A 57,671-nucleotide genomic window follows, 5' to 3' on the forward strand; every position below is an offset into this window, starting at 1 on the left:
AACTTGACGGTGACGCCAGTGAATGATGCACCGGAGCTGACAGGCGATCTGTTGGGTGAAATGGATGAAGCAGGCAGCTACACCATCACGGCGGCAGATCTTGGCTACACGGACGTTGACGATACGGACACAGGCGTGAGCTTCACGGTCAGCAACGTGAGTAACGGCACAATCTTAGTGAACGGCGTCGCGTCGAGCAGCTTTACGGTGGCGCAGTTGGCGGCGGGTAAAGTGACGTTTAAACATGACGGCAGCGAAACCACGTCGGCGTCTTTCGATATTAACGTTGAAGACGGCAACGAAGATGGCAGCACACCGGTAGACAGCACGTTCAACTTGACGGTGACGCCAGTCAACGATGCGCCTGTAGCCATCAGTGATTCTTACAAAAACGTTCAAGAAACCATATTGCTCACTGAGTCATTCGAAAATATGGCAAACCCAGCGGGTTGGACGGTTGTTTCTAAAGATCCATCAGAGGTATGGGACTTTACTAATGGTATAGAGATTGAGCGAGACGGCTTAATTGTTGATGCTACCGACGGTGATTTTTACGCAGAGCTAGACCCACATAAAAACACGATGATGACGACATCAATTGATACGTCGGATCAAGACTCTTTGAGGGTAGAGTTCGATTATAACCCTCGCCAAGACGGCAACTCGTCGTCTGATATGACTTTTACTGTTGGGAATACAACTATTACGCTGCATGCGGATGGAACAGTGACTGCTCCAGAAGGCATTTCTGTAACACTAGATGGTCCGGATAACAAAGGTTGGTATCAAGCAAATGCTGAGTTTGATGTTAGTAGTGATGCTACTTTAATCGCTTTTGCTGGTGCGGGTAAATCTGATTCGCTTGGTGCGTTCATCGATAACATTACAGTTACCGGAATAGATGCACCCAAACTCATAACGGAAGAAGATCAGGCTCTTACTATTAGTGGTAGTGAGCTGCTAGCCAATGATTTCGATGTTGATGGGGATGACATAACCATTTTTTCTGTCAACGCAACCGATGCTACAAACGGTTCTGTTCAGCTGATAGATGGCAATGTCGTGTTTGAACCTAACCAAGACTTCAATGGTGAAGCGACTTTCGAATACACCATTGTTGATACTCATGGTGAAAAAAGCACTACGACAGTGACCGTTAATGTAACACCAGTAAATGATGACCCTATCGCGAACGATGATTCAAGAGAATTAGGTGATAACCTGATCGTCAATGGTAGCTTTGAAGACTATGAATCGGTATCAAATGCCGGTTGGGGTTCTCGAATCGACCAACTAGATGGTTGGTCCTACGATGCAAGAACTGGTGCTTTAGATTCAGTTCAAGAAGGCTATGCTGTTGATGAAACAGACGGCGATCGTATGATTGATATGGAAGGTAACGGTGACAATGTAACCCTTACCCAACAAATTCAAGGTGTGGAAAGCGGTACCCTATACCAACTGTCTTTTGATACGGCAATGTACGAAAGATTGCCGAGTGCTGAGCTTGAGGTCATTTGGAACGGCGAAGTCATTGCTACGATCACCCCTGAAAGCAACATAATGCAAACTCGGTTATTGGAATTATTAGGTGGTAGTGGAGATGGTTCAAATACCCTTTCATTTAGAGAAGTTGGTACTGAAGGCGACAAGAGTGGGACTTATCTAGACAATATCAAATTTCAAGAAGTGATTAAAAGCCTTCAGACACAAGAAGATATAACTCTCGATATCCCTAGTAGCGAGTTACTTTCGAATGATTCTGACGTTGATGGTGATACGTTAATTATTTTAGATAGTTTAGTGATTGATCCAACATACGGTCAGGTTGAGTTAATTGAGCTACAAGATGGTTCTCAAACCGTTCGTTACACTCCAGCGGATGACTTCAATGGTATCGCTACGTTTACTTACACAGTTTCTGACGGTAAAGGTGGTACTGATACCGCCGTGGTTACGATTAATGTCACTCCAGAAAATGATGCCCCAATATTTGTCAAAGATGGAGTGCCGATTGGCGATACTGATCAAATAAGTGTATCGACTAAAGAGGATAACTCTGTATCTGGTAAGGTTACTGCAACTGATATTGACGACACTGACCTGACTTACACGGTGAGCCAACCTACAAACGGTAGTGTTGAGATCGACCCTGAAACTGGCGAGTGGAAGTACACTCCGAACAACGAGTTTGATGGAGATGATTCATTTGTTGTTACCGTGTCGGACGGTAACGGTGGTACAGATACGGTTGTAGTGAATGTTGATGTATTACCTGTCGCCGAGCTAACTGTTAAGGCAGGCCAACCAGTGACAGAAGCAGAAGAAGCGTTCCTATCTTTTGAAATCAACCTAGATGAGCTTGTCTCTGAGAACGTTGGTCTTGCTCTTACACTAGGGGCTGCAGGGGATTCTGCAACTAAAGGTGTCGATTACGAAGACAATATTTACGTTAAAGATGGACAAGATTATAAAGCGCTTTCAGAGCAGGAGCTTGCCGATCTAATTATTGCTAGCGGCTCGGGTAGCTTAGAAGTCTTCATCAAGGTTCTTGATGATAAATTGCTTGAGGGTGAAGAGACTGTAACCCTAAAAGCTAGCTCAACTAGCGAGTTTGTTGAAAATGACAAACAGGACTCAGATACAGCTAAGATTGTCGATGAGACAGACACAAATGATAAAGATACCGTTACAGTTGGGCTGACTGGTCCCGATTCAGTTATTGAGGGTGATAAGACAAGCCCATTTACGATTACGCTAAGTGAGCAAGTGCCTGAAGATAGTGTGGTTACTCTTCAGTACTCTTACACAAACGCGAGCAATGAAGATATTGTTGAAGTTATAACTGTAAACGTAGACGCAAATACAAATACAGCGACCTTTGAGATTCAAACTGAACAAGACAACGAATACGAAGTCGGACAAGAGTTTAACGTTAGTGTTGTATCCGTAACTCAAGATGGTACCGATGTATTTGAGAAGCTAGATACGTCTAGCGCTGATAAAAATGTAGCTATTGACGACAGCCATGATAACCCGCCAAAAGCTGAAGACTTCTCTATTTCTCTCAATGCAGATGGCTCTTCGCAAGTTATTTTCGATACCGGAATGGGAGCTATCGAAGGAGGTGGTACAGACCATATTTCTGATGACGAAGATGATAACGATAATGACGCAGATACAAATCTCGGTGTGATCATCACAGAGCTACCTGATTCAGGAACTCTTTACTATGTCGATGGTAATAACAAGGTTGAAGTGGTAGTTGGGCAGACGTATGCAGATCCTAACAACATCGTTTATGAAGATGACCAAGAATCAACAGGCTTCTTCTTAGGTGTTGATGATACATCCACATTAGATAAAGGCCCTCATAGCACTGCAGAGTTTCATAACTGGGGTGATGAAGTAGATGCGTATACTCGCGAACTGAAGTTTGATAATGGTGATGTCGTCACCATTACCTCGGAAGGTCGAAATAACGTTGACGCCAAGCCTTTAGTACAGAACAACAGCCAGCAAGGCCATATGGGTTTCGGTATTGCATCGACTAATCGCGGTATTCACCAAGATGAGGTAATCAACATTGATTTCTCTTCTCGTCCAGCGGACTCAGTAACGGTTGGTCTAAGCGGTTTGGGTGGCTGGTTTGCCCCAAATGCTGATGATAGTGTTCAATCAAGAGCCGAGATTACAGTCACCTTTGATTATGGTAATGGTGTCACAGAAGACAAAACCTTCCTTTATGATGACACCCACAATAATCAAAATGTCACGATTGTCGCTCCTGAAGGTGCTGAGATTGTTTCGGTGGAAGCAAGCACACAAGGACCAGGTAACTGGGAGCTGACTTCTCTTGAAGCTAAGGCGTCAGATTCATTCGAATATAAAGCGGTAGACAGTGATGGTAACGAAAGTGAAGTTAAGACAGTTACTATCGATAAGTCTGGTGACCTGAATGCGAATAACGATCCGCAAGGCTTCGAAGTTAAACTGGGTGAGTTCAGTGAAGACAACGACTCTCCATGGTCGGCTGAAGGTGCTGAGCTGAGTGCCAGCTTCAATGGCCAAGATAAAGACTTTGCACACAGCGGTATTAAGATTGGTGTTGCCGGCAAAGTGGGTGGATTGGGTGCTCAGATTGAATATGATCGTGCAGAACAGCAATCTGAGAAGTTTGAAATCAATTTAGATAGCCCTGCGACTCAGTTTACATTTTCAGTATCTAACTTGTTTAAAAACGAAGGTAATGACGGTGATTTCACTGATAACCATGAACAAGGCAGTTGGGTAGCGTACCTCAATGGCGTAGCGGTTGCAGGTGATACGTTTATTGCTGAAGACGGTAACAATAAAGGTACTTACGAAATAACACCGCTTACTCCTGATGGTACGCCAATCGCATTTGATACTGTGGTATTTGAAGCAACTGAGTATTCCAACCAAGCAACGCATGATAATGATGCGTCAGATTACTTCCTAACTGGTTTTAAAGCCTCTAGTGAAGGCGCATATGCAGTGAATCAAGGCGGCATTCTTGAGATTCCAACATCGAAGCTTGCTGGCATTATCGGTTCTGAGCTTCTAAATAACGATATCGATTCAGATGGCGACAATCTACGTATTACCTATGTATACGGTGAAACGGAAGGTAATGCGTATATCAAAGACGGCATCGTATACTTTGATTTAACTGGCGATGACTTTGTCGGTGAAACAACGTTTAAATATCAGATTACTGATGATAATGGCCAAATCGCGAGTGCTGAAGTTAATGTTATCGTCAACCCTCTACCGACCCCTTCTAGTGTTGCGTCTGTAGACCTGCTAGCAGACTCAGTAGTTGAAGGTGATGAACTTGGCTTTAAAGTCACTTTGGATTCAAGTGCACTTGTTGAATCTGCGTTGGACGTTACTTTTGGTAAGAACACGGATGCTGCGAATGATTCGGGTGACGAAAAAGATCTCGACCTGAGTCAGGTTCGTTTTACTAATGGCGTCACCTATGATCAGCAAAGTGGAAAACTGATTGTCCCAATTGGTGTGAAGGACTTTGCAATCTTGGTTCCGACAATTGATGACAGTCTCCATGAGATCGCTGAAACCTACACCGTGACTGTTGGTGGTGAATCCTCTGTGGGTAGCATTACTGATAACGATGAAGCTCCAATTATCGATACAGTGAGCAACGCGGTTAATCTAAATAATGAACAAGTAATTGAAGGCGATATAGCCGTCTTCACCGTGAACCTAGTTAACACAAGCAGTCAAGAGACTCGATTCGACTGGTCGTTAAACTCCGGTTCTGCCGAGCTCGGTGATAACAAAGATTTCACCGACAACGTAGAGTTCACTGAGGGCGTGACGCTTGTTAATGGTCAGCTTGTTGTGCCTGCGGGAGTAACGTCGTTTGACATCAAGGTACCAACTAACGAAGACGGCATTGATGAGTTAAATGAGAACTTCACGCTCGAAGTGGATGGTAAGCAAGGTATTGCGACGATCATTGATAACGATGAAGCACCGCAAGCACAGGACTCACATGTCATTGGCGATGAGGCACAAGCCCAAGGTTCATCGATTACGTTTAAGTGGGCCGATTTCAACGTTTCTGATGCAGATTCCAGCGAATTGTCGATTGTTATCACTAGTGCTCCAGGTGCGGGTGATATGTATCTGTACAACGAATCTACTGATGAATGGGTTCTGTTAAATACTGAAACGATTGGTACAGGAGTATCAGTAAGCCAAGAGCAGGTTGAACAAGGTTTCTTGATATTCAACCCAGTAAGCTATGAATCTAGTACATCAATGTTTGATGAAGATAATGTAGTAACTGGTAATAATCAGCAAGATTATGCGGAGTTTAACTACCACAGTTCTGACGGCATCAACACCAGCTCTAGTACGACGATGTCGATTGATATTCGCCCTGACACGACACTTGCCAAGTTAGTTGTAGAAACACCAAATGTAGATTTAGATGAAGGTTTTAAGTTAGAGCAATGGGAGAACCTAGACTTTGATTACAACAATGGTAGCGGTGTCGCTCCGGACGTTGTTGAACAAGCTATCGAGTCTGCAGGTGCTGCCAACACTTCAGATGTCACACAGACGCCAGACTTTGGCACTCAGAACTCTCCAGCTATCGAAAACATTTCGAGCAAACTTACTGGTTTGGTATTCCTAGTTGCTGGTGAGTCATACGTGTTTAGTGGTCATGCAGATGATTCATTTAGACTTGAAGTCGGTGGTGAAACCATGGCCTCTCAAACTTGGGGCGGAGGCGGTACCTATGAGTCTTCAGCCTTTGTACCATCGGCATCTGGTTGGTACACAATTACTGCATTCCACGACAACGAGGCTGGTCCAGGTAATGCCACTATCAGTGTCGCAGTTGGTGGCAATGAACCCGTAGACTTTAACACGGACAACTTCGATATTGTTCCGGATGTAAGTTCGCTTGAGGATAAAGTTAATATCGGGGCACAGGTTGAACATGAATCCTTAGAGGGTGGTTATTACCCAGCGTTCGATATTAATGAAGGGCTGGAAGATACCTTTATCAATGTCTCTAAGATCACTACGCAGCTTGTTGATACCGATGGTTCAGAGACATTGAGACTCGTCGTGTCCGGTTTGCCTGAAGGTTCAATTGTTAAACTTGGAGATCAGGAGCTTGTTGTTAATGCTGATGGTGAAGTTGATATATCTGCTTGGTTAACATCAAATGGTACTGCCGAAACAGTGCTCACTGATCTGATGATTCAGGTTGATGAGCCAGGCACTTATAGCGTTAAGATTGAAGCTATTTCAGACGAGATTGTCGGAGATACCAGTGAGATTTCGAACGGGGCCTTCGACTTGATTGTTCATCCAGTGTCTGTTGGACCGGATGCTGAGAGTAAGGAAGCCTTTGGACAAGAAGATACTATTTTAGTGCTATCGATTGATGATTTTGGGATTGAGTCTGGCAACGATATAGTGATAACTCATCAACCGCTCGATGGAGCGTTGGTGATTAACCTTGGCACTGTTCAAGAGCCAAATTGGCAGCCACTAAACTCGACTCAGATTACTTCGGCTCAATTAACTTCAGGCGTGATAGGCTTTAATCCAGATGCTAACGAATCTGGTTATGACGGCTTCAATGTTGAAGGTGTAGGCAATAAATCGAATGACTACGCTGAAATTAAGTTCAAGGCTGTAAACGAGAATGGTACGTCAGAAGAACATACGCTTACGGTAGATATTACGCCTGTGGCTGATGCTCCTGTTGTTACTATTACTATTGGTGATTTGAAAACAATTCGAGTGGAACCTAGCTTCGATACATCTGACGAACAGGCCATTAAAGATCAATTTAATAATGGCACTCTACTAGAAATGGGTAACACGGGTAATATTGTTGAGGGACTCACCTCTAGTGGAGACGTGATTAATAACGCTGATACTACTGATGATCGTACTGACAAAGATGATTTGTTTATAGCGAAAGATCAGCGCAATCCAGATGATGTAGCATTGTCTCCTGTCCACTTTGTCGGTGATGTATCGGCGGGTACACAGGGAAGTGATACATTTATAGGAAGCGCTTATAACGACCACTTTGACGGAGGTATAGGCTCGATCGATGATCTTAACCAAGTAGACAGTGTTATTTATACAGGGGACATATCAGACTACGTTTTACGTTGGTTCCCTGCTGATGATCATAGTGAAGTTCCATATTGGATTGTCGAAGACAAACGTTTCATTGATACGGCCGACCAAGTAGGTGCTAGTGATAAAGAAGCTGGTGATCACCTTTACGAGATAGAGCAGATTGTATTCAAAGATACTATCGTGAGTTTGGACAATGAATCTGGCACTTATCAAATTCTAGAAGAGCAAGTTCTACCGATTGATGTGTCAGTTGCGCTTGTTGATGTCGATGGAAGCGAGACCTTAAGCGACAAAGTTGAACTAACCGGGATTCCTTCAGGGTTGAAGCTAGAAATAGATGGAGAGGCTGTAGAGCCAGTCTCATCTGAGAATGGTGTTGCAACTTATGAGTTAGATATTGATGCTGCAGGTAACGTTCTTGGAGATGTACAGATTCGAGTACCTTCTGATTATCAAGGCGACCTAGACTTTGAACTTAAGGCTACAGCAACTTCGGTTGAAGTGGATGGTACTTCACAGGACAGTTATGCCACATCTTCTGCATCAGTCCGCAATCACAGTATATTAATGGGTGAGAGTGGATCTGATAACATCATTACTGATGAAAACAGTAACATTGTCATCGGCGATACATCAGGCTTGCAAATTATCCCAGGGCAGGATTACAACATCGCGTTTATTTTCGACACTTCCGGTAGTATGAAGGGTACGATTGCCGACGCTAAGCCTGAATTGCAGGCGGCATTTGATAAGTTAGTTGAAAGTGCAGGCGGTGAAAACTCAGGTACTGTGAACGTGCTGCTAACACAATTTGAAACTAATGCGTCTCATGTCATTAGTATCGATTTGAGTTCAGCTAACCCTAAAACTCAGTTTGAGAACGCCCTCAACACGATAATTGATGACAACTCAGGACGAACCAACTATGAGGCTGGCTTCGATTCTGCGATAGAGTGGTTTAATTCACTACCAGATAATGACGCGACTAATCATTCGTTCTTTATCACTGATGGTGAAATTAACCAAGCAACACAGGATGATTTGGACGATGATGAACTTGATCAGTTCTGGATGTATGCGGATAAATCTAAGGGTGAAGCTCTAAGCTTACAAGATATCCTTGGTTCCGATTTTGACTTAGCATCTTTACAGCCATCAGGAAGCATAGAAGTAAATGGTGTTAAGGTTGTTGAATATGACAATGGTCATGGCCATAACCATGCGCACGTATATTCACCTTATCTAGATAACAATGGTAATCGTGTTAGGCTTGGTAAGTTGAAAATTGATGGTAATGAGCTTGTATTTAGGGATAAATACAGCGCTTCCGATACAGGCAGCAATAAGGTGACCCCACAAGCCGTTCACATGTTTAATATTTTAGCTGGCTTGTCTGCGGTACAGGCTATTGGCCTTGGTGGTAATGTCAACAAAGACACGTTAGAAATGTTTGATACAGACAAAGTGGTTGACCACAACATCAAAGTAGAAGACCTTGCTGAAGCAATCGCTGGTGATACGGTACAGGCTGTTCCAGGAGAAGATACGATAACCGCACAAAGTGGTGATGACATATTGTTTGGTGATCAGCCAGTGCTGTTTGCTGATGACGGTTTGACAGAGCTAACGCTCCAAGAATACGTAGCTCAAAAACTCAGTTCGGGTTTAGCTGACGTTGATGCTAAGACGATTCATGATTACGTCACTAGTCACAAAGAAGAGTTCGGTACTGCTTCAGAAAACGATGCTGATGATGAATTGTCAGGTGGTGAGGGTAACGATATCTTGTATGGTCAAGGTGGAGATGACACTTTAGATGGTGGCTTGGGTGACGACTTCTTATTTGGCGGAGAAGGCAGCGATACATTGACAGGTGGGGAAGGAGCAGATTTATTCGCCTGGTTAGACGGAGACTTAGATGGAAGCGCTGATGTCATCAAAGATTTTGATGTGAATGAAGGCGATAAAATTGACCTTTCTGAACTATTTGAAGAGTTAGACTCAAGTGAAATCGATTCTCTTTTAGGTGATATTAAAGACTCAGTCTCATCTAATGGTAATGGTGGTTCTGTTGTTACCGTTACTAAAGGTGGTGATTCAGTATCGATTGAGTTTGAGGGAGTAGCGACGGATGACCTAGCCAACTACTTGTTTGACCAAAGTGGTCTAAAGTATACCGATGGGTAAATGAAAAGACCGAAGCATAAGCTTCGGTCTCTTGTCCAAACATAAACCACCTTTATATAAGGTGGTTTTATTTTTTGTGGCTATTATAAAACCTTACAAGCGAAACCTTTCAGGTAGAAACCTTCTGGGTAGGCAGTGTCTGTTAGGTGGTCGGCTGCTTGTTCGAAGCGTTCTACGAATTTAACAGTGCGGCCTGCATCTAATGCTGCATCAGCAATGATTTTTTGGAACAAATCAGTACCCATTAAGCCAGAGCAAGAGTAGGTGAGTAGAGTGCCACCTGGTTTCAGGATTTGCATCGCAAGCATGTTAACGTCTTTGTAGCCGTTAGCGCCTGAAGTTAGGTTATTCTTGCTTGAAACAAACTTTGGTGGGTCCATGATCACTACGTCAAACTTAGTGCCTTGATCACGGTACTCACGAAGCAGTTTGAAAACGTCAGCGTTTAGGAATACAGCGCGCTTTTTCGAGATATCAAACTCATTAAGTTCAGCGTTGAATTTAGCGGTATCAAGAGCAAGTTGAGATACGTCAGCGTTGATAACACGCTTCGCGTCGCCTTTAAGTGCGTAAAGGCCAAAGCCACCTGTATATGAGAAACAGTTAAGGACATCTTTGCCTTTAACGTATTTCATCGATTCTTTACGGCTATCACGTTGGTCCATATAGAAGCCCGTTTTATGGCCTTCGATAATGTTTACGCTGATTTTCACACCGTTTTCTTCAATGACCACTGATTTAGGTGGTTCTTCACCGTGAAGTACGCCAACAACTTGTTCTAAGCCTTCTTTTTTACGGACTGCTACGTCAGAACGCTCATAAATATTGCAGTCAGGGAAACATTCAATTAAAGCTTCAACAAGTATGTTCTTATTAAACTCAGCTCCGGCGCTAAGTAATTGGCATACGAGGAAATCTTGATATTTGTCGATTGTGATACCGGGAAGGCCATCAGACTCTGCTGCAGTAAGGCGGTAGCCAGTTAGACCATCACGTTCAATGATATCTTCACGCAAAGATTGCGCGTCTTGAATTCGTTTTACGAAGAATGCTTTATTGATTTCTTCTTTTTCAAATGTCCAAACACGAGCTCGAATTTGAGATTCCGGTGAGTAAGCCGCTTTTGCAAGCCACTGACCATTTTGAGTGTATACGTCTACAGTTTCACCTGATTTTGGCTCGCCTTCGACTTTATCGATACCGCGTGAAAATACCCATGGGTGTTTACGGCGTAGTGATTTGTCACGGCCTTTAGCTAGATGAATTGAAGGAGTCATAATTTACTCTGTTTGTTGAATTTGAAGGAGGGGTATTGTCGAGGAAGTACAGTTGAAAAGCAAATAAGAAAGGGCTGCACAAGCAGCCCTAGTAATGATTAATCAGCACATACTGGCTAGATATAAGTATTAAGCTTTGAGACCTGTCAGCAAACCTTCCATCGTATCACTTTGTTTACGAAGTTGGTCAACATTGGAATTACTCTTACTGATCATCTCGCAGATACTGTCTGACTGATGACGAATCTCTTCAACACTCTGTGCAATGTTGTCAGCGACTACGCCTTGTTCTTCAGCCGCGGTAGCAATTTGAGTGCTGCTATCTGAAATAGACTGGTTTTTTTCCGCTAATGAACCGATCTCGACGTTCACTTCTGACATCAGTGTTTGGCCTTCGTTAGCATTGTTCACCGTGACTTCCATCAGCTTGGTCAGTGATTGACTGTTACGTTGTAATGATTCAATCATGCTTTGGATTTCAACCGTTGCTTGCTGAGTACGACCGGCAAGGGCACGAACTTCATCGGCAACAACAGCAAATCCACGACCTTGCTCGCCAGCACGTGCGGCTTCGATAGCCGCGTTCAATGCGAGTAGATTGGTCTGCTCTGAAATGCCATTGATGGTTGCGACCACCTCATCGATCTGCGCCGCGTTGGCATCAAGCTCTTCTACTGCTTGTGAAGCGGATTGGATCTCTTGAGATAGGTTAGAGATAGACTCCAATGTATTTGAAACCTTGACTTGACCGCTCTGAGCAACGCCGCGAGCGTCCATCGTTTGTGAGCTAGACGCATGAGCAAGGGTAGCGACTTCGCGAATGGTAGCCGCCATTTGTTCCGTTGCACTTGCTAAGCTATTCAAGTGTTCTTGTTGGTTACCTGAGATGTCTGAACTTTGTTGTGTTGACTGGTTCAAGTCCGAGCTGATCTGCTGCATGAGAGCGACAGACTCTTGGATTGATAGAACCATGTTTTGTTCACGCTCCGCAACTTTATCGATTGTAATCGCGATTTCACTGAACTCGTCACGAACTAAGAAGTAGTTCATGCGGCAAGTTAAGTCGCCATTCGCAAGCGTGTTCAGAGCTTTGTTCATAGAGAACATCGCGCCGCCAATAAAGGTCATGATGTAGTAAACACCTAGTGCGATAAGCGTTAGGGTTACAGCGATGATAGAAACCTGAGTCGTCGATAGAGCAGACCAAAGGTTTTGGTCATGGTTAGCAACTAGGCTGAACGCTCCATTCATCACTGAAACAGAACCAGCACCGTAGCCTAAAGAGATGGTTTCAGAGCTGCTGACAAGCTGAGCTACTTGATCTTTAGTGAGTTGACCCGCTTCGATAAGCCCTTTCATCAAGAGCATTTCTTCTTGATAAAGGTGAGCAAGTAAAGAGTCCGCGGCACTATCTAAAACGAGAGTTAATATAACCAGGGCGAGAAGAGGCAATAAGAAGAGTAGATAGAACTTTTCTTGGATTTTTAGGTGAATGAGATATTTGTCAATCCAACGAAATGGGATTTCTTTCATAATCGTTATACTCGAAGTAAGTCCACCAATAAGCGGTGAATGAATAGAAACTCGACTATATCATTCATATAATTTATGAGGCAACGTTATGGAAAGTTCACAATATATTTTTGTCGTGTCAGGCGTAGTTCAATGTGTTGGGTTCCGTTACCACACCAGTAGGCAGGCGCAAGCTATGGGTCTCTCAGGTTATGCAAAGAACTTAAATGATGGTCGAGTTGAAGTGTTAGTTGTCGGAGAGAGTCAGCAAATTGAGAAGTTACATGCTTGGCTCTATATTGGCCCTTCGAGCGCAACAGTAGACAACGTTGTGATGCATCAAGTTAAAGATAGTGAGCGCCAAGACGTACGCATAGGGGCGTTTAAAATACTGTAGTTGTAGCACTACAGTATTTTATATTGAACGTAACTTAATGAACTAAAGCGGGTTAGGTTTTACAAGCACTTTGCTGGTTTAGGTAAACCGGCGAGCTTGGTCGCTTGTTTTGCAGGGCCTTTTTTGAATAACTTGAAAAGGTACTTACTATTGCCTTTTTCTGGGCCGTGAGCTTTTTCCATTGCTTTAACGAGCATGCGAACCGCTGGTGAGGTGTTGAACTCTTCGTAAAAGCTCCTTACAAAATGTACGACTTCTAAGTGTGCATCTGTAAGTTCAATCGCCTCGTCTTGAGCAAGAATTTCAATCATGCCTTCTTCCCATTGCGTGTAATCCAATAGGTAGCCTTGAGCGTCGGTTTCGATTTGCTTGCCGTTATATTCAAACATGTTTAATCCAGAATCCAATTAACTATGCGGATAGGGTACATGACCAAGTTTGTCTTTCTCAACAGAAATTGTAGCTATCCAATGAAATATCGTACTTATAGATACAAAAAAGCCCAAGAGGTAGGCTCTTGGGCTAGATATTCTTCAATGATGGGAACGATTAGTCGTCGCTGCCCATGATGCCTAGGATGCTTAGTAGGCTGATGAAGATGTTGTAGATCGATACGTACAAGCTGATCGTTGCAGAGATGTAGTTTGTTTCACCGCCACGAATGATGTTTTGCGTTGTAAGCAAGATAACACCAGTCGAGAACAGGATGAACATACCGCTCATTGCCAATGATAGTAGAGGCATTTGTAGGAAGATGTTTGCAACCATACCTACAAGTAGTACTACGAAACCCGCTAATAGCATGCCATTAAGGAACGACAGGTCACGCTTAGTTGTTAGTGCGTAAGCTGATGCGCCCATAAACGCCAGTGCTGTACCGCCAAGTGCAGTTAGGATGACATCACCCATGCCTGCGCCAACGTACATGTTTAAGATTGGACCGATGGTGTAGCCTAAGAAACCTGTAAATAGGAATGTGAAGACTAGACCCATGCTGTTGTCACGGTTCTTTTCTGTTAGGAAAAGTAGGCCGTAGAAGCCAACTAGCATGATAATAAGACCCGGGCGAGGAAGGTTCATCGCCATGGATACGCCTGCTACAACAGCAGACCAAAGTAGTGTCATAGACAGTAATGCGTAGGTGTTACGCAACACTTTATTGGTTTGCAGAGCACTTTCTTGAGATGCTGTGCGTGAAAACATAGGGCTGTTCATAATCTTCCTCGTAAGGTGACTTCAATAGTTATTAGTACATTTATGGGGGTGAAAGTTCGAAAAATCAAGTCTCTCATTCCTCTTGTATACGTAAAATAATAATCAAAATAGTCGGTTAAGTGTTTCTGAAGGTGTAACAAAGTATTTCTTAAAGTGCAGTTAAGGTTCGTTGTTCAATTTTAATCGCACTGAATCGCTGTTTATAATCTTGAAAAACTAATTATAACACTGAAAACAAAGAGGCGACCTAAGCCGCCTCTGTAGTTTATGCATCATAACACATTAGTGGTGTAAGATTTGGCTTAAGAAGTTCTGCGTTCTGTCTGATTGTGGGTTTTCAAAGAAATCGACAGGGTTGTTCTCTTCTATGATTTCACCGGCATCCATGAAGATAACGCGATCCGCGACCTCTTTAGCAAAGCCCATCTCGTGCGTTACACAAAGCATCGTCATGCCTTCTTCTGCAAGCTCAACCATTACGTCTAACACCTCACGAACCATTTCTGGATCGAGCGCCGACGTTGGCTCATCAAACAGCATCACTTGAGGGTTCATACACAAAGAGCGAGCGATAGCTACACGCTGCTGTTGACCACCTGAAAGCTGACCTGGGAACTTGTCCGCTTGCTCAGGGATTTTTACGCGCTCTAGGTACTTCATTGCAATCGCTTCGGCTTCTTCTTTTGGCATCTTTTTGACCCAGATTGGAGCCAGAGTACAGTTCTCTAATACCGTCAGATGTGGAAACAGATTGAAGTGTTGGAAACACATGCCGACATCTCTACGCACGGCTTCGATGTTCTTTAGGTCTTCCGTTAATTCATTGCCTGAAACGAAGATATGACCTTTTTGGTGCTCCTCTAATCGGTTGATGCAGCGGATCATCGTTGATTTACCAGAGCCTGAAGGGCCACAGATAACGATTTTCTCGCCTTTTTTAACTTCTAAATTGATGTTCTTAAGTACGTGGAATTCACCGTACCACTTGTTCATGTCTTTCAACTCGATCATAAGACCTTGAGAGTTGTTTTCTGTCTGCTGCGTCATAATACGTCCTTGATCTTGTTAATTATCGTTTGTGACCGGTGTGAAGTCTGTTTTCTAGCCATATCGAATATCTCGACATGCCAAAACAAAACACCCAGAACACTAACGCGACAAATACATAACTTTCTGTTGAATACCCAAGCCATTCAGGGTCGGTATTCGCGGCTTGGCCAATTCCTAGTACATCAAACATACCAATAATCAAAACAAGACTGGTATCTTTAAACAAACCAATGAAGGTGTTCACAATTGAAGGAATCGTGATTTTAAGAGCTTGAGGTAGAATGATAAGCCCAGTCTTTTTCCAGTAGCTTAACCCCAGAGCATCAGCTGCTTCGTATTGGCCTTTTGGTATTGCTTGTAGACCACCTCGAATTACTTCGGCCATGTAGGCTGCACTGAATAGAACTACCCCTACAAGTGCTCGAATGAGCTTATCGGTTTCTGTCCCTTCTGATAAAAAGAGTGGCAGCATTACTGAAGCCATGAATAGAACTGTAATGAGCGGTACGCCACGCCAAATTTCGATGTATACGGTACACATACTGCGAATGATCGGCATCTCTGAGCGACGCCCAAGAGCAAGTGCAACACCAATAGGGAGTGACACTACAATACCAACAAGTGCGATGACCAGTGTAACCAATAGGCCGCCCCATTTATGGGTATCAACAACTTCTAACCCAAAGACGCCACCGTATAGCAAGCCGGCAATGATAAATGGGTAGATGTTGACGAAGAACAACCAAATCCACGTACGTTTAGGTGTTTTTTCATAAGCCAGTAAGGCTACAAAAATGGCCAACGTTGCGTAGAAGAGGCGAGGTCGCCACAGTTCAGCTTCTGGGTAGAAGCCATACATGAATTGGTCCCAACGAACGCTGATAAAAACCCAACAAGCGCCTTCGCTAGTACAGGCATCGCGTGTGGTTCCTATCCAGTCGGCACTGATGAATGCCCAATCCGCTATTGCCCATAATAGGGTGAAAGCAAAGTAAGCAAGAATCACAGTGACGACGCTGTTAATAGGTCCATTAAATAGATTTTTTCTTAACCAACCGACTGGCCCAACGGTATTCGCTGGAGGCGGAAGATCAGGTTGAAATTGATGTGTACTCATCTTATCTCTCCACCAACGCTACTTTGCGGTTGTATATGTTCATTAGAGCGGACGTTAATAGGCTCAAGGTTAGGTAGACGCCCATTGTCATCGCGATTACTTCGATAGCTTGTCCAGTTTGGTTAAGTGTTGTTCCTGCAAATACAGAGACAAGATCAGGATAACCAATGGCCATCGCAAGTGATGAGTTTTTGGTCAGGTTTAGATACTGACTGGTTAGTGGTGGGATAATGATTCTTAATGCTTGTGGAATAATGACAAGCTTTAGAGTTCTAGAACGTGGGATGCCTAGAGACATCGCAGCCTCAGTTTGCCCATGGTTTACCGCGTTAATACCTGAACGAACAATCTCAGCAATGAACGCTGCTGTATAGATACTTAAAGCGAGCATCAATGCAGCAAGCTCAGGGATTATCGTAACACCACCCTTGAAGTTAAACCCTTTCAACACAGGGTAATCTGCAGAGATAGGCATGCCCATAACAAAGTAAGTTATCAACGGTAAGCCTAAAATCAACGCAGCTGCAATTCGCAACATCGGTGTTTGTTGGCCGGTCAGTTTCTGTCTGTTCTTAGCCCAGATGTTGATAATAAACGTAGCGATAATACCGACAATCAATGATGCGATGACAATGCTACTGCCTTGCTCAAAGACTGGAGCAGGGAAGTACAACCCGCGTACGTTCAAGAAAATTGCTTCACCTAGACTCATACTTTGACGAGCAGAAGGCAAGGCTTGTAGAACGGCGAAATACCAGAAAAAGATTTGTAATAGCAGAGGGATATTTCGGAATATCTCAATGTAGACAGCTGCAAATCGGCTAACTAGCCAGTTTGAAGAGAGTCTAGCGATACCCATACTAAAGCCCAGCACTGTCGCTAGCATGATGCCGAGTACTGAAACCAAAGCGGTATTGAGAAGACCGATAAAGAATGTACGACCGTATGAGAAGGTCTCGTCGTATTCAATCAGTGTTAAGCCGATACCAAAACCAGCTTCTTGGGAGAGAAAATCAAAACCAGTGGTGATACCACGGGAATCTAAGTTTGTGAGTGCATTATTTACAATCGTGTAAAAGAAAGCACAAAGCGCCCCGACGGCGATAATTTGGAAAATGATGGAGCGAAAAGTGGGGTTGTAAAATAAGTTGGCACTTTTGGGCTGTGGCTTTGCCTGAGCTGGAGAAATAGTTTCATTAGGTTTCATACTACTATAACCTCAAATCCATTTAATAAATAGGGCGGAAAACTCCGCCCTAATTGATGCTTGAAAATTTATTAACGGATTGGTGGAGCGTACATAAAGCCGCCCGCATTCCATAATGCATTTACACCACGAGAGATTTGAAGTGGAGAACCTGTACCAACAGTACGCTCAAAACTCTCACCGTAGTTACCAACTTGCTTAATTACTTGGTAACCCCAGTCGTCGCGAATGCCAAGGCCTTTACCTTTAGGACCGTCTACACCAAGAATACGTTTGATGTTTGGATCTTTTGACTTAAGCATTTCGTCTGCATTTTTAGAGGAGATGCCGTATTCTTCCGCGTTAATCATTGCTGAAAGTGTCCACTTAGCAACGTTAAACCATTGATCATCATCTTGACGAACAACAGGGCCTAGAGGCTCTTTAGAGATGATTTCAGGAAGTACTTCTGCAGATTTAGGATCAGCTAGGTTTAGGCGAAGTGCGTATAGACCAGATTGGTCAGTTGTTAGTACGTCACAACGACCTGCGTCGAAACCTTTCGATGTTTGTGCTGCCGTATCGAATACCACTGGCTTGTAAGACATGCCACTGTTACGGAAGTAATCGGCTAGGTTAAGTTCAGTTGTTGTACCTGATTGAACACATACAGAAGCGCCATCAAGCTCTTGAGCACTTGTTAGGCCAAGTTCTTTCTTAACCATGAAGCCTTGACCATCGTAGTAGTTAACGCCTACGAAGTTCAGACCTAGAGCAGTGTCACGATGTAATGTCCATGTTGTGTTACGAGATAGTACGTCGATTTCGCCAGATTGAAGCGCAGTAAAACGCTCTTTTGCTGTTAGAGGTACATACTTAACTTTAGTCTTGTCACCGAGTACAGCCGCTGCAAGAGCTTGACAATACTCAACATCAATTCCTTCCCATTCACCTTTTGAGTTAGGGTTAGAGAACCCTGGAAGACCGGTACTTACACCACAAGTTAGAAAACCTTGAGATGTGACTTTGTCCAGAGTGCTTTCTGCCGCTGATGCCGATGTTGCCATCATCGCAGTTGATGCAGCTACTACTGAAGCAAGAAGTGTTAGTTTATTTGTCATTTGTATCCTTCCTTGTTAACCAGGTGACACCTGATACTCGTGCTCGTTTGAGTTTCTCTTATGTGTTGCGTTTTCTATGACCTTGTTGTTCAAATTAAACGAGTTGCATTTTGCAAATGAAACTGTGTGCGATTTAAACAACTGTTTATAAGGTTAGGAAAGGATCCGTAGTTTCACAAATGTATAATTTAAAAAGAATTTTGAATGAAATCACAAATCCGAACACAATTAGAATGACCAAATGTTAAGTGAATGTAAATAGTGCAACGGTTCACACTGTTGGTGCAACGAGATTTAGATTTTTATATTGATAATCGACTAGATAAATATTCTGAATAAACATCACAATGATGAAATATTAAACTTAAGAAATGTTGAAATTTGGTCAATAAATATTTTTATTACACTTCGATAGTTATGAATATGCTCCAAATTTGGTAGCATGGCTGAATAGTTATTGAAGTAGTCTCAAGGAAGAACATGCGTTATTTCCCAATGTTTTTGGATGTAGAAAATAAGCCAATCTTAGTGGTTGGTGGGGGTGAGGTTGCTTGCCGTAAAGTCGATAGCTTACTACGAGCGGGAGCGGATGTGACTTTGGTGTCTCCCAAGGTAGCGCCTTACTTAAAGCAGCTTGTGGACGAGAACAAGCTTCACTGGGTTCAAAACTTTTACTCGTCACAGATCATATCGAAAAATTACTTGCAGGTTTGGGCCACAACAGACAACCCAAGCTTGAATCACCAAGTGTATAATGATGCGAAAAAACTGGGCATTTTAGTCAATGTGGTTGACGATCTTCCTTACTGCGACTTCATCACACCTTCGATGATAAATCGCGGCAGAATCCAAATTGCCATCTCTAGTGGCGGGGCATCACCTGTTTTAGTAAGAAATATCAGAGAAAAACTCGAAACGGTATTGCCACAAAACATAGGTTTGATAGCAGACTTCGGTGCATCAAAACGCAATTCAATCAAAGAGTCATTCCCAACCGTCGACGAGCGTCGTAAATTTTGGGAGCGTTTCTTGTCATCCAGCTTTATCGAGCAGGTGAATGACAGAGAGCAGTTAGAGTCTTACTACCAGCAAGCGCTAACCGAAGGCATTGATAGCGAAGGGCAGGTCACTTGGATTGAATTCGAGCAAGATGTCGAGCTGTTGTCTATGAAGGCTTTACGTTTGATGCAGGAGGCAGAGCTCGTACTTTCACCGAGCGATTGTCCATTTGAATTTATCGACCTGTGCCGCCGAGATGCAGAAAGAGAGAGCTACGCCAACAGCGGAGAGCTATCAACAAAGCTTGAGCAAGCAAGAGCAGAGAAATTACGAGTGTGTGTGTTTATTCCACCAGCAAGCGTAGAGTTTAATCTGTTGGTCGGCAAAGATCTAAAATTGTCAGCAGCCCAAGTACTCAGTTGAGGTAATTGCTTCTAGTTGAAATGAGAGCTTTCTGGTTGTTTGAAATCGGCTAGAGGCTCGGAATAAAACTAAAGCTGGACCAGATAAATAAAAAGCCACTTCGAGAAGTGGCTTTTTGCTATTTCAAACACGACATTGTGCTGATGAATGAGCAACCCAAATAGGCGGTCGCTCAAACTCAATAATTAGTCGCGGAAGTTGTCAAACTGGAAAGGTTGACCAAGTTCACCGCCGCGAACTAGAGCCATAACAGCTTGTAGGTCATCACGCTTCTTACCAGTAACACGAACTTTGTCGCCTTGGATAGAAGCTTGAACTTTAACTTTGTTGTCTTTGATTAGCTTAACGATCTTCTTAGCGACATCAGTTTCAATGCCTTGCTTAAAGATAACCGTTTGGTGCCAAGTGCGACCTGTTTGGTCTGCCGCTTTCGCTTCCATCGCGTTAGGATCAACATTACGCTTCGTTAGGTTGCTGCGAAGGATATCGCGCATTTGCTTCAGTTGAAAATCGTCTTGAGCAGTCAATTTTACTGATTCATCTTTGTAATCAAAGCTTGCGTCAACGCCGCGGAAATCGAAACGAGTCGATAGTTCACGGTTTGCGTTGTCTACTGCGTTACGCAGTTCTACTGCTTCTACTTCAGAGATAATGTCAAATGATGGCATTGTGTTGTTTCCTTAAGCTAAGTTTCTATCTTTAATTGCTGTTGCAAGCATGTCTAGCATTGTTGCAGTATCTTCCCAGCTTAGGCATGGGTCAGTAATCGACTTGCCATATTCTAGGTTGTTAATGTCTGTCATTGGCTGGTTGCCTTCAATAATGAAGCTCTCTGCCATAATGCCTGCAATTTGGTTCTTGTTAGATTTAATTTGCTCACAAATGTCTTGTGCAACTTCTAACTGCTTACGGTGTTGCTTCTGACAGTTAGCGTGGCTAAAGTCTACAACCAAACGTTGAGGTAGATCGAATTCAGCCAGTTGCTTACATGCAGTATCTACAGATTCAGCGTCGAAGTTAGGGCCTTTATCACCACCACGTAGAATAACGTGACCGTATGGGTTGCCAGAAGTACGGTAAACCGTCATGCGGCCGTTCTTATCTGGAGAGTAGAAGTAGTGTGAAGCATGTGCTGCACGAATTGCATCGATAGCAATCTTGATGTTGCCGTTGGTCGCGTTCTTGAAGCCAACAGGGCAAGACAGTGCAGAAGCCATTTCACGGTGAATCTGAGATTCAGTTGTACGAGCGCCAATCGCACCCCAAGTGATAAGGTCTGCAATGTACTGACCTGTGATCATATCAAGGAATTCAGTCGCGGTAGCTAGGCCAAGCTTGTTGATATCTAGCAGAAGCTTACGAGCTTTGTTCAAGCCTGTTTCAAGTGCGTATGAACCATCAAGGTTAGGATCTGTAATCAAACCCTTCCAACCTACAACAGTACGAGGCTTCTCGAAGTAGGTTCTCATTACAACGAACAGTTCATCTTTGTACTGGTCTTGAATTTTGCTTAGGCGCTCAGCGTAATCAAGTGCCGCATCTGTATCGTGAACAGAGCAAGGGCCTACGATAACTAATAGGCGGTTATCACGACCAGTTAGGATATCTTCGATTTGGCGGCGAGAATTTTTAATGCGCTCAGCAACGTCGTCAGTAATAGGGTGTGCATTGCCTAGTTCGGCAGGAGTTGGCATAGGACCCAGAGCTTGGGTTCTCAACTCATCAGTTTTTAATGGCATGTGATAGCTTTTTTATTCTATTGCGAAGTGGTTAAGATAACGGAATTGAACAGAGGAATAAACTCTATTGAGTCAAAGTTATCTCAGTTATTGCTAATATTCTTATTTTTATCAGCAGGCCAGCGTCAAATAAGGGATTTTCACTTGTATTAACAGGCAGCTATCGGTATTTTCGTTTGAACACAACATAAAAATGCTGGAGCAGCAATGACTCAAGAAAATCAAAGCACTTTGCACCCAGAACTTGTCTTAGGTGATGTGCTGCCTTCTTATAACGATAATAATAATTCCAACCACTTATACGTTTCACTATCAGAATTGGTGATGGATCGTGTCTTTTATCACCCAAGTATCGAGAGTCACTTAGATACTTTGACTGATATTGAAAAAACGTCTTTAGATGCGATCCTTGGCGATAAAACTGTCGATGAGCATTTTGTTTCGACCTTAGTGATTGCCATTCAAGCTGCCGTTCAGCCAAATCACACTTCTGTTCGTATCGCATTAAGTAGTGCAGACAGCTATGGCTTCCGTTCGCTACTTGGCGGGAACTGTGAAGCTGAAGAGATTAACCCTGCACTAGGTGTTCGTGGCGTTGCTCGTTACGCGACACCAGAATACAGCAAGGCTTTCGCTTTAGAATGTCAGGTTATTAAGGCATTACGTGAGCAGGGCATCAACGTTGAAGTAGTTGTGCCTTACGTTCGTGCGTTAAGCGATGCCGCTAAGATTATTGACCTGCTTGCCGAGCAAGGGCTACCACGCGGCCTTAACGGTTTGAAAGTACTGTTCTCGTGCGATGTGCCGTCTGCAGTGCTACTGAGCGAACGTTTACTGCATTACTTCGATGGTGTAGTGGTAAACGTTGATAGCTTAGCGTCTTTCACTTTAGGCGTAGACAAACACAATGAAGCTCAGCAGCACGCTTTTGATCCACAAAACGAAGCGGTTATTACCTTGTTGGATATGATTGTTAAAGCAACCCTGAACGCGAAGAAGCCAGTGCTGCTAGTAACTCAAGGCTTAGTGGATTACCCACGTCTACAAGGTTACATAGCTGATCTTGAATGCGTAGAAACGGTCGTGACTGCGTAAATCGATTAGCTTGCCTGATAAGCCGACTTAAGGCGCTAATGCTTTGAGAATGAAAGAGATATCATTGTGCGATGATATCTCTTTTTTATAACATTTTTTTGACATTCTTATCGCTAGTCGATTAACTGGTCTGATGACTAACTTGGCTAGGTAATTCGAATGTTGACCCCTCTACAAAAAGCAAATTTCTACTTAAGCATGTTTGGCTTTTTCAAAGTCCCACTTATCTGGTTGTGCCGACCAAAACTACTCGCGTTGGACAACCAACATGTTGAAGTGAAAATCCCGCTTAGAAGGCGTACTAAGAATCACCTTAACAGTATGTACTTTGGCGTTTTGGCTGTAGGTGCGGATGTCGCGGGTGGGTTTCTTGCGATGAGCAAATCTCAGCAGCAAGGTGAAAAGATCTCGTTGGCTTTTAAAGAGGTGACGGGTAACTTTTTGAAGCGCCCTGAAGGTGATGTGCATTTCACTTGTAACGACGGTGAGCTGATCAACACTATGCTGGCAGAAACCATGTCGACCGGAGAACGGGTCAATCAACCCGTAACCATTATCGCGACTTGCCCATCTTTACATGGTGACGAGCTGATGGCGGAGTTCACGCTTACGCTTTCAATTAAGAAAGTCCCTTCAAGAAAATAGCGATTAAATAATAGATTTTGGTTTAGAAGTCATGGGTAACGTTGAAGAGATAAAACAACGGTATGTGAATGGTTTCCACATACCGTTATAGAGAACTTTATAACGGCTCTATGACTCTTGAGTGATCTGCTCAATATCAACTATTTTTGAACGGTTCATAACGATCTTCCAACGGTAGTAGGTTGGTTCGTTATCATGGTTGTTCTCTTTAATGATCAGGTTGAGAAGATGACGCTTTTCTACTGATTCGCGGCTCACTTGTCCTTCATTCAAGCGGTAGATCTTGTTTGAGCCTTTATCCATCAACCGTGTCAGCGCTCTTAGGCTGATCGATAACGTTTCACGAGTCTCCTCATAACCACTCATAAAGGTCGATGTCGACATCTCAGTATGAGAGCGGTAATGCAAGATTTGCTCTTCACGTTGTACCACACGCTTTTTACGGATCGACTGAATGCGATCTGCAAGCTTAGAAAAATTTGCGTAGTCCAACCATTCCAGTTTATGGCCTACTGACTTGTTGGTCGTTGGATCATAGTAACGACGCTTCCATTTTGGCTTGCCTTTACGCAGCCAGCGCCAAAGGATGTCTCTCAAGTCATCTTTAAAGATCTCACGCAGTGCGTAAATGAAAGACATTGCCACGATGAAAGAGGCGGTAATCTCACCAAGAAAGTCACGAGCCAAGATCACAGTAGTGGTCACGACAACCATCACCAAACCGGTCGCGATGCCTTTCACGGCACGCTTAACGTTCTTACCCATCGACGTTGTCTTTTCTTTAAGCACGATAGGGTGTTCAATCAAACGACGCAGCAAACGCATCTTGTTACTCAAGCGGGTAACGTCCTCTCGAACTCTTGCTGAGTTGTAGCGGTTCAGTTTACGGTGCGCGGTCTCTTTATCACAAAGCGTTAAGAGTCGTTCTTTAATCGTTGAATACTCACTACCTCGTGGCATGTGTGAAACTAGCGATAGGAACTTTTGTTCGGTATACCAAGATAGGTAGTTATCGATATTAGCGTAGTAGCGCTTGAGATTTTCTTCGTAAGGGATGCTTCGGCGTAGCTTCTTCAAGATATCTAAAGCCAATTCAATGACTTCATCTACTTCATCAGCCGTTACGTCGTCACTATCAGTTTTATTTAAGCTGCTGACTGCTTTATCTAACGCGATAACATATTGGTAGGCAAACAGACTCAAACTGACACGATACTGTGTTGTAGATAAGCGTCCACGTTTTGCCAAGCGACTGTGTACCAAAGGTAAAAGTGTTTTGTCACTATAGTAGGCACGTTTTTGAGTGATTGAGCTGTAGAAAAAGGCACTTTCAGAAAGCACTTCAGGAGTCAGTCCAAGTTCACCGGGAATGAATAGATAAACGTCCATGTCGAGCTTTTTGGTCTTAGCCATGGCATGGTTAATTTTGAGTGTTATCGCATCTTGTTTATCAACGGTGATCAACGATGTCTCCTAGAATGTAAAAATATGAATGAAACTAGCGAAAGCATATCAGAGATCACGTATAATCTCCGCCAAATTTAAAGTAGAGACAACCTTGATGATTAATATTGGTCAAATAAACAACTTAGAAGTAGTAAAACAAGCAGACTTCGGTGTATTCCTTGACGCGAGCGACTATGGAACCGTGTTGCTGCCGAAACGATTTACTCCTGAAGGTGTTGAAATTGGTCAAAAGCTAGATGTTTTCTTATACATTGATTCTGACAACCAGATCGCTGCAACCACTGAAAAACCAATCGCTCAAGTAGGCCAGTTTGGTTTGATGACGGTTGAAGGTGTTAACAGCACTGGTGCATTCATGAGCTGGGGCGTGAAAGGTAAAGACCTTCTTGTTCCTTTCAGCGAGCAGCGTGGCCGTTTAAACGAAGGCCAGTCAATCTTAGTATATGTGTATATCGATAAAGCATCGAGCCGTATCGTTGGTACAACGAAGTTCAACAAATGGTTAGACAACACGCCTGCTACTTATAAGCAAAATGAGCAAGTTGATCTCATTATCGCTGAGCGCAGCCAATTGGGTTACAAAGCGATCGTGAACGGTGAACACTGGGGTATGGTTTTCCCATCTGACATCATCGGTAAGCTGTTCATTGGTAAAACACTAAAAGGCTACATTAAAAACGTTCGTGAAGAAGACGGTAAGATTGATTTGTCTCTTCAGAAGGTTGGTGTGGCTAAGATGGATGACCTAAGCACTAAGGTTCTTGACCTGCTTGAGAAGAAAGGCGGTTACCTGCCTTTGAATGATAAGTCTTCTCCTGAAGTTATTTTCTCTGCATTCAGAACCAGCAAAGGTACGTTCAAGAAGACAATTGGTGGTCTATACAAATCTGGCAAGATCACTATCGACAAAGAAGGTATCAGCTTAGTTAAGTAAGCGGTCCTTTCGGTCAAAAAAAAGCCCAAACCTTCCTGTTTGGGCTTAGGGGAAAGGGCTCCGAAGAGCCTACGCTAATCGTCTTAATCTTTTGACTGTTAGATTGAAGTCTAGTTTAGATTCTCTAAAGTGCGATTTTTCTTTTTGGAAATAGTGGCTTGAATTGATATTTATGTAATTAGTTGTTGATTTACAAGCGCTCGCACACTGACTTATATGGCCGATAGAATAGAAAAAGCCCAAACAATTAACGTTGTTTGGGCTTTTGTTTATCTAGCTGTATACAGGGAGAAAGCTTTAGAATAGGTTCTTATCGCGCACTAACTCGCGTGGTAAACCGTTCTTCACTCGGTTGCCAACCCATTTACCAAGGCCGATGATTGCACCGTTGTACTTCACTAGTACTTCACCTTTGCCAGACAAGCCTTCAGGGCGAACATCGCGTCCCATGAACCATTCACGAGCATCTTCAATGCTTAGCTCGACAACATTAGCTTCATTACCTGTTGCAAGCGTTGTCGCCACTTGGTGCTGCCAGCGGTAACCTTTTTTATGGGTTTCGGCGATCTTGATTCCCATGCGAGAAAAACGGAACTCACCGATCATAGGCTCTAGCGCTTCTGGGAATAGCCAAACGTCTTTGTCGCGAATCCAAACCTGAGTATCGCTTGGCAATTCGATATCGAGAGTACTCATTAGTTGTTCAGCGACTTCTTGTTGAGTTTTCTTTGATGCTTTTTCAAATGGGAATTTACCCATACGTTTTTTAACTTCTGGTGGAGTAACAGACGCTAATTTACGGATACGTGCAACAAAGAAACCTTCTGAGTCATAAACTTGAGGGAAGATGTGTAGAAAGCCTTCCTCTGTCGTGGTTGCTTTTGCGTTGTCGAATAGTGATTCAAGAGATTCAAATTCAACCGCATCACCAAAGGTTTCTTTTAAGTGATGACACACTTGTTGGTTCTCTTCGGTGCTAAGCGTACACGTTGAGTAAACCAAAACACCATTAGGTTTAAGAGCATGGAATGCACTTTCAATCAGATCTTTTTGCGTGTCGGCAATATCGACCACAGATTGATACGTCCAGTTCTTCATCGCATCGGCGTCTTTACGAATGGTACCTTCGCCAGAGCAGGGTGCGTCTAGCAACACAGCATCAAACTGTTCTGGTAACCAACCACCAAAAACTCGACCGTCAAAGTTACTTAGAGCGGCATTACGAACGCCACAACGTTCGATGTTAGCGTGAAGGACTTTCACACGGCTTGCTGCATACTCATTGGCAACCAATACACCGCGATTATTCATTAGCGCAGCGATTTGCGTTGTTTTAGAGCCGGGTGCAGCCGCAGTGTCTAGCACCGCTTGGTAATCAGCTTCGCCTTGGAAAAGTGCCGAGGGTGGCATCATCGAGCTGGCTTCTTGGATGTAGAAAAGACCAGACATGTGTTCTGCCGTATTACCTAGTGGCGCTTCACTTTCGTCCGCTGTAATCCAAAAGCCCGTTTCACACCAAGGTACAGGTTCCAGTTCCCAGCCTTTCTCTTTTGCTCGTACTAGGAAGTCTTCAACACTGATTTTCAATGTGTTGATTCGAATACTTTTACGAAGTGGTTTTTGGCATGACGCAACAAAAGAAGCCATATCTAGATGACTAGGCATGATTGCTTCGATGTGCGTTAGGAATTCTTCAGGAATATATACGTTAGCGTGCAAAAGAGTATCTCGATTTATTGCATTAATGCGGGGAGTTTAAAGCAAAATGAGGCCGTCCTAAACCATATTTGCAGCAAACAACAAAAATGCAGCCTAATGGCTGCATTTTGATGAAGAATTAATCTTCCAGAAACGTCAGAGAGTTCACTCTATGGACGAGGAATTGCGGTTCTCCATGATTTCCACTCATCTTCGGCTTGAGGATAGAGGTAGAAAGACTGATCTTCGCTTGCTACTGGTTGAAGTTCATTTGTCGGTGGCGTTGAGAATGTAATACCACCTCTTAACAAGCTGTCTACCGTTCCGGCTTTGATGTTTGCGCCTGACAGGCCGATAGAGACATCGACGCCCGACACGTTCCAGAACACGGTGTTTGCGCGGATTAGATACGCGTAGTCAGGTTCTATTTGAATCGTAGATATGATGCGATCAGCAAACTCGCCCAGCTGAACATCTATAACACTGCCAATTTCTAGTTCACGGAATAGGATAGGTGTACCTTCAGATACTGAGCCGCGCGTTTCGCTTTGCAGTTGGAATATCTTGCCTTCAGGCTGCACAGGTCCTTTGCTAAGCTCAAATTTCGTGTTTCTTTCACCTTTGCCCGGGTCTACGTTGATGTGTTTAGAGAGCAGCGCAGAGACGTTTTTGATGCCATTAAGGCCAATCTCAGGTTCTGCCAACCAGAAGTGACTGTTCGTCACGGCAATCTTGTCGACGTACTCAGGTAAAATACGCGCAGTAATTTCAATACCGCCCTTGTTGAAGTTCGGAATCACTAAAGTAACCTCACCAACAGTGACACCTTGATATTTGATCGCCATGCCCTTGCTGACTTCTTGATCGCCAGAAGAGGTGATAGTAATGGCGCGGCCAAACTTTCGGGCAGATTTTGAATCTTTGTAAAGCTTCCACACATCACCAAGTTTGTTGTCGATTCCTGGCAGAGAGTCAAAAGCAATACCGCCTTGGATAAGGGTTTTAACTGGTGCCGCTTTAATGCTGATACCCGATAGCGACGCATCAACCTCAACGCCTGATCGGTTCCAGAAAACAGTGTGCTTGTTGAGTAAGTGCGTGTAACGATTTTCGATTGTGACTTTGATTCTTACGCCACCGTCGGCAAGCTGAAAATCAGAAATACTACCCACTTGTAGGTTGCGGTAGAGGAGTGGGCTGCCTTTAGATATTGAAGGTAACTCACTGGCAAACAAAGAAAGTGTCTTTGAACCAGACTGATTAAACTTAGCAATTTCTGCTAACGACTTACTTTGGAAAAGTTGGTAGTCCGTTCGAGCTTCAGATTTACCTTCACTCACAAAGCTAATCGAGCCGGTAAGAAGCTGTTTTGCTGGTGGGACCGTAACACTCAAGCCTGATTCGGTTAGCTCTGCAGTCGCACTACCTGTCACAAAGAAACGGTTGTGGCTTTTGATAAGGTGCGCATACTCATTATCGATAAGTGCATCCATGAAGACTTCGTGTTTTTCAGAGCCCGTACCAACACCATCAACTAATCCCACATGGATGATAGAGCCAACGGCAATGCCTTTGTAGAGAAGTTGTGTACCGACATCTAACCCGAACGAATTGTTCGACGTTAAGCGAATCGCAACGGATTTCTCTTGTTCCTGACTGAATTCATTTTTGCGGATTGCAGTAAATCGACGCGCCTTTTCACCTTCACCCGGTACCAAGGTTAAAAAGTTACCTGTCACTAAATTGGCAATGTTTTTCATGCCAGTAAGCGACAATTCAGCCTCTTCTAGAACGAATTTACTGCCGCTGTTTAAAAAGTCACTGAATGCCGGTTGGATAGCGGCAGATGCAACGACGTTTTCACGCCCTTCACTTAGCGATAAATCAGTGATTTGACCGATTTCAATGCCGCGATACATGATCGGAGCACCCGTTGCACTGATTTTATTATCATCGGGAACGGCAATCTTGATAGAGATACCTCGACCCGCTGTTTTCAGATCTGGGTAGAGTTTGAACTTAGTATTCATCTCAACCGGTTGGCCTTCTCCTGGAGAGTCGACCGCAATTGAACCGCCAAGCAATGCACTTAGGCTCTCTAAGCGAACATCAACACCAGAAAAGCCAATACTGGCACCTAAGCCACTTACATTCCAAAAACGGCTTTGATCGGTAATGATATGGCTGTATTCATCTTTAATTGACGCTTGAATGGTTACGGATTTAGCGTTGTCGTTTAGCTGGTAGTTGTAAACCTCACCAATGGGGATTTTACGATAAACGATTTGAGAGCCAACAGACACACCACCTAGATCTTTGGTCGTCAATGAGATGTTTAGACCTTCAGAAGCCAGCAAATCAGAAGGGGACGACTCTAAAGCCTGAAAAACGGTTTCTGGCTCTTCTTTAGTTTCGCTAGGATGTATAGCGATATAGTTACCTGAAACAAGTGCATCTAACCCAGAGATACCCGACAAACTTGCTGTCGGTTTTACAAGCCAGAAACGAGTGCCTTTTGAGAGTAGCTTCTTCGCTTCAGGGTAGATGTCTGCATCGACATAGATGCTCGATAGATCTTTGGATAAAGTGATGTCGCGCACCATACCCACTTCTAAGCCTTGGTAACGAATCGTTGTTCGACCTGCGACTAAACCTGCGGCATCTGAGAAGTATATTTGCACACGTTGCCCAGCATCGTGTATCGATTTCATGACCAACCAACCGGCTAAGGCGACGGTTAATATCGGCAGAATCCACAAAGGTGAGATGCCTTTGTTTTTCCTTACTTCTGGTGAATATGACGTTTGTGATTGGTTATCGTTGTTCATTCACTGACTCATCTTTAGAGGTGTAGTTATCCCAAATTAGCCTAGGATCTAAGCTTTCCGCTGCTAGCATCGTGAGAACAACCACGACGCCAAAAGCGACTGCACCATAACCTGGTGTAAAGTTTAAAATTTGTCCGCGGTCGACCAAGGTCATCATGATCGAAATAACGAATAGATCCATAACCGACCATTTTCCCACCCATTTCACGATGAAATAGATGGTCATACGTTGTCTGTGGTAAATCGTACGCTTCATCTTGATACAGATTAAGATGTACGCGAGGCCCAGTATTTTCGCGACGGGAACGACGATACTGGCAATGAAAATGATCGCTGCAATGCCATACATATCGCTATTTATTAGCGACGCGACACCGGAAATTATTGTGTCTTCTAGCCTTTGTCCGTTGGTGATAAGGATAGAAATCGGAATGACGTTGGCTGGCACAATAGCCACTGATGCGGCAAACAACAGTGCCCATGTCTTCTGTATAGAGTAGGGCTTGCGGTGGTATAAGTCATGGTGACAACGCACGCAAGTATGCCCATCCGGTTGAGATAGGTGGCAGTTGTGACAGTGTACGTTCTTACTTTCAGTAAATGAGTAGTCAGATTCTTTTGTCCAAGCTTCCCAGTAGCGACGCACGCTGATGCGGCTTACCAACAATACACTGAAAAGCTGCAGAAGAATGAGGCCAACCAATCCAGGGCCGACAAAAATATCTGAGTAATCTTGCAGTTTGAAACATGAGACCGCCAAACTTACCAGAAACACATCCAACATCATCCAATGTTTTAATGTCTGGATGATGGCTAACGCATACCTAAATGGTGTAAAAAATTTGAATCGCAATGATAAATGGGTAATGAGTACCGATGTACACACGAGCAACGGAGCGATCGAACTGCAGAACAGGATCAGCAAACCAAGTAGAGGAAAGCCTTCGCCCATTAAGGTAAAAACACCCGATGGTAACGTCGCGGGTATCATGACGCCAATCAGGCGAATACTGATGAATTCAAAAAAGTGCGATGGGATAAACAGCAATAAGCAGGTAATTGCGATTGCTAGGTTTCCAGAGAGGCTAGGGGTACCGCCTCTATAAAGCTGAGTTCCGCATCTTGGGCAGTAAGCTGATTTCCCTAAAGGGATGTCCATTTTATCTACGGGAAGTTCGCAGCCCTGGCAAAGACGCACTGAGCTGCTGTCGCATTGGTGTTTTGTTGATAAAGGGTTGGTTACGGATGGGGAGGTCACGCGACCTCCCAAGTTGAAACGTAAGTTAGGTTAGCAACCCGACTTAAAGACTCAGAGCCACAAACATCAGGCGTGCGATTGCACACTACCGTAGAGTGTTTGATAGAGTCCTTGTTGTTCAACCAATTCACCATGTGTTCCCGTCTGTGTGACTTGTCCATCTTCTAAAACATAGATTAGATCGGCTTGTTTCACCGCTGATAATCGATGAGCCACTATCAAAGTTGTGCGATCTTTCAAAAACTCGCTCAACGCTTTATGCAGTGCTGACTCTGTTGCTGTATCGAGTGCAGATGTCGCTTCATCAAGAATAACAAACTTAGGATTGCTCAGCACCATACGAGCTATTGCTAAGCGTTGTCGTTGACCACCAGACAGTCGAACGCCATTCCTACCAATTTGTGTATCTAAGCCATTGCTCAGTTGCTTGATGACATCTTGCATTTGAGCGACTTCAAGCGCACGCCACAACGACATTTCGTCGTATTCAGCACCAAGGGTCAGATTATGCCTTAATGTATCGTTAAAGAGTATAGGTTGTTGTAAAACAACGGCAATTTGATTGCGTATTACATCAAAGCTGATGTCATCGGTTGTTTCACCGTTATAGCGAATGCAACCTGAGTCTGCTTGGTAAACCCCAATCAGCAACTGGATTAACGTAGATTTACCCCCTCCACTCGCACCGACCAAAGCGACTTTTTTACCTGCAGGGATGTGCAGCGATAGCCTATTTAAAACAGTGTTTTCTAATGTGTAAGAGAATGTAACGTCTTCGATGTCAACTGTCACTTCTTGATCTTCAGTAAATGGGTTCACTTTACTGATAGGGCGCTTCTCTTCTTCTAACTGAAGAAGATCGTTGATGCGTTGTAGTGCCGCTTTCGCGCTATACCAAGAGAATTGAATCCCTAGTAGCTCTTGGACCGGGCCTAACATGAACCACAAGTAGCCAAATACCGCGAAAATCTGACCAATGGTTAAGTCACTGAATAACACCATTAGCATAGCGACGGCACGGAAAAGCTCGAAACCTAGTAAGAACAGCAGAAACGAAACACGGCCAGCAGCTTCAGATTGCCAAGCGTATTTGTCTGCATCGATTCTTACTTGGTTTGCTTGAACCTTAAGTTCATCGAGAAAGATACGTTCTTTATTCGCCGCGCGCAGTTGGTAAATGCCATCTAAGGTTTCCACCAAACGGTTTTGAAAGCGCTCAAAAGATTGGTTTTCGTATTTCTTAAGGTGTTTGACCCTGCTGCCTAGTTTACGGGAGAAATAAATCACAACAGGATTGACCAGTAAAATGAACAACCCTAAACGCCACTCTAGCCACAACAGCACGATCGCTGTACCGAACACGGTCAGGAAGCTGATGATAAATTTAGAAAGAGTCGAGCCAATGAACTTATCTATTGTCTCTATGTCTGTTATTAGGTGGGCGTTGATACCGCCGCTGCCTTTGGTTTCGTATTGTCTAATACTGATGCGACCAAGCTTATCTATCATCTTGCTGCGCATTTGATAGGTAATTGTTTTGGACACAAGCGTAAACTGACGCCCTTGCAGAATGTTCAACGCTTGGCTAACGGAGCGCATGATAATCACTAACAACAAAGTTAGTGCTATATAGCCAGTCGGTGTTTGTAATGAAGATGGAAGTAGGTGGTTCATCATCTCTAAGCCTGAAGCGGGCTTATCGAGTAATACTTCATCAACCATTAATGGCATGAGCAACGGGATAGGGACACTAATGAGAGTTGCAAATATGGCAATAATGTTAGCAAACAGTAATTTGGACTTGTGTTTTTTTACTTGAGTTATTAACCAAGAACGGCTAATAGTGTCTTCTGAATTGTTCATTGTAATGAGAATAAGTCCTATTTAGTTTGATGGCCGCATTCTACTGCGTTCTCTTGATAATGGAAGTCTCAATTTAATTGGAAGTTAATATGAAAATAGAACATTACCAACGCTTAACCAAACAAGCCGTTGCATTAATTGAATCAGAAACCGATCTAACTGCTAATCTTGCTAATATCAGTTCATTATTATTCATGGAATTGGATGACTTGAATTGGGCGGGTTTCTATTTAATGAAGCAGGATTTAGCTAAGGAAAAAGACGAACTTGTACTGGGCCCTTTCCAAGGTCAACCTGCTTGTGTGCGAATTCCGGTCGGGCGTGGTGTGTGTGGAACTGCGGTTGCGACGAATACAGTTCAGCGCATTCATGATGTTCATGAGTTCGAAGGTCACATCGCTTGTGACGCTGCAAGTAACTCAGAAATCGTTATTCCGTTCTCGATTGGCGGAAAAATCGCGGGCGTTCTTGATATTGATAGCCCAAATGTTGGTCGTTTTTCTCAAATTGACGAGGACGGATTGACATTTTTCATGGCAGAAGTGGAAAAGCTGCTTAATTCGCACGCGAACAAGGCATAAATTATTCTCTTACTGTGGTTTTTCCCAAGCATCTCTCTATAATACGTAAAAATATTTTCTTAATGCTCGCGGAAAACCGCAAAAACCAGGAACCCACATGGAAAACACTGAAAAGTTAAAAAACAGCAAAGAAGTTATCGCATATATTGCTGAATGTTTCCCTAAATGCTTTACTCTAGAAGGTGAAGCGAAGCCACTTAAAATTGGTATTTTTCAAGATCTTGCTGAACGTCTAAATGAAGACGAAAAAGTAAGTAAGACTCAGCTTCGTGCAGCGTTAAGACAGTACACATCATCATGGCGTTACCTGCACGGCGTAAAAGCTGGCGCAGAACGTGTTGACCTAGACGGCAACGCGTGTGGCACACTAGAAGAAGAGCACGTTGAACACGCTAAAGCTACACTTGCAGAAAGCAAAGCGAAAGTTCAGGCTCGTCGTAAAGAACAAGCACAAAAAGCTCGTGAAGAAGGCAAAGCGAAACCTAAGGCGAAGAAAGCTCAACAGCCTCGTCGTCAAGCGCCTAAAGCACCAAAAGTAGAAAAGCCTGTAGAAACACGCGCTTTGAACGCTGACGAATTCATCGCTGGCAAAGAAGTAAATGTGAACATGGGTAAAGGAAACATGGCTGCGACCATTGTTGAAATCAATAAGGAAGATGTGCGTGTTCAGTTAGCAAACGGCCTACAAATGGTTGTTAAAGCGGAGCACTTGCGCGCTTAAAGGAGATACTCCTACGCATGAAATGCCGTTCAAAATTGACACTGATTGCTGCTAGCTTTTGGCTAGCAGCTTCAGCTCAGGCTCTTGAAGCCAAATTAGATCAGGACGATTTACCTCTACTCGCTCCTGAGGTCCAACACGAAACTGCTAGTAAACGTGTTACTTCTCGATTTACTCGTTCTCACTATAAACACTTCAATCTCAACGATGATTTCTCTCAAGCTATCTTTAATCGTTACTTAGAGATGCTGGATTATAATCGTAATATCTTCACTCAAGCTGATATTGACTCTTTCTCTGCGTCATCTAAACAAATTGATGATCAGCTGAAATCGGGCAATAACCAGATTGCATTCGATGTTTATAATCTGTCTATGCAGAAGCGTTTTGAACGTTTTCAATATGCATTGTCTTTGCTAGATACAGAGATTAAGTTTGATACCGATGAAAGTATTGAGCTCAATCGTAGTGAAGCTGAGTGGCCAAAAGATATCGCTGAAGTGAATGAGCTTTGGAGAAAACGCGTTAAATATGATGCGTTGAATCTAAAACTTACTGGTAAAGAGTGGCCAGAGATTCAAGAAGTTTTGGAAAAGCGTTACAACAATGCGATGAAGCGTATTACGCAATCGCATAATGAAGATGCTTTCCAGATCTACATGAACGCATTTGCGCGTGAAGTTGATCCTCACACAAGTTACCTTTCTCCAAGAAATGCAGAACAATTCCAATCTGAGATGAACCTATCTCTAGAAGGTATTGGTGCTGTGCTTCAGATGACAGACGACTACACCGTTATTCGCTCTTTAGTTGCTGGTGGCCCTGCGTCAAACAGCAAACAATTGAGTGATGGAGACCGCATTGTTGGTGTTGGTCAAGATGGCGAAGAGATTGTTGATGTTATCGGCTGGCGTTTAGACGATGTAGTGCAATTAATTAAAGGACCGAAAGGGACTAAAGTTAAGCTACAGATCTTGCCAGACGGTAAAGATGCAAAAAGTCACGTTGTCACAATTGTTCGCGATAAGATTCGTTTAGAAGACCGCGCTGTTAAATCAGAAGTGATCGAGAAAGACGGCAAGAAAATTGGTGTATTAGAAGTACCAAGTTTCTACGTTGGCCTTTCTAAAGATACCGATAAACTGATCACCGAGCTTAAAGAGCAAGGTGTTGAAGGTATTATTGTTGACCTCCGAAACAACGGTGGTGGTGCACTGACTGAAGCAACTGAACTCTCTGGTTTGTTTATCAAAGAAGGACCTGTTGTTCAGGTTCGTGATAGCTACGGTCGTGTCAAAGTGAACAGCGATACTGATGGTCAAATCAGTTACCAAGGCCCGTTAACGGTATTGGTGAATCGCTACAGTGCTTCAGCGTCTGAAATCTTTGCAGCAGCGATGCAAGATTATGGCCGTGCAATCATCCTAGGTGAAAACTCTTTCGGTAAAGGTACGGTGCAACAGCATCGCTCTTTGAATCATATTTATGATTTGTTCGATAAAGAGTTAGGCTACGTTCAATACACAATCCAAAAATTCTACCGAATCAATGGTGGTAGTACGCAAAACAAGGGTGTAGTACCTGATATTGCTTACCCAACGCCAATTGATCCTGCAGATACTGGTGAAAGTGTTGAAGACAACGCTCTTCCTTGGGACAGCATCGACAAAGCGAAGTACTCAGTGTTACAGCGTAACGATGAGCAGATCGCAGCGTTGACGGCTAAACACGAAGCTCGTATCGCAACAGACATGGAATTTGGCTTTATCGCGCAAGATATTGAAAAATATAAGGCAGATAAAGACGACAATGACCTTTCTCTTAATGAAAAGGTTCGTCAACAAGAGAGTGATGATGCGGATGCGCTTCGTCTAGAGCGTATTAACCAACGTCAAAAAGCCGCTAAGTTAGAGGCATTTAAAACGTTGGATGATATTCCAAAAGACTACGAAGCCCCGGATGCTTATCTTGATGAATCAGTTGCTATCATGCTGGATATGATCAAAAAATAGAGCAACCGCCTGTTAAAAGGTGATTGTTTAAAGTTAAAGATACGCAATTAAAAAGCGAGCCTGGGCTCGCTTTTTTTGTGTCTATGATTTGACAGGAATATCTGATTGTAACCGTTTAGGTTGGCGCAAATAACACTCAATATTCAGGGTAATTTAGCTCTGTTTTGTGTTGAATAATGACACTTAAGTTACTTCGCACTTAAAATTTAGTGACTTGGATCATATTTTTTCGCTTTCTAATCATTACGTGCCTAAGCTTAAAGAAAACGAGGGGGCGCGTATGAAATGGATTCTACTAATTTTATCTTGTTTAAGTTTTGTGGCTTTTGGGAGCGAGGTCGCTTCTAGCAGCCAACAATCAAAAAGTGATAGTAATCTATCTCATTTTGACCTTCCTTTGCTGCTTGGTGATTGGTATTTGATGAATCCTGATCCTGAGCAAGGCACTGAAAACTTTAGAGCGATCAAGCTCACTCTTGATTCAAACTACTCATTCACTATCGATATCCAAAAGAAAGACTACAGTGTCGATCATTGGGAAGGTTTGTATAACGCCAATGAAGACACGATTATTTTGGGTTTGAATACCTCAGAACCTCAGGTTTACGCGTACAGCAGTAATCACAACATGCTGAATCTTAACGGTGTTATGTTCACCAAGGCCTTGCCAAATGCATTGGCGGGAATCTGGTCAAGTGCCCAACTGTCTGGAAGCGATCTACGTGCGAGTAACATTCAAAAAATGGATTTAGTCCTTCAGCCGGACTTTATATTCATGTTCCGAGTATCAGATGAAGAAGGTGGTGAAGTCATTCGTCGCGGGGTGTATTACACAGAAGGCGATCAACTAGTGTTACTTTATGAGAACGGTGAACACGGCACTCGATATACACTGAACAGCGATGTGTTAACGCTGCAAGGTGAAGAGGGAGATATGTTTGCGGTACTCAATCGCATTCGATAATCGTGAGTTTTAGCAGTAACGGCGTACTCGTTGATAATATTGTGCACAGTTCATTTCTTAGCCGTTCCTGTCTGATTTGATTGATAAAATAGCAAAACATGGAGGCATTTTCTTACAATGCCTCCTTTTTTTAATATTCCCCTTGTTTTATTGGCGCTCAACCTTTAGATATATACAGTTAAAAAATAATTACGTATAACGATCAAAAGGAACCCGTCATGGCACATACACCTCAAGCCAAGTATCGTAAAGATTATCAATCACCATCTCACACGATTTCTGAAATCGATCTTACTTTCGATTTGTACGACTCAGCATCCATTGTTACGGCTGTTTCTAGTGTTAAGCAGGAGAAAGACAGCACGACATTAGTACTTGATGGTGAAGGCTTGAAGTTGGTTTCTGTTTTGGTTGAAGGCAACGAATGGACTCAGTACGAGCAGTCTGAAACTCAACTTACGCTGAATGACCTTCCAAAAGAATTTACTCTAACCATCGTTACCGAAGTTAACCCTGAAGGGAACAGTGCACTTGAAGGCTTGTACAAGTCGGGTGGCGCGTTCTGTACTCAATGTGAAGCTGAAGGTTTCCGCCGTATCACTTACTACATGGATCGCCCAGATGTGTTGGCGAAATTCACTACAACGGTAATTGCAGATAAAGCAGAGAACCCATTCTTATTAAGTAATGGTAACCGTGTAGATGAAGGTGAAGCTGAAAACGGTCGTCATTGGGTGAAGTGGCAAGACCCACATCCAAAACCAGCGTACTTGTTTGCTTTAGTAGCGGGTGACTTTGATGTACTTCGTGACGCATACACTACACAATCGGGTCGTAAAGTTGACCTAGAAATCTTTGTTGATAAAGGCAATCTAGACCGTGCGAGCCACGCGATGGTTTCTTTGATTAACTCAATGAAGTGGGACGAAGAACGTTTCAATCTTGAATACGACTTAGACATCTACATGATCGTAGCCGTTGATTTCTTCAACATGGGTGCGATGGAAAACAAAGGCTTGAACGTATTCAATTCGAAGTTCGTTCTAGCAAACGACCAAACTGCAACGGATACAGATTACCTAGGTATTGAAGCAGTAATCGGCCATGAATATTTCCACAACTGGACAGGTAACCGAGTGACGTGTCGCGATTGGTTCCAGTTAAGTCTGAAAGAAGGCTTAACGGTATTCCGTGACCAAGAATTCTCATCTGATCTTGGTTCTCGCGCAGTAAACCGTATTAACAATGTACGTATCATTCGCGGTCCACAATTTGCAGAAGATGCTAGCCCAATGTCTCATCCAATTCGTCCAGAAAAAGTGATAGAAATGAATAACTTCTATACTTTGACCGTGTACGAAAAGGGCAGTGAAGTGATCCGTATGATCCACACATTGTTGGGCGAAGATGGTTTCCAAAAAGGCATGAAGCTGTACTTCGAACGTCACGATGGTACGGCTGCAACATGTGAAGACTTCGTCGCGGCAATGGAAGATGCGTCGGGCGTTGACTTATCTCAGTTCCGCTTATGGTACAGCCAGTCTGGTACGCCGACGCTGTCTGTTGAAAGTAAGTACGACGCAGAGAAGAAACAGTACACGTTAACAACTCGCCAAGTAACAGCGCCAACTCATGAGCAAACGGAAAAGCAGGCTCTGCATATTCCTCTTGATATCGAGCTGTACACAGCTGCGGGTGAAGTTGTTGAGTTACAATGTAACGGTAAGCCAGTTCATAATGTATTAGATGTGAAAGAAGCAGATCAAACGTTCGTGTTTGAAAACGTTTCTGAGCAACCGATCCCATCATTACTTCGTGAATTTTCTGCGCCAGTGAAATTGGAATATGACTACTCAGATGAAGAACTGATCTTCTTGATGGTGAATGCTCGCAATGAATTCTCTCGTTGGGATGCGGGTCAAATGCTATTAGCGAAGTACATCCGCAGTAACGTGGAGAAAGTTCAGCAGGGTCAAGCGTTTGAGCTTTCTGATTCTGTTGTTGATGCATTCCGTGGCGTACTGCTGAGTGATTCACTAGAGCCTGCGTTTATTGCAGAAATGCTTTCTCTACCAAGCCACAATGAAGTATCGGGTTGGTACGAGCGCGTTGATATTGATGCGGTCGCATCGGTTCTTAACTCAATGAAAGTCACACTAGCTGCAGAACTTGAAGACGAGTTAGCGGCGGTTTATCACAGCCACGCACTAACAGAATACACGGTCGATCACGATTCGATTGGTAAGCGTACTCTACGTAAAGTTTGCCTAAGTTACTTAGCACATACAGAGCAGGGTAATGACTTGGTTGTTGCGATGTACCAGCAAGCAAACAACATGACAGATACGATGGCAGCAATGGGCGCGGCAAACAGCGCACAACTTGCATGTCGTGAAACCTTGATGGCGGATTACAGTGACAAGTGGAAACACGATGGTCTTGTTATGGATAAGTGGTTTGCATTGCAAGGTACAAACCCAAGTTCAAACGCACTTGAAGTGATCAAAGCGTCGATGTCGCACCAGGCGTTCAGTTTGAAGAACCCGAACCGTACCCGTAACTTGGTCGGTTCATTCTTAAACATGAACCCGGTTCAATTCCACGACAAGTCTGGTCAAGGCTATGCATTTGCTGGCGAGATCTTACGTGAGCTAAACAGCAGCAACCCACAAGTGGCTTCACGTCTGATTGACCCGCTACTTAAGTTCCGTAAGTACGATGATGAACGCCAAGCTCTTATCAAACAGGAACTTGAGACATTGAAGAGCATGGACAACCTAGCAAAAGACTTGTTTGAGAAAGTGACGAAAGCACTAGAGGCTTAAGTCAGCGCGCATTCAGGTAACTGTTTGCTAATAAGCAGTTTACTAATAAACTGTTTGCTATAACGAAAGGTCATCAGTGGTAGAGAATATCTGCCACTGATTTTTTGTTTCTGGTTCATCGAATTTTCGATAAGCTAGAGCAGCTTCAAGTTCAGTTTCACCGTCAGACATCTAAAAGTGCCAAAAAACACTGGCACTGTATATTTATACAGGTATCGTATGAATCGCTATATTTTCCAACTTAACATCTCATATCAGCAGTTTTTGGCCAGCTATTCTGGCGCCGCAAGTAAAGTTCAAGTGATAACAACAACAGGTTTACGCTTACAGTTACCTGCAACTCGGTTCAGACCATTTCTTACACAAATAGGGGTTAGAGGGCAGTTTAGGCTGACAACTGACCAAAAAAATAAGTTTATTAAGTTAGAAGCTCTGTAAACCTTGGCGTGCCTAGTGAGTTAAAAGGAATCTTAATCACATAATCAAACATTTCAGCTCTTACCACCTCCAAAACAATTAACTATTTTTCAATAATGCTTTTACAATAAATGAATGCATTACCTTTGCTTAACTCGTTAGTAGAAAAGCGCTCAACGGCACGTTTCAAACACCAGATTAAGTGATCCCCCTAATAATAAAATATAATTCTAATTGTGGAGTGTGACTATGACCGCACGTGAAACTGTGGTTCCAGTTTTACTTGAAAAAGTTTACAAGCTGATTCAAGACAAACTTGACCTTGCTCATCGACCTCTCGTAACTCAACTTGCTCAACACTTGTTTAGTAACGTTTCTCACGACGATCTAACTCAGAGAAACGAATCCGATTTATATGGTGCTGTAGTTAGCTTATGGCATCACATCAATGAAAAGAAAGCCGACGAAATCTCTGTACGCGTATTCAACCCGACGGTAAGTCGTCAAGGTTGGCAGTCTACTCATACTATCGTTGAGATAGTCGTTCCAGACAGTCCATTCCTTGTTGATTCCGTAAAAATGGCATTGACTCGCCTAGACCTTTCTTCTCACCTTATGCTTCATAACCCAACACAAATCTCTCGCTCAGATAAGGGCAGTGTTGTCGGTGTAAGCAATAACGAAGGTGCATTCCAATCGCTTTTCCATATCGAAGTTGACCGTCTGAGTAGTAAAGCTGAAATGACAGCACTTAAAACGGAGTTGCTGGATATCTTTACCGACACTAGCTTAGTCGTGAACGATTGGTTGAAGATGGTTGAAAGACTTGAAGAAGTGACCAATCAAGTTGAACAGCAAAAAGAGAGCATTCCAGTAGACGGCCAGCGCTTTGATGAAACGTTGGCGTTTCTTCGTTGGTTAGGCCAACACAACTTTACATTCATGGGTTATAAGGAATATGACCTAGTTTCAGTTAACGGCGACACTGAACTGCAACCGACCAAGGAGCAAGGTCTTGGTTTGTTTGCGAACTCAGATCGTGTACGTAACGTTAAGCTATCTGAGTTTTCTGATTCGGCACGTCTTGAAGCGAAAAAGCCTTATGTGCTTATCGTAACCAAGGGCAACACGGCTTCACGCATTCACCGCCCAGCTTACAACGATTACATTGGTATTAAGAAGTTCGATAAGAACGGTAAGGTCATTGGTGAGCACCGCTTTACTGGTCTTTACACATCTGCCGTTTATAACCAAACCGTTGAAACGATTCCTCTTGTTCGCGAGAAAGTAGAACGTATTTTGGATGCGAGTGGTTACCGTGAAGGTTCATACTCTTACAAAGCGCTGCACAACATTCTTGAAAACTACCCACGTGATGAACTGCTGCAAGCTCGAGAAGAAGAGCTACTAGAAGTCGGTACGGGCGTAGTACAAATGCAAGATCGCGATCTCCTGCGTTTGTTTGTTCGCAAAGACCCGTTTGGTCGTTTCTTTAGCTGCATGGTTTACGTAACAAAAGATCGTTACAACACTGAGCTTCGTCGCCAAACACAGCGCATCTTGAAACAGTACTTTGGTTGTGAAGAAGAGGTTGAATTTACAACGTACTTCTCTGAAAGCCCGCTAGCAAGAACGCACTATATTGTTCGTGTTGATAACAACAACATGGATGTGGACGTGAAAACAATTGAGCAAAATTTAATGGAAGTATCGTCTACGTGGGATGACCGTCTGTCTGAATCTATCATTGCAAACTTCGGTGAAAGCAAAGGTCTTCCATTGTCGAAAGAGTACATGCGTGCATTCCCACGTTCGTACAAAGAAGACATGATGCCAGGTTCTGCTGTTGCCGACATTGAACGTTTAGAAGCGCTAAGTGAAGACAACAAACTGGGTATGCTTTTCTACCGTCCTCAAGAAGAAGCGGCAGATTCAAAAGCCGTTCGTTTGAAGTTGTTCTACCACAGCGATGAGCCAATTCACCTTTCTGATGTTATGCCAATGCTTGAAAACTTTGGCCTACGCGTTATCGGTGAATCTCCATATGAAGTGCGTAAAACCAACGGTGTGACCTATTGGATCCTTGATTTCTCTATGCTGCACAAGAGCGATAAGACCATTGATCTTCGTGAAGCTCGCGATCTTTTCCAACAAGCCTTTGCGGCAATCTGGGCGGGTGAGTTAGACAGCGATGGTTTCAACCGCTTAGTACTTGGCGCTGGTCTTTCTGGCCGTGAAATCTCAATCTTACGTGCTTATGCTCGTTACATGCGTCAAGTTGGTTTCCCATTCAGCCAACAATACATTGAAGACACATTGTCTCATTACCCAGAATTAGCGAAAGGGCTAGTGAGCCTATTCGGCAAGCGTTTTGACCCGAAACTGAAGGGCAGCGTAAAAGGCCAACAAGATCTTATTAAGAAGATCACTGAACAGTTGGATCATGTAGAAAGCTTGGATGATGATCGTATCATTCGTCGCTACATGGAAATGATCACTGCAACGCTTCGTACTAACTACTACCAAGTAGACGAGAATAAGCAGTCTAAACCTTGGTTGGCTCTGAAAATGAGACCAAGCGAGATTCCAGATATCCCTGCGCCGGTTCCTGCGTTTGAGATCTTCGTTTACGCACCAGACATTGAAGGTGTGCATTTACGTGGCGGTAAAGTAGCACGCGGTGGTTTACGTTGGTCAGACCGTCAAGAGGACTTCCGTACTGAGATTCTAGGCCTAGTTAAAGCGCAACAAGTTAAGAACACGGTTATCGTACCGGTTGGTGCTAAAGGTGGTTTCGTTTGTAAGCGTCAACACATGATGTCTGGCCGAGACGAGATCTTTGCTGAAGGTCAACGTTGTTACAAGCGCTTCATCCGTGCATTGCTAGACGTTTCAGACAACATCATTGAAGGTGAGGTTATCCCACCTAAGAGCGTTGTTCGTCACGATGAAGATGACCCATACTTGGTTGTTGCAGCCGATAAAGGCACCGCGACATTCTCAGATCTAGCGAACTCAGTAGCTGAAGAGTACAACTTCTGGCTAGGTGATGCGTTTGCATCGGGTGGCTCTAACGGTTACGACCACAAAGCCATGGGTATCACGGCGAAAGGTGGCTGGGAATCGGTTAAACGTCACTTCCGCGAAATGGGTATTAACTGTCAAAGCACAGACTTCACTGCCATTGGTGTGGGTGATATGGCGGGTGACGTATTTGGTAACGGTATGCTGCTATCTAAGCACATTCGCTTGCAAGCTGCGTTTAACCACATGCACATCTTCATTGACCCGAATCCAGAATCAGCATCAAGCTGGGTAGAGCGTGACCGTCTGTTTAATCTGCCTCGTTCAAGTTGGGAAGATTACAATAAAGACCTGATTTCTCAAGGTGGTGGCATCTTCTCTCGCCGAGCGAAGTCTATCTCTTTGACACCTGAAATTCAGAAAATGCTGGGTACCAAGAAAGCATCAATGGCACCAAACGACTTGATCAAAGCGATCTTGTCTATGAAAGTTGATCTACTTTGGAACGGCGGTATTGGTACTTACGTTAAGTCTTCTAGTGAGACTCATACCGATGTGGGTGACCGTGCAAATGACGTGCTACGTATCGATGGCCGTGACCTGAAAGCTAAGGTTGTTGGTGAAGGCGGTAACTTGGGTATGACTCAATTGGGTCGTATTGAATACGCTCTAACGGGCGGTCGAGTTAATACTGACTTTGTCGATAACGTTGGTGGTGTAGATTGCTCGGATAACGAAGTTAACATTAAGATCTTCTTGAATGGCTTGGTGTCTAATGGTGATCTTACCGTTAAGCAACGTAACCAAGTTCTTGAATCTATGGAAGATGAAGTAGGTGAAATCGTACTAGACGACGCTTACTGCCAAGCTGAGTCTATCTCTGTTACTGAGCATCAAGGTGTAGGCTTAGTGAAAGAGCAAATCCGCTTTATCCACACTATGGAAAAAGCCGGGTACTTAGACCGTGGTTTGGAATACATCCCAGATGACGAAACGCTGCTAGAACGTGAGAAGCAGGGCCAAGCACTAACAAGACCAGAGCTATCAGTATTGATCGCTTACGGTAAAATGGTTCTAAAAGAAGATCTTGTCAGTGATGACATTGCGAATGATGAGTTCCATGCTCAACAACTGATGCAATACTTCCCAACAGAGTTACGCCGTAACTACTCTCAGCACATGGATAACCATCCACTTCGTGCAGAGATCATTGCGACTGCGCTTGCTAACCAAATGGTTAACGAGATGGGCTGTAACTTCGTGACTCGCTTGCAAGAAGAGACGGGCGCGAACATTGTTGATATTGCGAATGCTTACGCGGCATCACGTGAAATCTACGGCCTGGGTAAGGTATTGAAGAGCATCCGTGAACTGGACAACATCTCAAGTTCTGAAGCTCAATACGAATTGCTTTACCATGTACGTCGTACGCTTCGTCGTCTAGCACGCTGGTTGCTAAGAAACCGTACCGGTAAACAGTCAGTGAATGCATTGATTGAGCTTTACCAAGGTGATGTCGTCGCAATTACTGAGAAGCTGGATGAAAACCTAGTGGCTTCAGAAGTAGAAGAGCATCAAGCAATGGCTCAAGTATGGATTGACCAAGGTGTAAACGCTGAGCTGGCTAATTCAGTGGCTCGTTTGTCTAGCCTGTACTCAGCACTGGATATATCTACAGTGGCTCGTGAAACAGGTAAAACAGTACAGCAAGCGTCTAAGCTTTACTTCAACCTAGGCGACCGTTTGTCACTGCACTGGTTCTTGAAGCAAATCAATGGCCAAGCTATAGACAACAACTGGCAAGCACTGGCGCGTGCAGCATTCAGAGAAGATCTGGATTGGCAGCAACGCCAGTTAACTGGTCAAGTACTTAACTGTGGTTGTGCTTCAGATATCGATGTGATTAAAGCGCTTGATGACTGGATGGAAAGTAACTCTGTTTCTCTACATCGTTGGGAAAGCATCCTAAACGAATTCAAAGTAGGTTCTGTTCATGAGTTTGCTAAGTTCTCAGTAGCACTGCGTGAATTGATGCTGTTGAATCTAAACTGCATGTCAAAAGACTAGTTACTAGATAAGACGAAAAAGTATAAGGGCAGGCCAAAAGGTCTGCCTTTTTCGTTTCGGTAAAGTGGGATCAATAGAACTAACGATTTTTGAAGGACCAACCTCGACGGACACGTTGTTTGTTGTTAAGTGAGTTGGTGGCTGTACTAAGGTTGAGATTAGAAATGGGTTAATAACCTGAAGAAACGATAACGTTTGCTTAATAATGAACCTCATTCGTTAGCAAACTTGATTATCTTACCCTTACAGACAGTAATAGATTGAATAGTTGGGTAAATAAGTAAATAATAGCGCCCCGTTTACACGGGGCTTTTTTCTATCGGAGGCACAATGCTTTACCGTCTAGCCAGAACTGGCTTTTTCCAACTTGATGCCGAAAAGGCACATGATCTTGCAATTCAAAATTTCAAGCGCTTCACAGGCACACCTATTGATCTTTTGTATCGCCAACAATTACCTCACCGACCTGTAGAGTGCATGGGTCTTACTTTTAAAAACCCAGTTGGCCTTGCTGCTGGCCTAGATAAAAACGGCGAATGTATTGATGCATTTGGCGCAATGGGTTTTGGTTTCGTAGAAGTAGGAACAGTGACTCCACGTCCGCAAGCGGGTAACGACAAACCTCGTTTATTCCGTCTTGTTGAAGCTGAAGGTATCATCAACCGCATGGGTTTTAACAACCTAGGCGTCGACAACCTTGTTGAGAATGTTAAGAAGTCGAACTACGATGGCATCTTAGGCATTAACATTGGTAAGAATAAAGACACACCAATTGAAAAGGGCGCTGAAGATTACTTGATCTGTATGGAGAAGGTATATCAATACGCTGGTTACATTGCTGTGAACATCTCTTCACCAAACACTCCAGGACTTCGTTCTCTACAATACGGCGAAGCTCTAGACGATCTATTGTCTGAACTTAAAACGAAACAATCTGAACTGGAAGAGAAGCATGGTAAATATGTTCCTCTTGCTCTTAAGATTGCTCCGGATCTAAGCGACGACGAAATTCGCCAAATTTGTGAATCATTGATCAAAAATAAGATCGATGGTGTGATCGCAACAAACACAACATTGGATCGTTCAATCGTTGAAGGTATGAAACATTGTGATGAAGCGGGTGGCCTAAGTGGACGTCCTGTTCAATCTCGTAGTACTGAAGTAGTTCGTAAACTTCACGAAGAGCTGGGTGACAAACTGCCGATCATTGGAGTAGGTGGTGTTGACTCGTATGTTGCTGCAAAAGAGAAAATGATGGCAGGCGCTAAGCTTGTACAAGTTTACTCTGGTTTCATTTACAAAGGTCCAGGCCTTGTAGGTGACATCGTTAAAAATCTTTAAACGGCAAGACGCTTTTATTTCTGAAAAGCGACAATCTGGCATCGTCTTAATAAAAGAGACACTGTAACTCACTGAGTTGTAGAGAAAAGCGACAAGAAAGAGGAATTCATTTCCTCTTTTTTTTTGCCTATTGCTCAGTAAAATTACTGTAATTGAAGGTAATTTTGCGTTTTACCTAATGGAATGGTTCAACAGTGTGAGACGAAATGATGCTTAAACCTAGCGATACATGGAGTTGGTATTACGATGAGCAGCAATGTTCATTAATGCTAAACCTCGGAGAGGATATGATTTTCAAAACGAATCTGGTCCGCAATAAGCTGGTGGACTGCGCGTTTCGAGATAATGAATTCACCGTTGATGACGCATCTTCATACCAAACCTTCAAAGAACAAATTTCTGGCTTAGAACTGTCTGAGCCTCGTCAAGCTGAATTAGCACTCTATTGTGTGGCAGCAAAGCGTTTCCATAAGCCTGTACAGCCTAAGAGTTGGTTCTTCGACTCACAAGGTACTGGCCATGAATACCCTCAAGAAGGGGATATTGTACAAATGAATAACGAGCATAGCTTAGGGTATTTCATTGTATTAGAAGTGGGAGAGTGTGCGAGCCTATGTGCATTTGTTGACCTAGAAGAGTTCCTGTTAACGCCTTCAAAAGGACTGCGATTTGGAGACTCAATCAAGGTGATGCACGATAGAATGGTAGACGCGAACGCTATTCTTCATCAAACGCACATTGCGATGGTCGGTTAGCCTTCAATCTAGTCCATCATTTCTCAAACACATCGCAACGCATCAACCTGTCAAATCTTCCCCAAAATCGGCTCATTAGCCGATTTTTTTGTGCCTAAAAAACCTCATCCTGATAAATACATCACTGCTTAACCATTTAAATAGTGAACTTACGACTATTTTTTCGCCTTAATTTCTGCCTGTTTTTATCGCCAGAAGTGTAATTTACCCATCTTTATTCCCTGTTTTTGTCCTTTTGTAGCTAACTTTCACCCGCAAACTTCATTTGGTATATACCAATTTTAGGGTGAATATAAATTCACATTGTCGCTTTAACGGGGATTTGCTCATGAATCGTGTTGGTTTGATAAGTCTTATGTTCTAAGGGGATGTGGGTAAGCGATCGCTTCAACACTGTGTGTTTGCTAGCCAGTTAGAAGAAAGATTCAATGAAAAGACGAGTTTAGTGTGATGCTCTAGTAACAAATTCAGGTATAATCGAGCTCATTTTTATCAATAAAAGAACACTATGAATCAATATCTAGCGGTTACCTCAAATGGCCTTGAGAATTTATTAGTTGAAGAACTAACCCAACTAGGGATTACAAACGCAAAACCTGTTCAAGCAGGTGTTAAATTCAAAGCCACCAATGAGCAAATTTATCGTTGTTGTTTGTGGAGCCGTTTGGCTTCTCGATTTGTACGTGTCCTTTCTGAATTCACTTGTATGGACGACATGGATTTGTACCTATCAACCACTGCGGTTAACTGGGTAAATCAATTCCATAGCTCTAAGCGTTTTGTTGTTGACTTCAATGGTACGAACAACGAAATCCGTAATAGCCAATACGGTGCGATGAAAGTAAAAGATGCCGTTGTTGATTGCTTTGAGAAGAAGTCTTTACCTCGTCCTTCTATTAGCAAAGAGAACCCAGACATTCGTATCCACGTTCGTTTACACCGTGATAAAGCGATTCTTGGTGTTGATATGGTAGGTAGCGGTCTTCACCAACGTGGTTACCGTCCTGAATCAGGTCGAGCACCACTACGTGAAACTCTTGCTGCCGCGATTCTTCTTCGTAGTGGTTGGGACGCAACTAAGCCTTTCCTAGATCCAATGTGTGGTTCAGGTACGTTAGTGATTGAAGCGGCGATGATGGCTGCAAACATGGCTCCAGGTGTTAAACGTCAGAAGTGGTGTTTTGAATCACTAGAAGATTTCGAACCAGAGCTATGGGCTGAAGTGAAAGCTGAAGCGAACGTTCAAGGTCGTCGTGGTGTTAAGAAAGTGGAATGTAAGTTCTATGGCTACGACAATGATGAACGTATGATCAAAACTGCGCGTGACAATGCTCGTCGTGCCGGTGTTGAAGAGTTGATTGAATTCGAAGTAGGCGATGCTGCAAAGCTTAAGCGTCCTACAGAGTTTACTGATGGTGTGATTGTTTCTAACCCGCCTTACGGTGAACGTCTTGGTACCGAGCCGGGTCTTATTGCACTTTACACAGCATTCGGTGCACAGCTCAAAGCTGAATTTGGTGGCTGTAACGCATCTATCTTCTCTAGCTCAGACGAGCTACTAAGCTGCTTACGCATGCGTGCAGATAAACAGTTCAAGTTGAACAACGGTGCGTTACCGTGTCACCAAAAGAACTACTCAATTTCAGATCGTCCGATGTCAGAGCGTCCATCAGGCGAGCAAGAACAATTGATTGCACCTGATTTCGCGAACCGTCTTAAAAAGAACATCGGTAAAATTGGCAAGTGGGCTAAGAAAGAGCAATTAGATTGCTACCGTATCTACGATGCGGACTTACCAGAATACAATGTAGCGATTGATGTATACCCAGGTCATCTTGTGATTCAAGAATACGCAGCGCCTAAAGATGTACCGGAAGAGAAGGCTAAACGTCGCTTAACCGATATCATCCGTGCTTCTATTCAAGTAACAGGCGTAGAAGCAAACAACGTTGTGCTTAAAGTTCGTCAGAAACAGAAAGGCCGTTCTCAATACCAGAAATTGGCTCAAGACTCATCGAACTTAGAAGTGAACGAGTATGGCGTTAAGCTGATTGTTAATCTTCATGATTACCTAGATACCGGGTTGTTCCTAGATCATAAGATCACTCGTCGTCGTATCGGTGAGATGGCCGCAGGTAAGGATTTCCTAAACTTGTTTGCTTATACAGGAAGTGCATCTGTTCATGCTGCTGTGGGTGGTGCTCGTTCTACAACTACTGTTGATATGTCTAATACCTACCTAGAGTGGGCGAAAGAGAACATGGAGCTTAACGGTCGTGTTGGTCGTCAACATCAGTTTGTTCAAGCTGACTGTCTACAATGGCTAGCTAAAGAGCAGGGTTCTTATGATCTGATCTTTATCGATCCACCTACGTTCTCTAACTCAAAGCGTATGGATCAATCTTTCGATGTTCAACGAGATCACATTCAGCTGATGGAAAACCTTAAACGTCTTCTTCGTGAAGAAGGCACGATTGTGTTCTCTAACAACAAGCGTCACTTCAAAATGGACTTGGAAGCTCTAGATGAGTTAGGTCTTAAGGCTCAGAATATCTCAGCGAAGACACTTCCATTGGACTTCTCTCGCAATAAGCACATTCATAACTGCTGGTTGATTACACATAAGTAGTTAAGAGATCGTATAAGGATATATAGTGCTGACTCTCTACAGTACAGAAGGGTGCCATCTATGTGAGATGGCATTCCAACTCACGGAACAGTTAAACATTAGCCATCACGTCAACGTTGTTGACATTGCATTTGATGATGAGCTCTTTTCCCGTTACGGGGTCACTATTCCGGTGCTCAAATTTGAAAGCTCTGACCTTTCTCAAAGCTCAGAGCTTAACTGGCCATTTGGCTTGTTAGAACTTAATGATTGGTTAAAGAAGAATGGCATTACTTACAATTCATAATGGGCAATTAGCGTTTGGCGATCACCCGTTATTAGATCGTGCGGACTTCGCACTGCAAGAAAACGAACGTGTGTGTTTAGTAGGGCGCAATGGCGCTGGTAAGTCTACGTTGATGAAAATCCTGTCTGGGAACATCATCATGGACGACGGCAAGATGCAAATCACACAAGATGTGGTTGTGTCGCGCCTTGAGCAAGATCCACCGCGCAATGAGCAAGGTACCGTTTATGATTACGTTGCTGGTGGCCTAGCTGAAATCGGTGAACAGCTGAAGATCTATCATGATCTTCTGGATCTCATCGGTACTGACCCTAGTGAAAAGAACCTAAATCGTCTTACTCGTGTTCAAGAGCAATTGGATCATGCGAATGCATGGCGCTTTGAAGATCGCGTAAGCAACGTATTGGCGGCGCTTAAGCTAACTGCAGAAACCAAACTGACGGATTTGTCTGGTGGTTGGCAACGTAAAGCAGCACTTGCTCGTGCGCTTGTATGTGACCCTGACGTGCTTCTACTTGACGAACCGACTAACCACTTAGATGTTGCGACCATTGAATGGTTAGAGGGTTTCCTGAAAGACTTCCGCGGTTCAATCATCTTTATCTCGCATGACCGTGCGTTCATTAAATCGATGGCAACACGTATTGTCGATCTTGATCGCGGTAAATTGAGCTCTTTCCCGGGTGATTACGAAAACTATCTTGTTGAGAAAGAAGAAGCGCTTCGTGTAGAAGAAATGCAAAACGCTGAATTCGATAAGAAGCTTGCTCAAGAGGAAGTTTGGATTCGTCAGGGCATCAAAGCTCGTCGTACTCGTAACGAAGGCCGTGTTCGTGCGCTTAAGAAGCTACGTGAAGAACGTTTGAACCGTCGTGAAGTGCAGGGCAAAGCGATTATCCAAATCGACGATGGCCAGCGTTCAGGCAAGATTGTATTTGAAGCTGAGAATCTTAACTTTGGCTTTGAAGGCAAAGAAATTGTTAAGGACTTCAGCTTCAACATCATGCGTGGCGATCGTATCGCTCTGATTGGTCCTAACGGTTGTGGTAAGAGTACGGTACTTAAGCTGCTTCTTGACCAGCTTAAGCCTGATTCAGGTCGTTTGCATTGTGGTACTAAGCTTGAAGTCGCTTACTTTGACCAATACCGCGAAATTCTAGACCCTGAGAAGTCTGTAATTGATAACCTCGCGGATGGTAAGCAAGAAGTGACCGTAGGTGGCCGTGAGCGTCATGCTCTAAGCTACTTACAAGATTTCTTATTCTCTCCAAAACGTGCTCGCACTCCTGTTAAAGCACTATCTGGTGGTGAGAAAAACCGTCTGTTATTGGCGCGTATTTTCCTTAAGTCGAACAACTTGTTGATTCTCGATGAGCCAACCAACGATCTAGATATCGAAACTTTGGAACTTTTAGAAGATTTGCTTGCCAACTATCAGGGTACGCTGCTTTTAGTGAGTCACGATCGTCAGTTTGTTGATAACACAGTGATGACAAGTTGGATCTTTGAGGGTAATGGCGTTATTGAAGAATTTGTTGGTGGTTACCACGATGCTCAGCAGCAAAGAAAGCAAGCATTAGAGTACCGACAGGTTGAAAAGCCATCAAAGCCTGAGAAAGTAGTTGAGGAAACTCCCAAAACTGCGCCAGTTAAGGCTAAACCTAAGAAGTTATCGTATAAGCTACAACGAGAACTAGAAGCGCTACCAATGCGTTTGGAAGAATTGGAAACTCAAATTGAAACTCTTCAGGAAGAAGTCAACGATCCAAGCTTCTTTTCAAAATCTGTAGAGCAGACACAACCAGTATTAGATAAGCTATCTGCAGCAGAGCAGGAGCTTGAAGTTGCTTTTGAGCGCTGGGAAGAGCTCGAGGCACTACAACAGGAAAGTTAAGAAGTAATAATGACTTGTACTAAATTCAAATTAACAACTGTTGCAGCCCTAGTTTTGGCTGCAACTAATGCCAACGCTGCGCTTTACAAGGTAGTTGAAGTAACGCCTTCAATTACTGGTGCGTCAGAGATATTTGGTGTCGCGATTCAGCCTGGTGTTGCAAAGGATGCTGGTGGTGTAGTACTTGCGAAAGGGTGTTTTGCGTCAAATGCGGAAAATTGTGGTGACAGCTCATTTAAACTCGCCGGCGAAACACGCGATACTGTTGAAGCTGTTAGCTATCGTGAAGAAGTACCATTCGCGATGGACGCTCCGTTTCAATATATTCAAGAGTTTGATGATTTTGAAAACTACTGCTATCGAGAGCTAAGATATTCTACATGTGAAAGCTGGGCTCAAAGTCGTTGGAATGATACTTGGAATAAGGAAAGAAACGACCTTACTCATGTCAATGCGAAAGCCTTTGTTGAAGGTGGGGATACTTTTGAAACTCGCAATACGGTAATCAATTCTTTAGATGAGAATGCCCAACCTGTGGGGATCAAATCCAAAGATGATATTCGCAATAATGCATTGTTTACGACGACAGCGGCGCCAACTGGAGCTTCAGAAACTCGTGCTTGGAAAGCGATAACGGCAAGCAACGGTACCGTTTACAATGTAGGTAGTATCTCTGAAGAGTTTGATCCGACTGACACTTCTGAACCAGATAAGGCGTTTGCTTCTAAAGCGGCAATTTGGGGTGGCACAACAACAAAAGAAATTGATTGGGTCAGAAGTGGTAATGCCCAACAAGGCGATTATTTTGCTCAAGGCAGTATGCGTTCAATTGTTGAGTCGAGTTCGATCTTTTATGGTGTCGGTTACAACACTGTAGATGGGAATGGCGACCTTCAAGACATGAACGCAAGTGTTTTTGTTAGTGATTCATTAGACATTTCAGGCTCTTGGTCAACGAAAGTTATTAGCGGTGCAGAGGTTAAGTCTGGTTCATCTAACGATGATGCGAGATACAGTAACTCCGTTGCTACTGACATCAACGATAACTTGTTTGCTGTGGGTTATTCTAAGCGTAATGGTTATGTACCAGAGAGCGGTAGTGCAGGTAACAAGATTTTCGTTGTTACGGATGCATCTGCAGTGACTCCGACGGCAACATACCTGTCTGGTGGTATCTTCTTTGGTGGCTCAAGTGGTGAAGCTAAAGCCGTTAACAACTTCAATGAGTTTGTCGGTCAAATAGATGCAGAAACCACTCGTGAGGTTGATGGTAGTGAGCGTAGACATAGAGGCTTTATCTACCCATACAATGTCGACTCCTCGAAAGATGAGCGTCGTGTAGACATCTTTAATGGCCAAGCTTGGTGGTTAGATGATCTAACAAATGACGGCAACGCGTCTGGAGATAACAACAAGTTCAGAATTATTGATGCTTCCGATATCAATGATGCAGGTGTGATCTCAGCTACAGCTATCAAGTGTACCGTTGGTGGAACAACACAACCATACGATACAACGTCACATAACTCGTATTGTGGCGGTGCAGCAACTAATGCAGTTGAAGAGGTTGTTGCTGTTAAGTTGATTCCTATCGCTGGTAAAGGTAAAGCTGATATCCAAACTCGCAGCGCTGATACAGAAAAAGTTGAGCGCCAAGGTGGTAGCCTAGGTTGGTTAACTTTGACTGTGCTTGGTCTGTTAGGGTTCCGCAGAAAATTTAAATAATTTATCTCTTGGGCCCGAGTTCACAATTCTGAACTCGGGCTTTTTTTCGCCTTGAGAAAAGTGAAAATCTGATCGATTCTTAAAGTTGGAGTCACAAAAACTCCGCAAAGTTGTAATCATTGTATGTTAGTAAATGGAACACCCGTATGAGGACTGCACTATGAAGAGACAAAAGCGTGATCGACTAGAACGAGCACAATCTCAAGGCTACAAAGCTGGTTTAAATGGTAGGTCGCAAGAAGCTTGCCCATATAGCCAAATGGACTCTCGGTCTTATTGGTTAGGTGGTTGGCGTGATGCCAAAGATGATAAGCAATCAGGTCTCTATAAGTAGATAGGGCGTAAAGAATTCAAGGTCAGGGCTCCATTGTCTGTTGATTACAACGGCCGGAGCCTTGTTAGTTTCAGAACAACACAAAGACTCCCAGAGCTATGTAGCATTCTAGTTTCGCTATCATAAGCGTATCGCTGGTGGATTTATCCTGTTTCAAGCTTAATACGGGATACTTTAATGCACTATAACTAAATTTATTGGAACGAAAATAAAGCAGCCATGGGCTGCTTTACTAAAAATCTAACTATTAGATTAGAATGCTGACGTATCTTGGAAAAGGCCAACTTTCAAATCTTTAGCAACGTAGATCTCTTTACCATCAACAAGTACGCGACCATCCGCAAGGCCCATAACTAGACGACGGTTAACAACACGCTTCATGTGGATCTCGTAAGTTACTTTTTTCGCAGTAGGTAGAATTTGACCAGTGAATTTCACTTCGCCAACACCTAGAGCACGGCCTTTACCTTCGCCGCCAACCCAACCAAGGTAGAAACCAACCAGCTGCCACATTGCGTCAAGGCCTAGACAACCAGGCATTACTGGGTCACCCGGGAAGTGACAATCGAAGAACCATAGGTCAGGAGTAATATCCAGCTCAGCAAGAACTAAACCTTTACCGTAATCACCTTCAGTTTCAGACATCTTAGTGATGCGATCCATCATTAGCATGTTCGGTGCTGGTAGTTGAGGGCCTTGTGGCCATAGTTCGCCTTGGCTTGATGCTAGAAGCTCTTCGCGAGTGTAAGAATCACGTTTGTTTTGCATTATCAATTACTCCGATTTTTGATAGGTGCATATTAGTGAACAGGTGTACGCTAAACAAGTCCGATCAGTACTAGACAAACCAGTTTTTAATGCGTCCAACGATTCCAATAGGGTGCTCATGTCTTTCAAAGTTTTCAATACGTTCCGCGATTTTACTCAGAACGCTTTCTTGTTCATCGTCTCTAAATGGCTTGTTCATAATGAGAGGAATTGCTTCGTCTACATTAGACACAGACCAAATATGGAATTCTTCATTCTTAATGCTTTCAATAAGGTCAGGCTTTAGTGCAAGATGCCTTAAGTTCGATCTTGGAAGGATCACACCTTGTTCGCCTGTTAAGCCGTTGTGCTTACACACATGGTAGAAGCCTTCGATTTTCTCGTTTAGCCCGCCAACAGCTTGCACACGTCCAAATTGGTCAACTGCACCTGTAACCGCAATTTGTTGATTGATAGGGTATTCAGACAAAGCACTCACCAGAGAACAAAGCTCAGCAAGAGAAGCACTATCGCCGTCTACTTCGCAATACGATTGCTCAAACACAACAGAAGCAGCGTATGGCAACGGATCTTCAAGGTTTAGTGCGCTGCTCACAAATGCTTGCATGATCATCATACCTTTAGCATGAAGATTACCACCAAGTTCGGCTTTGCGCTCAACATCGGCAATATCACCATCACCAAAGTGAATAACACAGGAAATTCGTGCAGGTTCACCATACGATATCGGGTGTCCCGGTACATCGATGACCGTCAATCCATTAACTTGACCAACTTGTTCACCTTCAGTTTCGATAATGACTTGGCCATCACGAATATCATCAAGGGCGCGTTCTGGTAGATAAGATTCACGGTTGTATTTGTGCTGTTGAGCTTGCTGGATATGGTGAATATCAATCTCACCATTGTCGGCTTCAATCAAAGCTTCGTTCAATAACGCGTTGTGCCAAATAGGGCACAGTGGGATATAGCTTTGATCTTCGGTTTCTCTTGCTCCGGCAGTAAGAATGCCAGTCAACGCTTGTTGCGTGATGTTTGGTAATTCATAGCGTTGTTGAAGCCACTTAAGGTAACCAAGATATTGAGTCAGAGTGTCTTCTGAGAGCTTAATGTCCTGTTCAATTTCGCTGAATAGGCAAAAACCGGTTTGAATATCGCTGTCTAGGTAATCAAGGTCACCTAGTTGAGCTCTGTCTCCAACTACAATTAACTTAATATTGTAAGTAAGAGGTAAGGTTGGCGACTGATTCAAGTGTTCAGGGTTACTGCTGATAGGCTCTACAGCTTCACCAAGCAGCGCAGATTTAAGCAGTAACCAGCTTCCTGGGTTTGCCAAGATCAGGTTTGCTGAAACGATCAGATAACCGTTGTTTGCTCTAGCCAGTAGGCCAGGTTTTGTCGCAATAACCTTACCGTCTTTCGATTGAACTTGGTCAAATAGAGAGGCAGCATTTAAAGACTCAGTTTTGATAACCGGCAGAGTGTGATCATCTAAAGCAGTGACTAGAGATTCAACAATCATTTGACGATAGATTGAATTGTCCGGAGCATTTACCAGTAAAACGCGCGAAAGGTTAGACAAGCGAACAAAGCGGGTTAGCGCATCTTTGAATCTATGTTGAATATCTGAAAACGGGAAAGGCGAGATGTCA

General features: G+C 43.5%; 37 protein-coding genes (1 of these 37 cut by a window edge). 20 read left to right on the top strand and 17 right to left on the bottom strand.

Annotated features, from left to right (window positions below; genetic code table 11):
• Window positions 1-18 precede the first annotated feature (18 nt).
• The gene (locus tag AB4486_RS18615; protein ID WP_372118114.1) at window positions 19-9,852 is read left to right on the top strand and encodes a tandem-95 repeat protein; all 9,834 of its coding nucleotides are present in this window, start codon (window positions 19-21) and stop codon (window positions 9,850-9,852) included.
• A gap of 83 nt (window positions 9,853-9,935) precedes the next feature.
• Here the strand turns inward: AB4486_RS18615 and AB4486_RS18620 are convergent, their stop codons facing one another.
• Window positions 9,936-11,129: a class I SAM-dependent methyltransferase gene (locus tag AB4486_RS18620; protein WP_017066319.1), complete on the bottom strand. Its 1,194-nt coding sequence runs from the start codon at window positions 11,127-11,129 to the stop codon at window positions 9,936-9,938.
• Between the two features lie 129 nt (window positions 11,130-11,258).
• Window positions 11,259-12,662 carry a methyl-accepting chemotaxis protein gene (locus AB4486_RS18625; protein ID WP_372118117.1) on the bottom strand — a complete coding sequence of 468 codons (1,404 nt, stop codon included), beginning with the start codon at window positions 12,660-12,662 and terminating at the stop codon, window positions 11,259-11,261.
• 88 nt (window positions 12,663-12,750) lie between these two features.
• Between AB4486_RS18625 and yccX the strand changes: the two genes are divergently transcribed.
• Complete coding sequence (gene yccX, locus AB4486_RS18630) at window positions 12,751-13,038, top strand: acylphosphatase (protein ID WP_017059706.1); 288 nt, start codon at window positions 12,751-12,753, stop codon at window positions 13,036-13,038.
• Window positions 13,039-13,097: 59 nt separating this feature from the next.
• Here the strand turns inward: yccX and AB4486_RS18635 are convergent, their stop codons facing one another.
• The 6 genes from AB4486_RS18635 to AB4486_RS18660 form a co-directional block, all read right to left on the bottom strand.
• Window positions 13,098-13,427 (bottom strand): TusE/DsrC/DsvC family sulfur relay protein, encoded by a 330-nt coding sequence (locus tag AB4486_RS18635; RefSeq protein ID WP_017057205.1) that lies wholly within the window; start codon window positions 13,425-13,427, stop codon window positions 13,098-13,100.
• Window positions 13,428-13,587: 160 nt separating this feature from the next.
• A complete protein-coding gene (locus tag AB4486_RS18640; RefSeq protein WP_017057206.1) occupies window positions 13,588-14,253 on the bottom strand; it encodes a Bax inhibitor-1/YccA family protein in 666 nt (221 codons plus the stop codon).
• A 282-nt stretch (window positions 14,254-14,535) separates the two neighbouring features.
• Window positions 14,536-15,300 (bottom strand): amino acid ABC transporter ATP-binding protein, encoded by a 765-nt coding sequence (locus AB4486_RS18645; protein WP_017059704.1) that lies wholly within the window; start codon window positions 15,298-15,300, stop codon window positions 14,536-14,538.
• Between the two features lie 22 nt (window positions 15,301-15,322).
• Window positions 15,323-16,420 (bottom strand): amino acid ABC transporter permease, encoded by a 1,098-nt coding sequence (locus tag AB4486_RS18650; protein WP_017059703.1) that lies wholly within the window; start codon window positions 16,418-16,420, stop codon window positions 15,323-15,325.
• A 1-nt stretch (window position 16,421) separates the two neighbouring features.
• Window positions 16,422-17,627 carry an amino acid ABC transporter permease gene (locus AB4486_RS18655; RefSeq protein WP_017066316.1) on the bottom strand — a complete coding sequence of 402 codons (1,206 nt, stop codon included), beginning with the start codon at window positions 17,625-17,627 and terminating at the stop codon, window positions 16,422-16,424.
• A 71-nt stretch (window positions 17,628-17,698) separates the two neighbouring features.
• The gene (locus AB4486_RS18660) at window positions 17,699-18,727 is read right to left on the bottom strand and encodes an amino acid ABC transporter substrate-binding protein (protein WP_017059701.1); all 1,029 of its coding nucleotides are present in this window, start codon (window positions 18,725-18,727) and stop codon (window positions 17,699-17,701) included.
• A 480-nt stretch (window positions 18,728-19,207) separates the two neighbouring features.
• Here AB4486_RS18660 and AB4486_RS18665 point away from each other — a divergent pair, with 480 nt between their 5' ends.
• Window positions 19,208-20,149, top strand: a complete 942-nt coding sequence (locus tag AB4486_RS18665; RefSeq protein WP_017059700.1) for a bifunctional precorrin-2 dehydrogenase/sirohydrochlorin ferrochelatase — start codon at window positions 19,208-19,210, stop codon at window positions 20,147-20,149.
• A gap of 185 nt (window positions 20,150-20,334) precedes the next feature.
• Here the strand turns inward: AB4486_RS18665 and AB4486_RS18670 are convergent, their stop codons facing one another.
• Together AB4486_RS18670 and AB4486_RS18675 are read right to left on the bottom strand one after the other, a co-directional pair.
• Complete coding sequence (locus AB4486_RS18670) at window positions 20,335-20,817, bottom strand: YajQ family cyclic di-GMP-binding protein (RefSeq protein ID WP_017063832.1); 483 nt, start codon at window positions 20,815-20,817, stop codon at window positions 20,335-20,337.
• A gap of 12 nt (window positions 20,818-20,829) precedes the next feature.
• Window positions 20,830-21,888 carry a 3-deoxy-7-phosphoheptulonate synthase gene (locus AB4486_RS18675; protein ID WP_017059698.1) on the bottom strand — a complete coding sequence of 353 codons (1,059 nt, stop codon included), beginning with the start codon at window positions 21,886-21,888 and terminating at the stop codon, window positions 20,830-20,832.
• Window positions 21,889-22,095: 207 nt separating this feature from the next.
• Between AB4486_RS18675 and AB4486_RS18680 the strand changes: the two genes are divergently transcribed.
• Window positions 22,096-22,983: a putative PEP-binding protein gene (locus AB4486_RS18680; RefSeq protein WP_372118120.1), complete on the top strand. Its 888-nt coding sequence runs from the start codon at window positions 22,096-22,098 to the stop codon at window positions 22,981-22,983.
• A gap of 159 nt (window positions 22,984-23,142) precedes the next feature.
• Window positions 23,143-23,628 carry a PaaI family thioesterase gene (locus AB4486_RS18685; RefSeq protein WP_372118123.1) on the top strand — a complete coding sequence of 162 codons (486 nt, stop codon included), beginning with the start codon at window positions 23,143-23,145 and terminating at the stop codon, window positions 23,626-23,628.
• Between the two features lie 108 nt (window positions 23,629-23,736).
• On the opposite strand, the gene AB4486_RS18690 is transcribed toward AB4486_RS18685, so the two are convergent.
• Window positions 23,737-25,092, bottom strand: a complete 1,356-nt coding sequence (locus tag AB4486_RS18690) for a hypothetical protein (RefSeq protein ID WP_017063834.1) — start codon at window positions 25,090-25,092, stop codon at window positions 23,737-23,739.
• A gap of 28 nt (window positions 25,093-25,120) precedes the next feature.
• Here AB4486_RS18690 and AB4486_RS18695 point away from each other — a divergent pair, with 28 nt between their 5' ends.
• The gene (locus AB4486_RS18695; RefSeq protein ID WP_372099266.1) at window positions 25,121-26,029 is read left to right on the top strand and encodes a S1 RNA-binding domain-containing protein; all 909 of its coding nucleotides are present in this window, start codon (window positions 25,121-25,123) and stop codon (window positions 26,027-26,029) included.
• A 297-nt stretch (window positions 26,030-26,326) separates the two neighbouring features.
• Here the strand turns inward: AB4486_RS18695 and rsmF are convergent, their stop codons facing one another.
• The 4 genes from rsmF to AB4486_RS18715 all read right to left on the bottom strand — a co-directional run bounded on the left by rsmF (window position 26,327) and on the right by AB4486_RS18715 (window position 33,676).
• Window positions 26,327-27,748 (bottom strand): 16S rRNA (cytosine(1407)-C(5))-methyltransferase RsmF, encoded by a 1,422-nt coding sequence (gene rsmF, locus AB4486_RS18700; RefSeq protein ID WP_372057972.1) that lies wholly within the window; start codon window positions 27,746-27,748, stop codon window positions 26,327-26,329.
• 149 nt (window positions 27,749-27,897) lie between these two features.
• A complete protein-coding gene (locus AB4486_RS18705; protein ID WP_372118126.1) occupies window positions 27,898-30,555 on the bottom strand; it encodes an MlaD family protein in 2,658 nt (885 codons plus the stop codon).
• The gene (locus tag AB4486_RS18710) at window positions 30,542-31,825 is read right to left on the bottom strand and encodes a paraquat-inducible protein A (RefSeq protein ID WP_065585048.1); all 1,284 of its coding nucleotides are present in this window, start codon (window positions 31,823-31,825) and stop codon (window positions 30,542-30,544) included. Before AB4486_RS18710 ends, AB4486_RS18705 begins: the two co-directional genes overlap by 14 nt.
• Before the next feature lie 54 nt (window positions 31,826-31,879).
• Window positions 31,880-33,676: an ABC transporter ATP-binding protein gene (locus AB4486_RS18715; RefSeq protein ID WP_017059690.1), complete on the bottom strand. Its 1,797-nt coding sequence runs from the start codon at window positions 33,674-33,676 to the stop codon at window positions 31,880-31,882.
• Window positions 33,677-33,765: 89 nt separating this feature from the next.
• Between AB4486_RS18715 and AB4486_RS18720 the strand changes: the two genes are divergently transcribed.
• The 14 genes from AB4486_RS18720 (at window position 33,766) to rmf (ending at window position 55,251) form a co-directional block, all read left to right on the top strand.
• Window positions 33,766-34,257, top strand: a complete 492-nt coding sequence (locus AB4486_RS18720; RefSeq protein WP_017059689.1) for a GAF domain-containing protein — start codon at window positions 33,766-33,768, stop codon at window positions 34,255-34,257.
• Window positions 34,258-34,354: 97 nt separating this feature from the next.
• Window positions 34,355-34,978, top strand: coding sequence for an RNA chaperone ProQ (proQ, locus tag AB4486_RS18725; RefSeq protein ID WP_017057223.1), 624 nt, complete (start codon window positions 34,355-34,357; stop codon window positions 34,976-34,978).
• A gap of 17 nt (window positions 34,979-34,995) precedes the next feature.
• A complete protein-coding gene (prc, locus tag AB4486_RS18730) occupies window positions 34,996-36,990 on the top strand; it encodes a carboxy terminal-processing peptidase (protein WP_017068919.1) in 1,995 nt (664 codons plus the stop codon).
• A 280-nt stretch (window positions 36,991-37,270) separates the two neighbouring features.
• The gene (locus AB4486_RS18735; RefSeq protein ID WP_017066964.1) at window positions 37,271-37,954 is read left to right on the top strand and encodes a hypothetical protein; all 684 of its coding nucleotides are present in this window, start codon (window positions 37,271-37,273) and stop codon (window positions 37,952-37,954) included.
• Between the two features lie 218 nt (window positions 37,955-38,172).
• Complete coding sequence (pepN, locus tag AB4486_RS18740) at window positions 38,173-40,779, top strand: aminopeptidase N (protein WP_372118129.1); 2,607 nt, start codon at window positions 38,173-38,175, stop codon at window positions 40,777-40,779.
• Window positions 40,780-40,998: 219 nt separating this feature from the next.
• On the top strand, window positions 40,999-41,217 hold the full coding sequence (locus AB4486_RS18745; protein ID WP_004733645.1) for a DUF2835 domain-containing protein: 219 nt from the start codon (window positions 40,999-41,001) through the stop codon (window positions 41,215-41,217).
• Between the two features lie 228 nt (window positions 41,218-41,445).
• The gene (locus AB4486_RS18750; protein WP_017066961.1) at window positions 41,446-46,287 is read left to right on the top strand and encodes an NAD-glutamate dehydrogenase; all 4,842 of its coding nucleotides are present in this window, start codon (window positions 41,446-41,448) and stop codon (window positions 46,285-46,287) included.
• A 330-nt stretch (window positions 46,288-46,617) separates the two neighbouring features.
• Window positions 46,618-47,628, top strand: coding sequence for a quinone-dependent dihydroorotate dehydrogenase (pyrD, locus tag AB4486_RS18755; protein WP_017063847.1), 1,011 nt, complete (start codon window positions 46,618-46,620; stop codon window positions 47,626-47,628).
• 206 nt (window positions 47,629-47,834) lie between these two features.
• Entirely contained in the window at window positions 47,835-48,383 is a 549-nt protein-coding gene (locus tag AB4486_RS18760; RefSeq protein ID WP_017063848.1) for a cell division protein ZapC, read from the top strand.
• A gap of 508 nt (window positions 48,384-48,891) precedes the next feature.
• Entirely contained in the window at window positions 48,892-51,012 is a 2,121-nt protein-coding gene (gene rlmKL / locus AB4486_RS18765) for a bifunctional 23S rRNA (guanine(2069)-N(7))-methyltransferase RlmK/23S rRNA (guanine(2445)-N(2))-methyltransferase RlmL (RefSeq protein WP_017059679.1), read from the top strand.
• Between the two features lie 25 nt (window positions 51,013-51,037).
• On the top strand, window positions 51,038-51,298 hold the full coding sequence (locus AB4486_RS18770; RefSeq protein ID WP_019823251.1) for a glutaredoxin family protein: 261 nt from the start codon (window positions 51,038-51,040) through the stop codon (window positions 51,296-51,298).
• Entirely contained in the window at window positions 51,276-53,192 is a 1,917-nt protein-coding gene (locus AB4486_RS18775) for an ABC transporter ATP-binding protein (protein WP_017063849.1), read from the top strand. The genes AB4486_RS18770 and AB4486_RS18775 overlap by 23 nt, the downstream gene beginning before the upstream one ends.
• Before the next feature lie 9 nt (window positions 53,193-53,201).
• Window positions 53,202-54,917: a DUF3466 family protein gene (locus tag AB4486_RS18780; RefSeq protein WP_372118132.1), complete on the top strand. Its 1,716-nt coding sequence runs from the start codon at window positions 53,202-53,204 to the stop codon at window positions 54,915-54,917.
• Between the two features lie 160 nt (window positions 54,918-55,077).
• On the top strand, window positions 55,078-55,251 hold the full coding sequence (gene rmf, locus AB4486_RS18785; RefSeq protein WP_017059676.1) for a ribosome modulation factor: 174 nt from the start codon (window positions 55,078-55,080) through the stop codon (window positions 55,249-55,251).
• A gap of 252 nt (window positions 55,252-55,503) precedes the next feature.
• Here the strand turns inward: rmf and fabA are convergent, their stop codons facing one another.
• Window positions 55,504-56,019, bottom strand: coding sequence for a bifunctional 3-hydroxydecanoyl-ACP dehydratase/trans-2-decenoyl-ACP isomerase (fabA, locus tag AB4486_RS18790; RefSeq protein ID WP_017059675.1), 516 nt, complete (start codon window positions 56,017-56,019; stop codon window positions 55,504-55,506).
• Between the two features lie 70 nt (window positions 56,020-56,089).
• Window positions 56,090-57,671 carry the 3' portion of a Lon protease family protein gene (locus AB4486_RS18795; protein WP_017066880.1) on the bottom strand. 71 nt of this gene lie beyond the right edge of the window, so the window shows 1,582 of its 1,653 coding nt (coding positions 72-1,653); its start codon lies beyond the right edge, outside the window; it ends in the stop codon at window positions 56,090-56,092.

Origin of the sequence: Vibrio sp. 10N.222.55.C6, from assembly GCF_041473395.1 — a bacterium.
Classification (GTDB): Bacteria; Pseudomonadota; Gammaproteobacteria; order Enterobacterales; family Vibrionaceae; genus Vibrio; species Vibrio crassostreae_C.

What these genes read in the sequence shown, in the direction of transcription:
- AB4486_RS18715 (WP_017059690.1), bottom strand. Translation starts at nt 33,676, where the DNA reads ATGAACAATTCAGAAGACACTATTAGCCGTTCTTGGTTAATAACTCAA.
- rmf (WP_017059676.1), top strand. Translation starts at nt 55,078, where the DNA reads ATGAAGAGACAAAAGCGTGATCGACTAGAACGAGCACAATCTCAAGGC.
- AB4486_RS18640 (WP_017057206.1), bottom strand. Translation starts at nt 14,253, where the DNA reads ATGAACAGCCCTATGTTTTCACGCACAGCATCTCAAGAAAGTGCTCTG.
- AB4486_RS18675 (WP_017059698.1), bottom strand. Translation starts at nt 21,888, where the DNA reads ATGCCATTAAAAACTGATGAGTTGAGAACCCAAGCTCTGGGTCCTATG.
- AB4486_RS18705 (WP_372118126.1), bottom strand. Translation starts at nt 30,555, where the DNA reads ATGAACAACGATAACCAATCACAAACGTCATATTCACCAGAAGTAAGG.
- AB4486_RS18760 (WP_017063848.1), top strand. Translation starts at nt 47,835, where the DNA reads ATGATGCTTAAACCTAGCGATACATGGAGTTGGTATTACGATGAGCAG.
- AB4486_RS18665 (WP_017059700.1), top strand. Translation starts at nt 19,208, where the DNA reads ATGCGTTATTTCCCAATGTTTTTGGATGTAGAAAATAAGCCAATCTTA.
- yccX (WP_017059706.1), top strand. Translation starts at nt 12,751, where the DNA reads ATGGAAAGTTCACAATATATTTTTGTCGTGTCAGGCGTAGTTCAATGT.
- AB4486_RS18685 (WP_372118123.1), top strand. Translation starts at nt 23,143, where the DNA reads ATGTTGACCCCTCTACAAAAAGCAAATTTCTACTTAAGCATGTTTGGC.
- AB4486_RS18735 (WP_017066964.1), top strand. Translation starts at nt 37,271, where the DNA reads ATGAAATGGATTCTACTAATTTTATCTTGTTTAAGTTTTGTGGCTTTT.
- AB4486_RS18720 (WP_017059689.1), top strand. Translation starts at nt 33,766, where the DNA reads ATGAAAATAGAACATTACCAACGCTTAACCAAACAAGCCGTTGCATTA.
- AB4486_RS18650 (WP_017059703.1), bottom strand. Translation starts at nt 16,420, where the DNA reads ATGAGTACACATCAATTTCAACCTGATCTTCCGCCTCCAGCGAATACC.
- AB4486_RS18660 (WP_017059701.1), bottom strand. Translation starts at nt 18,727, where the DNA reads ATGACAAATAAACTAACACTTCTTGCTTCAGTAGTAGCTGCATCAACT.
- AB4486_RS18695 (WP_372099266.1), top strand. Translation starts at nt 25,121, where the DNA reads ATGAAACTAGCGAAAGCATATCAGAGATCACGTATAATCTCCGCCAAA.
- AB4486_RS18645 (WP_017059704.1), bottom strand. Translation starts at nt 15,300, where the DNA reads ATGACGCAGCAGACAGAAAACAACTCTCAAGGTCTTATGATCGAGTTG.
- AB4486_RS18655 (WP_017066316.1), bottom strand. Translation starts at nt 17,627, where the DNA reads ATGAAACCTAATGAAACTATTTCTCCAGCTCAGGCAAAGCCACAGCCC.
- rlmKL (WP_017059679.1), top strand. Translation starts at nt 48,892, where the DNA reads ATGAATCAATATCTAGCGGTTACCTCAAATGGCCTTGAGAATTTATTA.
- pepN (WP_372118129.1), top strand. Translation starts at nt 38,173, where the DNA reads ATGGCACATACACCTCAAGCCAAGTATCGTAAAGATTATCAATCACCA.
- AB4486_RS18780 (WP_372118132.1), top strand. Translation starts at nt 53,202, where the DNA reads ATGACTTGTACTAAATTCAAATTAACAACTGTTGCAGCCCTAGTTTTG.
- AB4486_RS18750 (WP_017066961.1), top strand. Translation starts at nt 41,446, where the DNA reads ATGACCGCACGTGAAACTGTGGTTCCAGTTTTACTTGAAAAAGTTTAC.
- AB4486_RS18620 (WP_017066319.1), bottom strand. Translation starts at nt 11,129, where the DNA reads ATGACTCCTTCAATTCATCTAGCTAAAGGCCGTGACAAATCACTACGC.
- fabA (WP_017059675.1), bottom strand. Translation starts at nt 56,019, where the DNA reads ATGCAAAACAAACGTGATTCTTACACTCGCGAAGAGCTTCTAGCATCA.
- AB4486_RS18670 (WP_017063832.1), bottom strand. Translation starts at nt 20,817, where the DNA reads ATGCCATCATTTGACATTATCTCTGAAGTAGAAGCAGTAGAACTGCGT.
- AB4486_RS18775 (WP_017063849.1), top strand. Translation starts at nt 51,276, where the DNA reads ATGGCATTACTTACAATTCATAATGGGCAATTAGCGTTTGGCGATCAC.
- AB4486_RS18635 (WP_017057205.1), bottom strand. Translation starts at nt 13,427, where the DNA reads ATGTTTGAATATAACGGCAAGCAAATCGAAACCGACGCTCAAGGCTAC.
- AB4486_RS18745 (WP_004733645.1), top strand. Translation starts at nt 40,999, where the DNA reads ATGAATCGCTATATTTTCCAACTTAACATCTCATATCAGCAGTTTTTG.
- AB4486_RS18680 (WP_372118120.1), top strand. Translation starts at nt 22,096, where the DNA reads ATGACTCAAGAAAATCAAAGCACTTTGCACCCAGAACTTGTCTTAGGT.
- prc (WP_017068919.1), top strand. Translation starts at nt 34,996, where the DNA reads ATGAAATGCCGTTCAAAATTGACACTGATTGCTGCTAGCTTTTGGCTA.
- proQ (WP_017057223.1), top strand. Translation starts at nt 34,355, where the DNA reads ATGGAAAACACTGAAAAGTTAAAAAACAGCAAAGAAGTTATCGCATAT.
- pyrD (WP_017063847.1), top strand. Translation starts at nt 46,618, where the DNA reads ATGCTTTACCGTCTAGCCAGAACTGGCTTTTTCCAACTTGATGCCGAA.
- AB4486_RS18625 (WP_372118117.1), bottom strand. Translation starts at nt 12,662, where the DNA reads ATGAAAGAAATCCCATTTCGTTGGATTGACAAATATCTCATTCACCTA.